This is a genomic window from Spirillospora sp. NPDC048823, from assembly GCF_043198445.1.
Classification (GTDB): Bacteria; Actinomycetota; Actinomycetes; order Streptosporangiales; family Streptosporangiaceae; genus Spirillospora.
Genome location: NZ_JBICUT010000006.1, coordinates 315913 through 373583 on the forward strand (window position 1 = coordinate 315913; position 57671 = coordinate 373583).

49 protein-coding genes and 1 pseudogene (1 of these 50 running past the window's edge) are annotated in these 57671 nt (G+C 69.4%); 15 read left to right on the top strand and 35 right to left on the bottom strand.

What is annotated here, in order from left to right; translation table 11 throughout:
• Window positions 1-1021: 1021 nt before the first annotated feature.
• From ACGFK0_RS17215 to ACGFK0_RS17225, 3 genes are read right to left on the bottom strand one after another with little or no spacing between them, the layout of a single operon-like run.
• Complete coding sequence (locus ACGFK0_RS17215) at window positions 1022-1513, bottom strand: RDD family protein (RefSeq protein ID WP_392905838.1); 492 nt, start codon at window positions 1511-1513, stop codon at window positions 1022-1024.
• Window positions 1514-1519: 6 nt separating this feature from the next.
• A complete protein-coding gene (locus ACGFK0_RS17220; RefSeq protein ID WP_392905840.1) occupies window positions 1520-2350 on the bottom strand; it encodes an RDD family protein in 831 nt (276 codons plus the stop codon).
• Window positions 2351-2354: 4 nt separating this feature from the next.
• Window positions 2355-2876: an amino-acid N-acetyltransferase gene (locus tag ACGFK0_RS17225; protein WP_392905843.1), complete on the bottom strand. Its 522-nt coding sequence runs from the start codon at window positions 2874-2876 to the stop codon at window positions 2355-2357.
• Window positions 2877-3156: 280 nt separating this feature from the next.
• On the opposite strand from ACGFK0_RS17225, the gene ACGFK0_RS17230 reads away from it, so the two are divergent.
• Window positions 3157-4203 carry an NlpC/P60 family protein gene (locus ACGFK0_RS17230; RefSeq protein ID WP_392905845.1) on the top strand — a complete coding sequence of 349 codons (1047 nt, stop codon included), beginning with the start codon at window positions 3157-3159 and terminating at the stop codon, window positions 4201-4203.
• Between the two features lie 178 nt (window positions 4204-4381).
• Here the strand turns inward: ACGFK0_RS17230 and ACGFK0_RS17235 are convergent, their stop codons facing one another.
• A complete protein-coding gene (locus tag ACGFK0_RS17235) occupies window positions 4382-4612 on the bottom strand; it encodes a LuxR C-terminal-related transcriptional regulator (RefSeq protein WP_021591725.1) in 231 nt (76 codons plus the stop codon).
• Window positions 4613-5024: 412 nt separating this feature from the next.
• On the opposite strand from ACGFK0_RS17235, the gene ACGFK0_RS17240 reads away from it, so the two are divergent.
• The gene (locus ACGFK0_RS17240; RefSeq protein WP_392905847.1) at window positions 5025-6125 is read left to right on the top strand and encodes a LacI family DNA-binding transcriptional regulator; all 1101 of its coding nucleotides are present in this window, start codon (window positions 5025-5027) and stop codon (window positions 6123-6125) included.
• Between the two features lie 40 nt (window positions 6126-6165).
• On the opposite strand, the gene lysX is transcribed toward ACGFK0_RS17240, so the two are convergent.
• From lysX to ACGFK0_RS17295, 11 genes and pseudogenes are all read right to left on the bottom strand, one after another.
• A complete protein-coding gene (gene lysX, locus ACGFK0_RS17245; protein ID WP_392905850.1) occupies window positions 6166-7659 on the bottom strand; it encodes a bifunctional lysylphosphatidylglycerol synthetase/lysine--tRNA ligase LysX in 1494 nt (497 codons plus the stop codon).
• A 90-nt stretch (window positions 7660-7749) separates the two neighbouring features.
• Complete coding sequence (locus ACGFK0_RS17250) at window positions 7750-8532, bottom strand: type III pantothenate kinase (protein ID WP_392905853.1); 783 nt, start codon at window positions 8530-8532, stop codon at window positions 7750-7752.
• 14 nt (window positions 8533-8546) lie between these two features.
• Window positions 8547-11050, bottom strand: a pseudogene (locus ACGFK0_RS17255) (L-aspartate oxidase).
• Between the two features lie 169 nt (window positions 11051-11219).
• Window positions 11220-11636 carry an aspartate 1-decarboxylase gene (gene panD / locus ACGFK0_RS17260; protein ID WP_392905855.1) on the bottom strand — a complete coding sequence of 139 codons (417 nt, stop codon included), beginning with the start codon at window positions 11634-11636 and terminating at the stop codon, window positions 11220-11222.
• Entirely contained in the window at window positions 11636-12496 is an 861-nt protein-coding gene (gene panC, locus ACGFK0_RS17265; protein ID WP_392905990.1) for a pantoate--beta-alanine ligase, read from the bottom strand. The genes panD and panC overlap by 1 nt, the downstream gene beginning before the upstream one ends.
• 114 nt (window positions 12497-12610) lie before the next feature.
• Window positions 12611-13552, bottom strand: a complete 942-nt coding sequence (locus ACGFK0_RS17270) for a Rossmann-like and DUF2520 domain-containing protein (RefSeq protein WP_392905857.1) — start codon at window positions 13550-13552, stop codon at window positions 12611-12613.
• 101 nt (window positions 13553-13653) lie between these two features.
• Window positions 13654-16149, bottom strand: a complete 2496-nt coding sequence (locus tag ACGFK0_RS17275) for an ABC transporter permease (RefSeq protein WP_392905858.1) — start codon at window positions 16147-16149, stop codon at window positions 13654-13656.
• A complete protein-coding gene (locus ACGFK0_RS17280) occupies window positions 16149-16913 on the bottom strand; it encodes an ABC transporter ATP-binding protein (RefSeq protein ID WP_392905991.1) in 765 nt (254 codons plus the stop codon). Before ACGFK0_RS17280 ends, ACGFK0_RS17275 begins: the two co-directional genes overlap by 1 nt.
• Before the next feature lie 321 nt (window positions 16914-17234).
• The gene (locus ACGFK0_RS17285) at window positions 17235-17558 is read right to left on the bottom strand and encodes a chaplin family protein (protein ID WP_392905860.1); all 324 of its coding nucleotides are present in this window, start codon (window positions 17556-17558) and stop codon (window positions 17235-17237) included.
• A 160-nt stretch (window positions 17559-17718) separates the two neighbouring features.
• Complete coding sequence (locus ACGFK0_RS17290; RefSeq protein ID WP_392905862.1) at window positions 17719-18426, bottom strand: response regulator; 708 nt, start codon at window positions 18424-18426, stop codon at window positions 17719-17721.
• Window positions 18427-18477: 51 nt separating this feature from the next.
• Window positions 18478-19647, bottom strand: coding sequence for a sensor histidine kinase (locus ACGFK0_RS17295; RefSeq protein ID WP_392905863.1), 1170 nt, complete (start codon window positions 19645-19647; stop codon window positions 18478-18480).
• 175 nt (window positions 19648-19822) lie between these two features.
• On the opposite strand from ACGFK0_RS17295, the gene ACGFK0_RS17300 reads away from it, so the two are divergent.
• Window positions 19823-20836: an SAM-dependent methyltransferase gene (locus ACGFK0_RS17300; RefSeq protein ID WP_392905865.1), complete on the top strand. Its 1014-nt coding sequence runs from the start codon at window positions 19823-19825 to the stop codon at window positions 20834-20836.
• A 10-nt stretch (window positions 20837-20846) separates the two neighbouring features.
• On the opposite strand, the gene ACGFK0_RS17305 is transcribed toward ACGFK0_RS17300, so the two are convergent.
• A complete protein-coding gene (locus ACGFK0_RS17305) occupies window positions 20847-22055 on the bottom strand; it encodes a cytochrome P450 (RefSeq protein ID WP_392905866.1) in 1209 nt (402 codons plus the stop codon).
• 181 nt (window positions 22056-22236) lie between these two features.
• Complete coding sequence (locus tag ACGFK0_RS17310; RefSeq protein ID WP_392905867.1) at window positions 22237-23508, bottom strand: SGNH/GDSL hydrolase family protein; 1272 nt, start codon at window positions 23506-23508, stop codon at window positions 22237-22239.
• Window positions 23509-23992: 484 nt separating this feature from the next.
• On the opposite strand from ACGFK0_RS17310, the gene ACGFK0_RS17315 reads away from it, so the two are divergent.
• Complete coding sequence (locus tag ACGFK0_RS17315; RefSeq protein WP_392905868.1) at window positions 23993-24643, top strand: polysaccharide deacetylase family protein; 651 nt, start codon at window positions 23993-23995, stop codon at window positions 24641-24643.
• A 58-nt stretch (window positions 24644-24701) separates the two neighbouring features.
• On the opposite strand, the gene ACGFK0_RS17320 is transcribed toward ACGFK0_RS17315, so the two are convergent.
• Entirely contained in the window at window positions 24702-25976 is a 1275-nt protein-coding gene (locus ACGFK0_RS17320) for a PH domain-containing protein (protein WP_392905870.1), read from the bottom strand.
• A gap of 299 nt (window positions 25977-26275) precedes the next feature.
• Complete coding sequence (locus ACGFK0_RS17325) at window positions 26276-26704, bottom strand: PH domain-containing protein (RefSeq protein WP_392905872.1); 429 nt, start codon at window positions 26702-26704, stop codon at window positions 26276-26278.
• A gap of 346 nt (window positions 26705-27050) precedes the next feature.
• On the opposite strand from ACGFK0_RS17325, the gene ACGFK0_RS17330 reads away from it, so the two are divergent.
• Entirely contained in the window at window positions 27051-28199 is a 1149-nt protein-coding gene (locus ACGFK0_RS17330) for an NADH-quinone oxidoreductase subunit D (RefSeq protein ID WP_392905874.1), read from the top strand.
• A gap of 98 nt (window positions 28200-28297) precedes the next feature.
• Here the strand turns inward: ACGFK0_RS17330 and ACGFK0_RS17335 are convergent, their stop codons facing one another.
• From ACGFK0_RS17335 to dacB, 11 genes are all read right to left on the bottom strand, one after another.
• Window positions 28298-28807: a DUF3180 domain-containing protein gene (locus ACGFK0_RS17335; protein ID WP_392905875.1), complete on the bottom strand. Its 510-nt coding sequence runs from the start codon at window positions 28805-28807 to the stop codon at window positions 28298-28300.
• Window positions 28804-29391, bottom strand: coding sequence for a 2-amino-4-hydroxy-6-hydroxymethyldihydropteridine diphosphokinase (gene folK / locus ACGFK0_RS17340; RefSeq protein ID WP_392905876.1), 588 nt, complete (start codon window positions 29389-29391; stop codon window positions 28804-28806). Before folK ends, ACGFK0_RS17335 begins: the two co-directional genes overlap by 4 nt.
• Window positions 29388-29753: a dihydroneopterin aldolase gene (gene folB / locus ACGFK0_RS17345; RefSeq protein WP_392905878.1), complete on the bottom strand. Its 366-nt coding sequence runs from the start codon at window positions 29751-29753 to the stop codon at window positions 29388-29390. The genes folK and folB overlap by 4 nt, the downstream gene beginning before the upstream one ends.
• Window positions 29750-30187 carry a nuclear transport factor 2 family protein gene (locus ACGFK0_RS17350; protein WP_358449346.1) on the bottom strand — a complete coding sequence of 146 codons (438 nt, stop codon included), beginning with the start codon at window positions 30185-30187 and terminating at the stop codon, window positions 29750-29752. The genes folB and ACGFK0_RS17350 overlap by 4 nt, the downstream gene beginning before the upstream one ends.
• Window positions 30184-31074: a dihydropteroate synthase gene (gene folP / locus ACGFK0_RS17355; protein ID WP_392905992.1), complete on the bottom strand. Its 891-nt coding sequence runs from the start codon at window positions 31072-31074 to the stop codon at window positions 30184-30186. The genes ACGFK0_RS17350 and folP overlap by 4 nt, the downstream gene beginning before the upstream one ends.
• A 269-nt stretch (window positions 31075-31343) precedes the next feature.
• Window positions 31344-31928 carry a GTP cyclohydrolase I FolE gene (folE, locus tag ACGFK0_RS17360; RefSeq protein WP_392905994.1) on the bottom strand — a complete coding sequence of 195 codons (585 nt, stop codon included), beginning with the start codon at window positions 31926-31928 and terminating at the stop codon, window positions 31344-31346.
• A gap of 158 nt (window positions 31929-32086) precedes the next feature.
• Entirely contained in the window at window positions 32087-34090 is a 2004-nt protein-coding gene (ftsH, locus tag ACGFK0_RS17365; protein WP_392905879.1) for an ATP-dependent zinc metalloprotease FtsH, read from the bottom strand.
• Between the two features lie 307 nt (window positions 34091-34397).
• A complete protein-coding gene (gene hpt, locus ACGFK0_RS17370) occupies window positions 34398-34961 on the bottom strand; it encodes a hypoxanthine phosphoribosyltransferase (RefSeq protein WP_392905880.1) in 564 nt (187 codons plus the stop codon).
• 127 nt (window positions 34962-35088) lie between these two features.
• Window positions 35089-36087: a tRNA lysidine(34) synthetase TilS gene (gene tilS / locus ACGFK0_RS17375; protein ID WP_392905882.1), complete on the bottom strand. Its 999-nt coding sequence runs from the start codon at window positions 36085-36087 to the stop codon at window positions 35089-35091.
• Window positions 36088-36152: 65 nt separating this feature from the next.
• A complete protein-coding gene (locus tag ACGFK0_RS17380; RefSeq protein WP_392905996.1) occupies window positions 36153-37262 on the bottom strand; it encodes a zinc-dependent metalloprotease in 1110 nt (369 codons plus the stop codon).
• Between the two features lie 116 nt (window positions 37263-37378).
• Entirely contained in the window at window positions 37379-38794 is a 1416-nt protein-coding gene (gene dacB, locus ACGFK0_RS17385; RefSeq protein ID WP_392905884.1) for a D-alanyl-D-alanine carboxypeptidase/D-alanyl-D-alanine-endopeptidase, read from the bottom strand.
• Window positions 38795-38928: 134 nt separating this feature from the next.
• Here dacB and ACGFK0_RS17390 point away from each other — a divergent pair, with 134 nt between their 5' ends.
• Entirely contained in the window at window positions 38929-39420 is a 492-nt protein-coding gene (locus tag ACGFK0_RS17390) for an inorganic diphosphatase (protein WP_392905885.1), read from the top strand.
• Window positions 39421-39564: 144 nt separating this feature from the next.
• Here the strand turns inward: ACGFK0_RS17390 and ACGFK0_RS17395 are convergent, their stop codons facing one another.
• From ACGFK0_RS17395 to ACGFK0_RS17405, 3 genes are all read right to left on the bottom strand, one after another.
• Window positions 39565-40785: an NlpC/P60 family protein gene (locus ACGFK0_RS17395; RefSeq protein ID WP_392905886.1), complete on the bottom strand. Its 1221-nt coding sequence runs from the start codon at window positions 40783-40785 to the stop codon at window positions 39565-39567.
• A 151-nt stretch (window positions 40786-40936) separates the two neighbouring features.
• Entirely contained in the window at window positions 40937-42703 is a 1767-nt protein-coding gene (locus ACGFK0_RS17400) for an RNA polymerase sigma factor (RefSeq protein ID WP_392905888.1), read from the bottom strand.
• A gap of 233 nt (window positions 42704-42936) precedes the next feature.
• Window positions 42937-43692 (bottom strand): nuclease-related domain-containing protein, encoded by a 756-nt coding sequence (locus ACGFK0_RS17405; RefSeq protein WP_392905890.1) that lies wholly within the window; start codon window positions 43690-43692, stop codon window positions 42937-42939.
• A gap of 144 nt (window positions 43693-43836) precedes the next feature.
• Between ACGFK0_RS17405 and ACGFK0_RS17410 the strand changes: the two genes are divergently transcribed.
• Together ACGFK0_RS17410 and ACGFK0_RS17415 are read left to right on the top strand one after the other, a co-directional pair.
• Window positions 43837-44664, top strand: a complete 828-nt coding sequence (locus ACGFK0_RS17410) for a MerR family transcriptional regulator (RefSeq protein ID WP_392905891.1) — start codon at window positions 43837-43839, stop codon at window positions 44662-44664.
• Window positions 44661-47057 carry a VIT domain-containing protein gene (locus tag ACGFK0_RS17415; RefSeq protein WP_392905892.1) on the top strand — a complete coding sequence of 799 codons (2397 nt, stop codon included), beginning with the start codon at window positions 44661-44663 and terminating at the stop codon, window positions 47055-47057. The genes ACGFK0_RS17410 and ACGFK0_RS17415 overlap by 4 nt, the downstream gene beginning before the upstream one ends.
• Before the next feature lie 170 nt (window positions 47058-47227).
• Here the strand turns inward: ACGFK0_RS17415 and ACGFK0_RS17420 are convergent, their stop codons facing one another.
• Entirely contained in the window at window positions 47228-48682 is a 1455-nt protein-coding gene (locus ACGFK0_RS17420; RefSeq protein WP_392905894.1) for an MFS transporter, read from the bottom strand.
• Between the two features lie 75 nt (window positions 48683-48757).
• On the opposite strand from ACGFK0_RS17420, the gene ACGFK0_RS17425 reads away from it, so the two are divergent.
• From ACGFK0_RS17425 to ACGFK0_RS17440, 4 genes are all read left to right on the top strand, one after another.
• On the top strand, window positions 48758-49165 hold the full coding sequence (locus tag ACGFK0_RS17425) for a MarR family winged helix-turn-helix transcriptional regulator (protein ID WP_392905895.1): 408 nt from the start codon (window positions 48758-48760) through the stop codon (window positions 49163-49165).
• Window positions 49166-49339: 174 nt separating this feature from the next.
• On the top strand, window positions 49340-49888 hold the full coding sequence (locus ACGFK0_RS17430) for a GNAT family N-acetyltransferase (RefSeq protein WP_392905897.1): 549 nt from the start codon (window positions 49340-49342) through the stop codon (window positions 49886-49888).
• Window positions 49889-50068: 180 nt separating this feature from the next.
• A complete protein-coding gene (locus ACGFK0_RS17435; RefSeq protein ID WP_392905898.1) occupies window positions 50069-51295 on the top strand; it encodes an FxsB family cyclophane-forming radical SAM/SPASM peptide maturase in 1227 nt (408 codons plus the stop codon).
• Complete coding sequence (locus ACGFK0_RS17440) at window positions 51295-52542, top strand: HEXXH motif domain-containing protein (protein WP_392905899.1); 1248 nt, start codon at window positions 51295-51297, stop codon at window positions 52540-52542. Before ACGFK0_RS17435 ends, ACGFK0_RS17440 begins: the two co-directional genes overlap by 1 nt.
• Window positions 52543-52569: 27 nt before the next feature.
• On the opposite strand, the gene fxsT is transcribed toward ACGFK0_RS17440, so the two are convergent.
• Entirely contained in the window at window positions 52570-55104 is a 2535-nt protein-coding gene (gene fxsT / locus ACGFK0_RS17445; protein ID WP_392905998.1) for an FxSxx-COOH system tetratricopeptide repeat protein, read from the bottom strand.
• A 299-nt stretch (window positions 55105-55403) separates the two neighbouring features.
• Between fxsT and ACGFK0_RS17450 the strand changes: the two genes are divergently transcribed.
• The 3 genes from ACGFK0_RS17450 to ACGFK0_RS17460 all read left to right on the top strand — a co-directional run.
• Window positions 55404-55592, top strand: coding sequence for a hypothetical protein (locus ACGFK0_RS17450; protein WP_392905900.1), 189 nt, complete (start codon window positions 55404-55406; stop codon window positions 55590-55592).
• A gap of 609 nt (window positions 55593-56201) precedes the next feature.
• On the top strand, window positions 56202-56753 hold the full coding sequence (locus ACGFK0_RS17455) for a hypothetical protein (protein WP_392905901.1): 552 nt from the start codon (window positions 56202-56204) through the stop codon (window positions 56751-56753).
• Between the two features lie 112 nt (window positions 56754-56865).
• Window positions 56866-57671, top strand: the 5' portion of a protein-coding gene (locus ACGFK0_RS17460; protein ID WP_392905902.1) for an MFS transporter. Its footprint extends 577 nt past the window's final position; the window shows 806 of its 1383 coding nt (coding positions 1-806); the start codon lies at window positions 56866-56868; the stop codon falls past the right edge of the window.

Here is a 57671-nt window from a genome sequence, read left to right on the forward strand (position 1 = left end):
GGGGGCCTGTTACCGCGGCGGGGCCCTTCACCGGTCCGGGGGGCCTAGGTCGCCTCCCGGCGGCCAGGGGGCTTCCGCGCCCCCGCGCCCGCCCCCCCCCCCGGGGGGGGGGGGGGGCCCACGGCGATCCCGGCGTGTGATTTTTCGCCGGGATCGCCGTGGCACGGGTGCGGTTTTTCGGCGTGACCGGTGGCCGCAGTGCACCACGCTGACCTGGGCGGGGGCTCACGTATTGGACCTGGTTTGCGGACGTCCCCGGCATTCCAGCGGACGGACCCTCCGGGAGTGCGCCAGGGAGAAAAAGAGCCTGCGGCCGACCTTAACGGGCCGTCCACAGCGACACCGCGGCCAACGATTAACCCTGACGTAACGGCACTAACCGCACCCGCGGCCGGGGAATGCGCCGGAGTCCCCCGACCCCCGCACGGCAGCTGATCATCGGCTTCACCGGCCGATGTGGATGGATAACGGCCGGTCGACCGGCTACGTAAATCTGTTGCCACCGCCCCGTCCCCGGAAGTCGGCATCCGCGATCCCCCAGGCTGGGACGGCCGGTAGCCGCCCATCCCAAAATCGGGGGATTGCGGCACAATCCCACCGTCGACCCCCACTTCTTCCACCCGGCGTCCGCAACCGGCGGAGGACCATGCCACGCCGCCCATGACCCGACGGGCATGGGGGCTAAAGGTCCGTTCCCGGCGAGACCGCATCTCATCCGGAGTAAGTCCACTGCCCTAAGTGGCCCGCGCCTCGGGCGGAAGGGCAACGGCTCGGGAAGCACATCTCAAACCGGAGGAGGCGTCCGGGACGAGACAGATCCCCGCGCCGATTCGGGGCCGTAACCGGAACGAGCTGGCATTCGCCGCCCGAAGGCGGGGCGTCCGAAACAGAGCGGGCATCTCCGCGAAAGCCCGCCCGGACGGACGAACGCTCTCGGCCCGCCGGGAGCACGGGCCGAGAGCGCCGGGGATCAGCCGCCCCGAGTACCGCCGAAGGCGGCCTGAGAGAGCCTGAGAGGGCCTCAGGGGGCCGATGAATCGGGAAGCTCGCGATTTACCACGAGCGTCCCCGCGAGCCTGTCGTGGAGGGCCTGGCGCCGCGTGCCCTCGTACAGCAGGCCCGCGTTCGCCACCCAGAAGATGCCCGCCACTAGCCCGAGAACGGGAATCGGGCGTACCGCGATCGGCAGCGAATAGACCGCGGCACGCAGAACGGCGCGAGGAAACCCCAAAGGAGCGCTCTCGCCGCCCTTGCCGCCGTGATGTCGTTCGCCTGGGACGGCCAGGACGACCTCTATGCGGGCCAGGCGCTTGCCGAGCGTCCGTCCCCACAGGGCGAGCTGTATCGACTCGTACAGCAACATGAATCCGGCCACGGCGGGTGGAGCGACCACGTCCACCGTGTGCCCGGACACCAGTGCACGAACGACGACGATGACCGGCACGCCGACGATGAGCGTGTCGACGATGCGCGCCAGGAGGCGCTGCCCCGGCTCGGCGAGCGGTGCCGCCATCGCGGCTTACTCCGCGTACTCGTCGTACTCGTGGTACTCGTCGTGTCCGACCCGCTCATCGATGACGAGCGTGCCGGCGAAGCGGTCGTGCAGCGCCTGATGCAGCGGCTGGTCCCAGATCGCCCACAGGTAGGCCATCAGCGCACCCGCCCAGACCAGCACCATCCCGTACGCGGCGTAGTCCCACACCATCACCGCCAGGACGAGGAAGAAGAAGACGCCGACCTGGTACGCCACGTGCGTGATGCCGGCGCGCCATACGGCCTGCGTCATGGTCAGCGGTTGGCCCGCAGGACGCGCCTGGACGATGCCGAGGCCCATGATGCGCTTGCCGAGCGTCCGACCCGACATCGCCAACTGGACGGCCTCGTAGAGGAACGGCAGCACTGACAGGACGCAGAAGAGGGTGAAGATGATGGGCCAGTTCCACACACCCCCCTCGTCCTCGGTGTCGCTGCCTGGCCGGCCCAGGCCGAACGCACCGATGGTCACCGGGAGGACGAGCGCGAACCCGAAGACCGCCACAAGCGCGTTGTCGATGAGCCGGGCGCCCGCCCGCCGCATGATGGGGGCCAGGGCCATCTCTCCGCCCTGAGCCCCGCCGTACTGGTCAGAACCGCCGTACTGGTCGAACGACGCTTCGTACGTCTCGTTGTACGCAGGCTCCTGCGCCCACTGCTGCTGCGGCTGCTGCCACTGCTGCTGCGCGGGCTGCTGCGGTTGCGGCTGCTGCGGTTGCTGCCACTGGGGACCCTGGTACGGGGGTGGCGGGCCGTAAGAACCCTGCCCCTGCGGCGGCTGGTGGCGCCGACGCCCGCGGTTGGGGGAATCGCTCATTGGGTCAGTCCTCCAGGCGAAGCAACATCCGGGTGTTGCCCAACGTATTGGGCTTGACCCGATCGAGGTTCAAGAACTCTGCCACGCCTTCGTCGTAGGAGCGGAGAAGCTCCTCGTACACCTCTGGCGCCACCGGAGTCCCAAGGATCTGCTGGAAGCCGTGGCGCGCGAAGAACTCCACCTCGAAGGTAAGACAGAACACCCTCCGCACGCCGAGTTCTCGTGCGGTCTCCAGGAGGCGGGTGACGATGCGGTGTCCGATTCCGCGTCCGCCGTACCTCTTGTCCACGGCGACGGAGCGGACCTCCGCCAGGTCCTCCCACATCACGTGCAGGGCACCGCAGCCGATGACCGGCCCCGGCGCCCCGCGCTGGACGTCCTCGGCCACCCAGAACTCCTGGACGTCCTCGTACAGCTTCACCGTGGTCTTCTTCAGCAGGCGGCGCCCCGACCCGGCGTACAGGTCGACCAGCCCGCTGATCTCCTGAACGTCGGCGGTACGGGCACGCCGGATCACGACCTCCACAAACAGGCGAGATTATCGAACGCGATCCCCCTACTACAGGGCGGCCCTTGGCGACCTGCGTTTTCACTTGTTCTGGTTGGCATCCAATGCGGGTTCCGTTAGTGTCCTGCGCTGACGTCGGCCATCTGCAGGACTGAGGCCGAACCGCCGAGTCCTCAGGCCGCAGCCAGTGCCCCGAGGAGCCGGGACCCACATTCGGAGCGTCCGGGGGGTATCACCCCTCGTCCCGCAACACGTGGGGTGCAGCTGACTCGGCAGGCGGACGAAGAGAGGAGAATACGTGGAGCCATTGCGCCCCGCTCCCTTTTCACCATCGGCGCGTTCACGCTCCCCGCACTCGCCCCCGAACCGGGCCGCCCGAGTCCGCGGCAAGGGCCGCCTCCGCGCCAGGGCGCTGACCGTCGCCGGCGCGCTCGTCGCCGTTTCGGTCGCCCCGCACGCCGTCCCCGCCGCCCACGCCGATCCGGGGCCGTCCACGAAGGAACTGCGGTCCAAGGCCCTCAAGATCGCCGACGAGCTGGAGAAGCTCACCGAGCAGTACAACGGCCTGAAGGTCAAGCTCGCGCAGTCCCAGCGCGCCGCCAAGGTCGCCGCCGACAACGCCGAGCGGCAGCAGAAGTCGCTGCAGATCGTCCGGGAGAAGGTCAGCACCCTCGCCGCCACCAGCTACATGCAGGGCGGCAGCGACCCCGCGGTCTCGTTCATCGCCTCCAAGGACCCGCAGGCCGTCCTCGACCAGGCCGCCACCCTCCACTACTTCGCCAAGCAGGACAGCACCAGGGTCCTCGGGCTGATGCAGGCCATGCAGGCCGCCCAGCGCGCCCGCAAGTCCGCCGAGTCCCGCGCCGAGCAGGTCAAGGAGCTGCGGACGCAGCTCGAATCGCAGCGCAAGAAGGTCACCGAGACCTACGAGAAGGTCCGCGGCAAGCTCGTCGAGAAGGACCCCACACAGCTCGCCAAGCTCCCCGTCATCGGCACCGGGAAGGCCGCGCAGGCGCTGCGCCTCGCGATGGGCAAGATCGGCCGCCCGTATGTGTGGGGCGCCTCCGGGCCGAGCACCTTCGACTGTTCCGGCCTGACGATGTGGGCCTACAAGCAGGTCGGCATCAACCTGCCGCACTACACCGGCAGCCAGTGGAACGCGGGCACCCACGTGTCGCGGAGCCAGCTCCAGCCGGGCGACCTCGTGTTCTTCTACTCCGACCTCCACCACATGGGGATGTACGTCGGTGACGGCAAGATGCTGCACGCGCCCCGCACCGGCGACGTCGTGAGGATCGCCTCAATGGCCGGACGCCCCTTCGCCGGCGCCGTCCGGGTCGCCTGACCCGGGGAATCCACGGGCGGGCTCCTGAACACCGTCCGCGGCGACGCCCCCTGGCAGGGACCTACCTGTCAGGACGCCGGCGCCGCCGCTGCGGGGTCGGACGGAGTTCGGATGAGTTCGCCACCTGGATTCCTGGTGACGCTCGCCGTCCCCAGGCGAGCGTCGGGGGGTGATTCGGCTAGATGAGCTGCCTTCGGGCCGCCCACACCACGGCCTCGATAGGGGTGTTGACCTCCAGCCGGTCGCAGATCGTCCGCAACCGGCGCCGCAAGGTCCGTGCGCTCAGCTCCAGCTTGCGTGCCGCCACATCGGCGGTGACACCACTGGCGATCTGGGCGAGCAGCCGGATCTCCTCCTCGCTCAGCCCGAAATCGTCGGTGCCACGACGTGCGAGTGTGGCTGTTTCCACTCCGTCCTCCCTCGTCCATGGTGATGACCGCGGGGATGCAGCCGTCCGCTGCACAGGCACGGGTTGGGCCTCGATCTGTACGCGCGTTGGGTTGCCGGGTCCGGAGCCTTCCGGACTTAGATCATCGGGTTCCTTTTCTGTCTCACGAGCCTGGCCGGAGGTGGCCGCCTGGCCGATTGCGGGGTCGTTCGGGGGAACTCCGGGTGACGATTCACTCGTTGGCCAGCCGAGGGGGGCGGGATGAGATCGCCAGCCATCCGCACCCGCCCTTTCTCGTTGGACTCGCCAGATCTCGTCGCGGACGAAGATCGTGAATCGTTTCAAGCTACGCTTCGGCTCGGAACGCTAGGCGGCCGGATCCGGCCCGTCAAGCGCCAGTTCAACACTGTGTGTGGCCGAATGCTCACGATGTGTGACAGATCATTTGCCGGCGCGTACAGTAAAACGCCACTACCTGGGGAAACACCCCCGGAGCGGGACGAGGAGCGAGTTGCCACAGACCAGTATTCGTGAGGTCGCGAGGCGTGCTGGAGTCTCAGTTGGGACCGTTTCGAATGTCCTAAACCGGCCAGACCTCGTGGCCGAAGCCACCCGTAATCGAGTCCGCGCCGCGATCGAGGAGCTCGGATTCGTCCGCAACGAGTCCGCGCGGCGGCTCCGCCGGGGCCCCGAGCGCACCGCGGGCGAGTTCGGCGACGAGCCGCGACGCGCGTTCGGAGTCGTCGTCGAGGACCTCACCAACCCGTACGCGACCGATGTCGCCCGGGGAGCCGAGGCCGCCCTCAACGCGTCCGGCCACGACGCCCTCTGGCTGTCCAGTGACTACTCCGCCGCCAAGGAGCGGCGCTCGCTGGAACTCCTGGAGGATCAGCGCGCCGCCGGCGTCCTGATCATCCCGGTCGGCCTCGGCGGCCGGGACATCTCCCGGCTCCGCGCCGCTGGGCTGAGCGTGGTGCTGATCGACCGGAACGCGCCCGACGTGTGCTCCGCCCAGGTCGACCATGTCGCGGGCGGGGAGATCGCCGCCGCGCATCTGCTCGGCATCGGCCGCGAGCGGATCGCCTTCGTCACCGGCGTCCGGGAGCCGCAGCCCTGCGTCGAACGCCGCGACGGCGCCGCCCGCACGATCGTTGAGGCGGGGTTCGCGAAGCCCGCGGCACTGGTCCAGGACGCGCTGAGCCCCTCCGGGGGCCAGGCCGCCGCGCACCAGATCATGGCGATGTCGCCGCGTCCCGACGGCGTCTTCTGCGCCAACGACCTGCTGGCCATCGGCCTGATCAACGAGTTCGGCCGGCTCGGTGTCGCCGTCCCCGAGGACATCGCCGTGATCGGCTACGACGACATCGAGCTCGCCGCGAGCGCCGTCGTCCCGCTGACCACGATCCGGCAGCCCCGCCGCGAACTCGGCTGGGAGGCCGCCGAACTCGCCCTGGCCGAGGTACGCGAGGGCAAGTCGCACCAGCACCGCCAGGTGGTGCTCCGGCCCGATCTGGTGATCCGGGAAAGCGCTTAGCCGCCCGCGTCCCGCGGGCGCGGGCCGCGCGGGCTCCCGGTCACTGTTCGGGTTTGACCAGCGGGAACAGGATCGTCTCGCGGATTCCCTTGCCGGTGAACGCCATGATCATGCGGTCGATGCCGGCGCCCATCCCGCCCGTGGGCGGCATCGCGTACTCCAGGGCGCGCAGGAAGTCCTCGTCCAGCTGCATGGCCTCAGGGTCGCCGCCCGCGGCGAGCAGCGACTGCTCGGTGAGGCGGCGGCGCTGCTCGATCGGGTCGACCAGCTCGGAGTAGGCGGTGCCCAGCTCCGTCCCGAACCCGATGAGGTCCCACTTCTCGGTGAGGAGGGGCTCCTCCCGGTGCTGGCGCGTCAGCGGCGACGTCTCGACCGGGTAGTCCATGACGAACGTGGGCTGGACGAGGGTGTGCTCGATCAGCTCCTCGAACAGCTCCTGGACCAGCTTGCCCTGCCCCCACTTCGGGTCCCAGGAGACGCCCCGGGCGTCCGCGAGTTTGCGGACGTCCTCGATGGGCGTGTGCGGGGTGGTCTCCTCGCCGAGCGCCTCCGACACCGACCCGTACAACGTGATCCGCGGCCACACGGCCAGGCCGAGGTCGATCTCGACGCCGTCATGGACGACCACGGTGGTGCCGAGAGCGGCGACGACCGCCTTCTGGTACATCCGCTGGGTCAGGTCGGCCATGTCGTTGTAGTCGAGGTACGTCCCGTAGGCCTCCAGCATCGTGAACTCCGGGTTGTGCGTGGAGTCCGCGCCCTCGTTCCGGAAGTTCCGGCTCACCTCGAAGACCTTGTCGATGCCGCCGACGACGAGCCGCTTCAGGTACAGCTCGATCGCGATGCGGAGGTACAGGTCCATGCCGTAGGCGTTGATGTGCGTCTTGAACGGACGCGCCGCCGCACCGCCGTGGATCGGCTGCAGCATCGGCGTCTCGACCTCGAGGTAGCCCTCGTCGTGCCAGAAGTCCCGCACCGCGCGGACGGTGGCGCTGCGGAGCCGGGCCATCTTCCGGGCCTCGTCGTTGACGATGAGGTCGACGTACCGCTGCCGGACCCGCGCCTCCGGGTCGGTCAGCCCGGCGTGCTTCTCCGGCAGCGGCCGCAGGCACTTCGACGTGATCGCGAACCGGTCCGCCATGATCGACAGCTCGCCGCGGCGGGACGTGATGACCTCGCCCTCGACGCCGATGTGGTCGCCGAGGTCGACCTCCCGCTTCCAGAAGTCGAGCTGCTCCTGCCCGACCTTCGCCAGCGACAGCATGATCTGGATGTCGCCGGAACCGTCCCGGACGGTGGCGAAGCACAGCTTCCCGGTGTTGCGGACCAGCATGACGCGTCCGGTGACACCGACCTTGTCGCCCGTCTCGGCGCCCGGCTCCAGGTCCGGGTGTTTCTCGCGGATCTCGTCGATCGTCGCCGTCCGCGGAAAGGTCACCGGGTAGGGGTCGATTCCGCTCTCGCGGAGCCGGTCGAGCTTCTCCCGGCGCACGCGCATCTGCTCCGGGAGCTCGTCGAAGGTCTCGTCAGTCACGTCCAAAGGCTATCGAGCCCGCGCGACGACCCGCGAACGCATTCGCCCTGTGCGCCGCGTGACCGGCGCGAGACCCCCGGCCGGTCCCGGCTACGGCGTGTTGCGCTCGTAGATGAGCCGGAGGCCGATGAGGGTGAGCCACGGTTCGAACACGTCGATGCTGCGGGACTCCTCCAGGACGAGAGGCGCGAGGCCGCCGGTGGCGATGATCGTGACCTGCTCGGGGTCCTCGGCGAGTTCGTCGGACATGCGCTCGACGATGCCGTCCACCTGACCGGCGAAGCCGAAGATTATTCCGGACTGCAGCGCCTCGACGGTGTTCTTGGCGATCACGCTGCGCGGCCTGACCAGCTCGATCTTGTGCAACTGGGCACCGCGCGACGACAGTGCGTCTATGGAGATCTCTATGCCGGGGGCGATGGCGCCGCCCACGTACTCGCCCTTGGCGGAGACGGCGTCGAAGGTGGTGGCGGTGCCGAAGTCGACGACGATCGCCGGACCGCCGTGGGTGTGCACGGCGGCGAGCGCGTTCACGATCCGGTCGGCGCCGACCTCCTTGGGGTTGTCCATCCGCACGGGGACGCCGGTCTTGACGCCCGGCTCCACGATCACCGCGGAAACGTCGCCGTAGTAGCGGCGGCACATCTCCCGCATCTCGTGCAGGACGGACGGGACCGTGGAGCACAGCGCGATGCCGCTGATGTCGGTCTCGGCCAGCAGCGGGCTCTGCTGGACGAGGCCCTGCAGGACCACGGCGATCTCGTCGGCCGTACGCCGCGGATCGGTGTTGATCCTCCAGTGCTCGATCACCTCGTCGCCCTCGAACAGGCCGAGGACGGTCTGGGTGTTACCGACGTCGATCGTGAGCAGCATCAGGTCCCCGCTGGTCAGGTGAAGTCAAGGCCGATGTCGAAGACGCGGGCCGAATGCGTCAGCGCGCCGACGGCAAGGTAGTCCACCCCGGTCACGGCGACGTATCGGGCCCGCTCCAGGGTAAGGCCACCGCTCGCCTCAAGCTCCGCCCGCCCCGCGACTAGCCGCACCGCCTCGGTCATCTCGGCGTCGGTCATGTTGTCGAGCAGGATGCTCGTGGCGCCGACCGCGAGGGCCTCCTCGACCTGCGCGAGGGTGTCGCACTCCACCTGGACGTGCAGGGACGGGTACACGGCGCGGATGGCCTCGTACGCCTTGGTGACGCTTCCGGCCGCCGCGACGTGGTTGTCCTTGATGAGCGCGGCGTCGTACAGGCCCATCCGGTGGTTGACGCCGCCGCCGCAGTGCACGGCGTATTTCTGCAGGGCGCGCAGGCCGGGCAGCGTCTTGCGGGTGTCGCGGACCTTGGCCTTGGTGCCGGCCAGGGCGTCGGTCCACCTCCGCGTCGCCGTCGCGATTCCGGACAGGTGGGTGAGCAGATTCAGGGCTGTCCGTTCGGCGCGCAGCACGGCCCTGGTCTGCCCGCTGACGGAGATGAGGACCTGCCCTGGGACGACATGGTCCCCGTCCTCCGCCCTGGTCTCGTAGGCCACGTCCGCGACCTCGAAGACGGCGCAGGCCACCGGGACGCCCGCGACGACGCCGTCCTCCCTGGCGGTGAGGTTCCCGGCCGCGGTGTCGTCCGGCGCGAAGATCGGCATGCTGGTGACGTCGACCTCGCCGTCCTCCGCGAGCGCCGTCCGGACGAGGTTTTCCACAGCCTGTGGATCGAGCCCCGCGGCACTCAGCTTCTGCGACAGTTCCGGTGTCATGAGCGCTTTCCTTCCAGAGGTTCGTAACCGGTGGCCAGGACGTTCCCCGCCAGCCGCGTCACAAGATGACCGCGCCACGCGCCGTCCACGCGCTCGGGGAAGTCCTCACGCCAGTGCGACCCGCGCGTCTCCTCCCGCCGCCGCGCCGCCGCCACGATCGCGGACGCGACGGTGTGCAGGTTGGTGACCTCCCACGCCTCCACGCCCGGCTCCGCCCCCGTCCCCGCACGGGGCAGCGCGGCCAGCTCGCGGGCGGCGGTCTCCAGCCCCTCCGCCCCGCGCAGCACACCCGCGTAGGACGTCATGATCCGCTGAATCTCCCCGCGCCCCTCCGGCCCGAGCAGCCCGCCGCCGTCGGCCGCGTGGGAATGGTTTGCGGTGGCCGGAGCGTGGGGCGTGGCCGCCGCGTCGGTTCGGAGGGCGGTGGCTATGCGGTCGGCGAAGACCAGGCCCTCCAGAAGGGAGTTGGACGCCAGGCGGTTCGCGCCGTGGACACCCGTGCAGGCGACCTCGCCGCAGGCGTAGAGGCCGGGGACGGACGTGCGGCCGTGCAGGTCCGTGCGGACACCTCCGCTCGCGTAGTGCGCGGCGGGAACGACGGGGATCGGCTCGGTCACCGGGTCGATGCCGTGGTGCCGGCAGGCGGCCAGGATGGTCGGGAAACGGTTCTCCCATGTCGCCGCGCCGAGGTGCCGGCCGTCCAGCAGCATGTGCGACGCGCCGGTCTCGCGCATCCGGTTCATGATTCCCTTGGCGACGACGTCGCGCGGGGCGAGTTCGGCGAGTTCGTGACGTCCGGTCATGAAGCGCTCGCCGTTGTGGTCGACGAGGTGGGCGCCCTCACCGCGGACGGCCTCGGAGATCAGCGGCTGCTGGCCACGCGCGCCGTCGCCGAGCCAGAGCACCGTCGGATGGAACTGGACGAACTCCAGATCGGTGACCGCGGCACCGGCGCGCAGCGCGAGCGCGACGCCGTCGCCGGTCGAGACCTCGGGGTTGGTCGTGGCGGAGAACACCTGGCCGAGCCCACCGGTCGCCAGCACGACGGCGCGGGCCTTGACGGCGCCCACGCCGCCCGGCTGGCCTTCGCCCATGACGTGCAGGGTGATCCCCGCCGCGCGCCCGGCGGCGTCCTTCAGCAGGTCGAGGACCAGCGCATGCTCGATGACCTCGACGCCGGAGTCCTTGAGCGCGGCGAGGAGGGCGCGGCTGATCTCCGCGCCGGTCGCGTCCCCGCCCGCGTGGGCGATGCGGCGGCGGTGATGGCCGCCCTCCCGGGTCAGCGCGATGTCGCCGCCGGTGGAACGGTCGAACACGGTGCCGAGGTCGATGAGGCCGCGGACGGCGTCCGGCCCTTCGGTGACCAGGGCCCGGACGGCGTCCTCGTCGCACAGCCCGACACCGGCGGTGAGCGTGTCGGCGAGGTGCTCTTCGGGGGTGTCCTCGGGGGCGAGCGCGGCGGCGATCCCGCCCTGCGCCCAGCGCGTCGAGCCGGCGTCCAGGAGGGCCTTGGTGACGAGCAGCACCCGCCCGTGGGGGCGGCAGCGCAGGGCGGTGACAAGGCCGGCGATGCCGGAGCCGATGACGACGACGTCGGTCTCGGTGGTCCAGCCGGGGGCGGGGGCATGGAGAACGGAAGGGATCACGGACCCTCCTCGGGATCGGTTCTCGTCATTATGACTCTAATCCGGTCCCGCTCAGCCGCCCGCCCCCGCACAGTGGCCGTTATCACCCCGTCGGAAACCGTCCACGCGCACACAGAACGCGGCGAGCCGTCCGTCAGGGTTTCCGTCCGTCAGGGGGTGGGCCCGTCCGTCAGGGGTGGACCAGGTCGCCGCGGGTCGTCTTGGTGCCCGGGACGGGTTCGGCGGGGTCGGACCCCAGGGAGATGATCTTGTTGGAGCGGTCGACGTGCACGACGCGCGGGACGAACTCGCGGGCCTCGGCATCGCTGAGCTGGGCGTAGCTGATGATGATCACCAGGTCGCCGGGGGACACGAGACGGGCGGCGGCGCCGTTGATGCCGATGACGCCGGAGCCGCGCTCGCCCGCGATCAGGTACGTCTCCAGGCGGGCGCCGTTGTCGATGTCGACGACGGAGACCTGCTCGCCGGGCAGGAGGTCGGCGGCGTCCATCAGATCCTGGTCGATGGTCAGCGAGCCGACATAGTGCAGGTCCGCCTGCGTCACGGTGGCGCGGTGGATCTTGGACTTGAACATCGTCCGGAACATCAGTGCTCCTTGCCGAGCTGGAGGGAAACGTTGTCGATCAGGTGGGTGATGCCGACGCGGCCCGCGACGGCGAGGACGGCGGGACCGGTGCGGGGGCCCGTGATCGTGGTGAAGGTCTCGGGGTCGACGAGGACGAGGTAGTCGAGGATAAGGGGCGGGTCGGCGGTCGCGGCCTCGTCGAGGACGGCGTTCGCCGCGCCGGTCACGGCCTCGGTGCCTTCGCCGGCGGCGTCCGCCCCGGCGCGGAGGGCGCGCGACAGGGCCGCGGCGGTGTGGCGTTCGGACGCGGAGAGGTAGCGGTTGCGGCTGGAGAGGGCCAGGCCGTCGGGTTCCCGGACGGTCGGGCCGCCCGCGACCCGCACGGGGACGTCCAGGTCGGCGACCATGCGGCGGATCATCGCGAGCTGCTGCGCGTCCTTCTCCCCGAAGATCGCCACGTCGGGCCGGACGAGGTTGAGAAGTTTCAGCACGACGGTGAGCATCCCGTCGAAGTGGCCGGGACGGGCGGCACCCTCCACGATCTCGCCCATCGGCCCCGACTTGATCGTGACCTGTGGCTCGCCCGGGTACATGACGTCGCGGGTGGGAGCGAACACGAGGTCCACGCCTTCCGCGGCGCACGCTTCGAGGTCGGCGCCGAACGTGCGGGGGTAGCGGTCGAAGTCCTCACCGGGCGCGAACTGGAGCGGGTTGACGAAGATGCTGACCGCCACGGTGTCCGCGCTGCGGCGCGCCTGCCGCATCAGGGAGCGGTGGCCTTCGTGCAGCGCCCCCATGGTCGGGACGAGCGCCAGCGTCCCCTCGGTCCGGGAGCGGGCCTCGGCCAGTTCTTCGCGTGTCCGCGCGATGACCGGGGTCACCACCTCGGGTGGGTGGGCCGGCGTGGAGTGGTGGGTGAGTGCCGGGTCGGCAGGCCGCACTGTGTCCTCCCTGGTCAATCCGCGTTCTCCCTGATCAATCCGCGTTCTCGGTAGTCAGTCCGCCAGTGCTTCGAGGAGGCGTTCGGCGTCCTCGGGTCTGAGCATTCCGGCGGCGAGCGCCCGGTCGGCGGTGAGGCGGGCCAGGGCGACGTAGGCGCGGCGGCTCTCCGGCGACACCTTCGCCAGTTCGTCGATGTGGCCGGACACGGTTCCGGCGTCGCCGCGGGCGACCGGGCCGGTGAGGCCGTCGATGCCGAGGCGCAGCCCGTTGTCGAGGGCGGCGCCGAGCAGCGGGCCGAGCATCCGGCCGGGCTCCGCGACGCCGGCGGCGTGCAGCAGGTCCATCGCCTCGACGACCAGCGTGACCAGGTGGTTCGCGCCCCCGGCGAGCGCCGCGTGGTACAGCGGGCGGCGTTCCTCGGTGATCCAGACGGGTTCGCCGCCCATCTCCAGGACGAGCGCCTCGGCGACGGGGCGCAGCGGCTCGGGCGAGGTGACGCCGAACGAGATGCCGGTGAGGCGGTTCACGTCGTCCGGGCGTCCGGTGAAGGTCATGACCGGGTGCAGGGCGAGCGGGAGGGCACCGGCGCGGGTGAGGGGGTCGAGGACGGCGGTTCCGTACCGTCCGCTGGTGTGCATGATCAGCTTGCCGGTGACGGCGACGCCCGCGGAGACCAGGCCGGTCGCGAGTTCGGGCAGCTCGTCGTCCGGGACGGTCAGCAGCACCAGGTCGGCGGCCGCGACGACGTCCGGCGGCGGTGCGACGTCCGCGCCGGGGAGGTGTTCCTCGACGCGCGACCGCGACCGCTCGGACACGGCGGTCGCGGCGACCACGCGGTGGCCCGCCCGGGACAGCGCGGCACCGAGCGCCGTGCCCACGCGGCCGGCGCCGACGACGCCGACCGCGAGCCGCGCGGGCCTGTCCTCCGGGGTCTCCCCACCGGGGACCGGCCCGTTTCCGGGCGCGGCGGAGGAAGGCGTGACGTGAGGGTCCATCGGTTCGTTCCAGTCCTCAGAGGTACCGGACGCGAAACAGGGTACCCGCGGGTCCGGCTCACGCGCCCGGGGGGTGACGATCGCCACCCCGTGCCCCCCATTCAGTCATGCGCGAGGGACTCGACGATGGACGTCCTGGCGGCGCGCCGCGCGGGCATCACGGCGGCGACGGTCCCGGCGGCGCCCGCGAGGACGACGAAGCCGGTCACCTGCAGGTAGGGCAGTGCGAACAGCGAGTCGTCGGCCATCGCGTTCGTCGCGGCCCACCCGAACGCGATCCCGAGCACCACCCCCGTGGACGCGCCGATCACGGCCATGACGAGGGCCTCGACGGACAGCATCCGGCGGAGCTGGCGTTTGGTGAGGCCGACGGCGCGCAGCAGCGCCGACTCCCGTGTCCGTTCCACGACCGAGAGGGTGAGGGTGTTCGCGATGCCGAACAGCGCGATGACGATCGCGAGGCCGAGCAGCCCGGCGAAGACCATGAGGATCATGTCGATCGCCTCGGTCATCGTCTCCTTGAACTCCGCGGCGGACGTCACCTTGGCGGCCGGGTACGGCTGCGCCGCGTCCTCGACGGCCCTGCGGGCCGCGGCGGCGGGGACGCCGTCATGGGTCTTGATGTAGAGCGCCGACGGGTCCACGGTGCCGAAGTACCGGGTGAAGTCGGCTTCGGGGACGATGATCCCGGCGAGCTGCGCGCCCAGGCCGTACACGGCGGTGATCTTCACGGGGACGGTGCCGTGCGGGGTCTCGACCCGGATGGTCCGTCCGATGCCGTAGCCCGGCTGCCCGGCGGTCGCCTCGTCCACCATCGCGGTCCCCGGTTCGAGGGCCGCGCCGAGCGCGCCCTCCTTCATCTCGGGTTTCACGGTCGTGCCGAGCGCCGACGGGGTGACCGTGGCGATCCGCCCCTCCTCCCCGCCGATCTTCGTCTCCTGCCGGCGGGTCTCGGCGACCGCGGCGATCCCGGGACGGTCGCGCAGCGCCTCCGCGAGCGCCTGCGGGACGCGTCCGTCCGCGTTCTGCGTCTGGATCTGGAACTCGGCGGGGAACTGCTCCTCCAGTTTGTCCGCCGCGGTCGCCTTGCCGCTCGCCGCGATCACCGCGAACAGGCTCATCAGCCCGACGCCGACCGTCAGCGCGATCGTCGTGGTCGCGGTGCGGCGCGGGGCGCGCTGCGCGTTCGCGACCGCCAGCCGGCCCGGGACGCCGCCGAGCCGCGCCGGGGCGGCGCCCACGAGCCGTCCGAGCGGCCGGACGAGCGCCGGCATCGCCGCGATCACCGCGAGGAAGAACACGCCGCCGGCGATCGCGACCACGTACATCGCGGCCTCGCCCTTGTCCATGGCGAGTGACCCGAGCCCGCCGACGGCCAGGCCCGCGGCGCCGAGCAGGACGGCGATCGCCGTGCGCAGCCGACCGAGGCGGAACCGTCCGCTGGCCGGCTCCGGGTCCGAGCGCAGCGCGGCGACGGGCGCGACGCGGGTCGCGGCGCGGGCGGGCAGCATCGCGGACAGGACGGTCACGACGGTCCCGACCGCCAGGCCGGCCACGATCGTCCGCACGGTGAGGGACGGCGCGGCGACGTCCACGCCGACGTCCAGCCTGCTGATCGCGACGAGCGCGCCCTCGCCGAGGCCGACCCCGGCGGCGAGGCCGAGCAGCGAGCCGGCGAGGCCGACCGCCGCGGACTCGGCGACCACGCCGCCGAACACCTGCCGCCGGGTCGCGCCGACGCAGCGCAGCAGCGCCATCTCCCGCATCCGCTGCGCGATCAGGATCGAGAACGTGTTGTAGATGACCAGGGCGGACACCAGCATCGCCACCAGCCCGAAGATCAGCAGCCCGGTGCGGATGACCTCGGTGTCGGCGCCCGCCGCCTTCGCCAGCAGCGCGCCGAGTTCCGTGCCGGTGTACACCTCGTTGGACGGACCGGCGGCCGCCTCGATCGCCGCCCGGTCTCCACCGGCGATGTCGATTTCGCGGTAGGCCTTCTCGCCGGTCATCGCGATCGCGGTTCGGGTGTCGAAGCCGACGGCGCCCTGGAAGGCGGCATCCTGGTCGATGCCGAAGTCGACCACCCCCACGACGTTGAAGCTGTGCGGGTGGTTGCCGTCGTCCAGGATCGTGACCGTGTCACCGACGGTGAAGCCCTCCCGCTGGGCTGTTCCGCTGTCGAGGACGGTCTCGCCTCCACCGGACGGGGGTCGCCCCTTGTCGACGTCGTAGCGCAGCAGCGGCCCGGACGGTACCGACATCCCGACGGTGGGGAAGTCGCCGACCGCCTTACCGTCCTTTCCGACCAGGGCGGCTTCGCCCTTCACCATGCCGTGCACGTCGGTCACGCCGGGCAGCGCGCGGACCTTCCGGAGCGTGTCGGCGGAGATGCCCTTCTCGGGGTCGTCGCTCTTCGGCACCACCGCGAAGTCCACCTTGTCGGCGGACTTCGCGAACGTCTTCGCGACACCTTTGTCCATCGTGTCCGTCAGCACGAACGTGCCGGAGATGAACCCGACGCCGAGGGTGATGGCCACCGCCGTCAGCAGCAGCCGCAGCTTGTGGGCGCGCAGGCCCGCCAGGGTCGTCCTCAGCATCACGCCTCCAGGCTCTTGAGGCGGTCGAGCACGGTGGCGGGCGTCGGCTGGACGATCTCGGACACGATCTCGCCGTCCCGCAGGAACACCACCCGGTCGGCGTACGATGCGGCGACCGGGTCATGGGTGACCATCACGACCGTCTGGCCCATCTCCCGGACCGAGGAGCGCAGGAACCCGAGGACCTCGGCGCCCGCCCGGGAGTCGAGGTTGCCGGTCGGCTCGTCCGCGAAGATCACCTCGGGGCGGGCGACGATCGCGCGGGCGCACGCCACCCGCTGCTGCTGGCCGCCCGACAGTTCGTTGGGCCGGTGCCCCAGCCGGTCGCGCAGCCCCAGGACGTCCACGACCCGGTCGAACCACGCACGGTCCGGCTTGCGGCCCGCCATCTCGATCGGGAGCAGGATGTTCTGCTCGGCGGTGAGCGTCGGCAGCAGGTTGAACGCCTGGAACACGAACCCCACACGGTCGCGGCGCAGCAGTGTCAGCTGCCGGTCCCCCATCCCGGTGATCTCCGCGTCGCCGAGGACGATCCGGCCGCCTGTGACGGTGTCCAGCCCGGCCAGGCAGTGCATCAGCGTCGACTTCCCGGACCCGGACGGGCCCATGATCGCGGTGAACGCGCCTCTGGTGAAGGCGGCGCTGACGCCGCGCAGCGCGTGCACGGCCGCGTCGCCGGACCCGTACACCTTCGAGACGCCCTCGGCCGTCACGGCCGGCGGTGCCGCGGCGGCCGGGGTCCCTCCGGGCGGGTCGGCGAACATGCTGGTCACGATGACTCCTTCATGGTCCGGATCGGTCGGGGACCACGCTAGGAATCCCCGCCGCCCCTGCCATCGGACCGGCGGCCACGCTTCACGTCAGCCTCACGGCTACCCGGCGCCCTCCCGTACGACCTGAGTCGTACGAACCCGCCCCCCGCGCACCGACCGCCTGGACGCGAACCGCCATGGGCCTGCCGTCCACACGGGTCTGCCGTCCATACGGCCTGCCGTCCGTACGGCCTGCCGTCCAACGCGAAAGCGCCGGAGACCCTGTCGGGTTTCCGGCGCTCAGGCGATGGACGGATGTCCGTCCGTGTCGTGTCAGTCCCCGTATTCGACGGATGCGCCACCCTTGCACTGCGCGCTCGCGAGGCCGATGACGGCGACGGCGTTCCCGCAGACGTTCACCGGGACCGAGATGGGCGCGATGATCTGGTTCCCGCCCAGGATCGATCCGTTACCGCTGGTCTCGTTGTCGGAGAACCAGCTGTCGCCACCACCGTGGCCTCCGTGGCCTCCGTGGCCATGGTGGCCTCCGTGGCCGTCGTGGCCTCCGAAGGTGGCTGCGTGCGCGGGGGCGGCGTTCAGGGCCGAGGCGGCGACGGCGAAGCCGAGTACGCCGGTCGCGGCAAGCTTCTTGATCACGAGAGTCCTCCCGTACGTGGGCTTAGCAGGCCCGTTGTGACAATTGCCGACGTCGCCTGCTAAGACGGCGTCGCGTACGGTAGTTACCCAGCTACTCTCAGGTAGATCAATTCCACACCCCACGATGGAGACAAGAAGTCACCATAGAGCGATCAAGCTGTTACGTTAAGTCGTCCCTTTGGCCGCTTTTGACCAGACCTGTCTCATAGGCGAACACGACGGCCTGCACCCGGTCCCGAAGGCCCAGCTTCATGAGGATCCGCCCCATGTGCGTCTTCACCGTCGCCTCCGAGACGTACAACCGTCCCGCGATCTCCGCGTTCGACAGTCCCCGCGCGACGAGCCGCAGCACCTCGCCCTCCCGCTCGGTCAGGCTGTCCAGCGCCCCGCCCGCCCTCTGCTCCGCGTCCGGCAGATGCACCGCGAACCGGTCCAGCAGCCGCTTCGTCGTGCTCGGCGCCACCACCGCGTCCCCCGAATGCACCGCCTTGATCGCCTCGATCAGCTGCGCCGGACCCGCGTCCTTCAACAGGAACCCGCCCGCCCCCGCCTTGATCGCGGCGAACGCGTACTCGTCCAGGTCGAACGTGGTCAGGATGATGACCTTCGGCCCCGCCCCGGCCACCACCCGCCGCGTCGCCTCGATCCCGTCCATCCGCGGCATCCGCACGTCCATGAGGACGACGTCCGCGCGCGTGCCCCGCAGCAGTTCGAGGGCCTGCGCGCCGTCCCCGGCCTCGCCGACGACCTCGATGTCGGGCTGCGCGTCCAGGACCATCGTGAACCCGGCCCGCACCAGCTCCTGATCGTCGACGAGCACCACGCGGACGGGCGCCGTCGTCTCGTCCTCGAACTCAGCCTCCGTCACACGCACTCCCAACGCGGCACGCACCGGCGCTCACGCCCCCGCTCCGCTCCGTCACGACGCACCCACTTCCTCACGTACCGGGATCCGCGCGACCACCTCGAACCCGCCGCCGGGACGCGGTGCCGCGCGCACCTCGCCCCCGTACACGGCGACCCGCTCCCGCATCCCGGCGAGGCCGTGGCCCCGCCCGTCGTCGGGGGCGGCCGCGCCGCGCCCGTCGTCGTCCACCCGGATCTCCAGGGCGCCCTCGGCGTACCGCAGCCGGATCGCCACCGTCACACGCGGCCCCGCGTGCTTGAGCGTATTGGTCAGCGCCTCCTGGACGATCCGGTAGACCGTGAGCTGGCGCCCCTCCGACATGGCCGGCGTCCCGTCCGTCTCGAACGTCACCGCCACCCCGGACGCGCGGACCTGCTCGATCAGATCGTCCAGCTCCGCCACCCCGGGCTGCGGCGCGAACACCCCCGCGTCGTCGTTCTCCCGCAGGACGCCGAGGAGCCGCCGCATTTCCGCCAGCGCCAGCCGTCCCGTCGAGGAGATCGTCTCGAGTGCCTGCCTGGCCCGTCCCACATCGGTGTCGATCGCGTAGGACGCACCGTCCGCCTGCACCACGATGACGCTGACGTTGTGGGCCACGACATCATGCAGCTCGCGGGCGATGCGTGCGCGTTCGGCGGCCATCGCCACCTTGACCTCGTTGTCGCGTTCGCGCTCCAGGCGCTCGGCTCGCTCCTCGACGGAACGCAGGTAGGCGCGGCGAGTCCGCATGTGCAGGCCGAGAAGCCACGTGCCCGCGACCAACACCGTCAGCATGGCGAACGCGTACTTCATGTCGTCGGCGCCGGACGGGTAGCGGAACGTCGCCATGACCGCGCCGGCCTCGGTGATCAGCACCGCCGCGAGCCCCCAGCGCAACGAGTAACCCGCCGTGACCGTGTAGAGCCCCATCAGGACCGCCATGTTCGCCTGCACGGGGACCACGCCCAGCAGGCACTGGACACACGAGATCAACGCGACCGTGGCGAACACCGCACGCGGGAACGTCCGGCGCAGGATGAGGGGGCCGGTCAACCCGATCGTCAGGAGTACGTACCACCGCTCGTCGATCCCGTAGGAGTTCCCCAGCAGCGAGGGCAGGGCGACGATCAGCAGCGGCAGCGCGAAGAACGCGTCGACCAGCGGCTTCTTCCGCCGCAGCCAATCCCACGCACTCGCCACCATGCCGCCAGGGTACGGACATGCAGGTCAGAACGGATCAGTCGCAGGTCGGACGTGTGTCCACCGCAAGGATGGCACGCCGGCCGGGCGAGAACTCTGGCGCATACCCGCGAGAACCGTCCGGACATACTGCGGGGACGCGGCGGCGGACGCCTCCGGTCACGGTAACGTCGCAGTCGTGGCGGCGTTGGTTTCCGAATGGCTGACATGGCGCACCGCGATGGACCGGGCGCTGTACGGGGATGACGGCTTCTACCGGCGCGGGGAACGTCCCGCCGAGCACTTCCGCACCTCGGTGCACGCCTCACCGCGCTTCGCCGCCGCCATCGCCCGCCTGCTCGTCGAGGTCGACGCCCTGCTCGGCCGCCCCGAACGGCTGGACGTCGTCGACATCGGCGCCGGATCCGGGCACCTGGTGAGCAACATCCTGGCCTGCGCGCCACCCGACCTGGCGGCCCGGCTCGTCCCCACGGCCGTGGAGATCGCACCCCGACCCGCCGAGATCCCGTCCCGCATCCTCTGGCGTCCGGACCTGCCCGGCCGCATCACCGGGCTGGCCGTGGCGAACGAATGGCTCGACAACGTGCCGCTGGACGTCGTCGAACGCACGCCGGACGGCGTCCGGACCGTTCTCGTCGACCCGGCCACCGGAACCGAACGCCCCGGCCCTCCCCCGTCCGACGAGGACCGCGACTGGCTGGAGCGCTGGTGGCCGCTCCACGAACCCGGCGACCGCGCCGAGATCGGCCACCCTCGCTGCGCCGCCTGGGCGTCGGTGGTCGCGCGGCTCTCCCAGGGCCTCGCGCTCGCCGTCGACTATTCGCACTCCCGCGAATCGCGACCCGTGTACGGAACCCTGGCCGGCTACCGCGACGGCGCCACCGTCCCCGCCGTCCCGGACGGGTCCTGCGACGTCACCGCCCACGTCGCGCTCGACGCCTGCACCAGCGCCGGTGAACGCGCCGGCGCGACGTCCAGCCTCCTGACCACCCAGCGCGACGCCCTGCGCGGCCTCGGGCTCTCCGGTGCCCGCCCGCCCCTGGACCTGGCCCACCGCGACCCCCGCGCCTACGTCGCCGCCCTCTGCCACGCCGGTGAGGACGCCGAACTCACCGACCCGTCCGGCCTGGGCGGTTTCGGCTGGCTCGCCCAAACCGTCGGCATCCCGATGCCCGCCCCCCTCACCCCCTGAACCCGGCGGTTCAGCGTTCTACGGGGAGGGACTCCAGGCCGCGCAGGACGTAGCCCGGCTTCCACTTCGGCTCGGCTGCCAGGCGAAGGTCGGGGGCCAGCCGGAGGAGCGCGCCGAAGGATTCGGCGAGTTCGATCCGCGCGAGCGGTGCGCCCAGGCAGTAGTGGATGCCGAGGCCGAACGTGATGTGCGGGTTCGGGTCGCGGGACAGGTCGAGCCGGCCGGGGTCGGCGAACACCTCCGGGTCACGGTTGGCGGACGCGAACTGCAACGCGACCTCGGCGCCACGGGGAATGCCGACACCGGCGACCGTGATGTCCTGCAGGACCCAGCGCTCGAACATGGGCGCCGGAGTGTCGTAGCGCAGCAGTTCCTCGACGGCCGTGGGGACGAGCGACGGGTCGGCGCGGAGACGGTCCAGCTCGGCCGGGTTGCGGAACAGCGACCACCAGCCGTTGCCGGTCGCGTTGACCGTGGCCTCATGGCCGGCGTTGAGCAGCAGGACGCAGGTGCCGATCAGCTCGTCCTCGGTGAGCCGGTCGCCCTCGTCGACGACCTGCGCGAGCGCGGTGATGAGGTCGTCGCGCGGCTCGTCCCGCCGGGCCCGCGCCAGCCCGCGCAGGTAGTCGGAGAATTCGACGGCGGCGCGGACCGCCGTCCGCTGCGCCTCCTCCGGCGGGTTCAGCTCGTACATTCCGCAGATGTCCGCCGACCACGGGCGCAGGAGATGCCGGTCCTGCACGGGGATGCCGAGCATCTCCGCGATGACGTTCACCGGCAGCGGCTCCGCGACCTCGGCGAGCAGGTCGCCGCCGCCCTCGTCCGCCAGGGCCGCGGCCAGTTCACCGGCGAGCCGCCTGATCGTCGGGCGCAGGCCCTCCACCATCCGGGCGGTGAACGCCTTGGCCACCAGGCGGCGGAGCCGCGTGTGCGTGGGCGGCTCCACGTCGAGCATCCCGGCGCGGATGAGGTCCCAGAACGGCTTCAGGAAGTCGGCCTCCGGCTCCTGCCCGAACTCCTCGTGGCCGGCGATGTGGAGGTACGACCGCCCGAGCCGCCGGTCCCGCAGCAGTGCGTCGACGTCCTCATACCGGCTGATCACCCACTGGCCGGTGGGCTCATGGAAGAACACGGGACGCTCGGCCCGGAGCCGCTCGAACGCCGGGTACGGGTCCGCGACGAACTCGGGAGACCAGGGGTCATACGCCAGATCGCTCATGTTCCGACGATATTCGCATCCCGGACGGGGGTGGTGGTCGGGCGCCGGCCGCCGGTGCTTGCGGCTCGATTGCTCCCACAACTCGGCCGACCCGATCCACGGCGGCCGGCGCCCTGCTCGTATCCCCATCACCTTTCGTGGCCTGCCATGCCACGTCCGGCGATCGTTCCGCCGGGAAGCCTCACTCGAAGCCGAAGGCCGGCGGCAGGGGGCGGTGCCGGAAGAGGCGGGACGGGACGGCGTCGGCGAGGGCCTTGTAGCCGGCGGGGTTCAGGTGCAGGTGATCGCCGACATCGAACGCCGGGCGCAGGCGCCGCGGATCGGCCGGATCACGCGCCGCCCGGTCGAAGTCGATGACGGCGTCGAAGCGTCGGCTCGTGCGGATCCACCTGTTGACGGTCTGGCGGGCCTCCTCGCGGTATCCGTTCTCGTCGTCGTACATGGTGTTGCCGCCGAACGGGGTGAGCGTCGCGCCGTACACCCGGATGCCCTGCGCGTGAGTGCGGACGACGATCTGTTCGTATGCCGCGATCAGCCTGTCGGCGATCTGCTTCTGAGCCCCCGGAGCGGCGTCGGCGGTGCCGATGTCGTTGACGCCCTCGAAGACGACCAGCCACTGGACGCCGCTGTGGGCCAGCACATCGCGATCCAGCCGCGCGAGCACGTTGGGGCCGAGCCCGTCATGGAGGACCCGGTTGCCGCCTGCCGCCTGGTTGACGACGGCGATGCCGGACGTGCCCGGACGGGACTGCAGCCGGTCGAGCAGCCGGTCCGGCCAGCGGTCGTTCCCGTTGGTCGTCGAGCCCCGCCCGTCCGTGAGCGAGTCGCCCAGCATGACGGCCGCCGCCGTCGGCGGCCCGGCCCACATCTCGACGCCACTGAGGAAGTACCAGTGATCGGTGCGGGCCGCCCCGGGCAGATCGGTGTCCCCGACGTGGTCGCCTGCCACCAGGTAGGAGGTGGTCCTCGACCCCGGATGGGAGGTGATGTCGGTGGAGGCCTGGCCGTCCGCCAGGTAGAGGGTCACGGTCAGGATGGAGCGGGGCGCCACCGGGAACCGCAGCGGGTCGGAGACCATCTGCGCACCGACCGGGATGTCCACCGACGGCTTGCCGCCGAACATCACCGGACGGGACGTCCCCGGCTGAATCGAGCCGACGCCGGCCTGCCCGCCGTCCGGCAACGCCACCGAGACCTTGGTGATGGGCAGTTCCGCGCCGCCGAACGCGTTGGAGAACCGCAGCCGCATGTTGCGTCCGCCGACCGAGACGCGGATGGTCTGCCGCAACGTGGCGTCGCCGAGGACCACGTCGTCCCGCGTGAACGGCGGGGGCGGCATGTTGTGGGGCTCGGTCAGCTGCGGCATCGACGCCCAGCTGCCGACCCAGTGGCCATGAATCTCCGGCGCGGCCGGGCCGCCGGCCGTCCGGGGGGCGCCCTCCGCACCTCTCACGGTGATCGAGAACGATGCCGCGACAAGGACCGGCGCGAGCATCAATACGGCGGCCACCCTGCCGCGCACCGGCGTCCCGTGCCCCCGCAGGGCGGACGCGCCGGCTTTCAGCGTCCGCCGCCCGGCCCGGATGTGCGGCGGGACAGACGATGATCTGGGAAGGAAGCGTCTCACCACAGGTCTCCGATCAACTCCGCGAACCACGCCCGGGTGTGCAGATGGAGTATCGAAAAGTTTCGAAGCTTTTCGAATTCCCGAAGAACGTACGTCGCCGAGATCGGGTCGTCAAGAACCGATTCTCAGCAAACCCACAGAGACAAGGAGCTCGCACTCGGGTACCTCGAAGCCCAGACATGCACGATACGCAGAACCATTGACCGCACGATCAGGGCCACGTACGTTACCGATCGACCACCGATATGCTTTCGAAAGGTTTCGGTCACGATGACCTTCCCGTCTCTGTTCGAACACTGTGGGCGGTGCGATGGGCGCGAAAACTGAGAGTCGCACGCCGAAGGGATATGTCGCGCTCACCTTCGACGATGGGCCGACGCCCGCGACGCTGCCCGCTCTCCTCGACGGGCTGCGGGCCGCCGACGCCAGGGCGACCTTCTTCAATCAGGGCGACAACGCCGACGCCGATCCCGGGCTCGTCCGCGCCCAGCAGCAGGCCGGGATGTGGATCGGCAACCACACCTACACGCATCCTCATCTCCCCGAAGCCGGCGAGGCCGCATTCGGGGAGATCCTCGGCGCCCAGCAGACCCTGCACCGCATCACCGGTGAGTGGCCTTCACTGTTCCGGCCGCCCTACGGCGAGACCAACGACGCGATCAGGGCCGACGAAGCGCGCCTGGATCTGCTTGAAGTGCTGTGGACGGTCGACTCCCGGGACTGGGCCGGAGCCACCACCGACGAAATCGTGGCGGCCGCGCGCACCCTTCAGCCGGGCGGCATCTTCCTGATGCACGACTGGGCGCAGGCATCCATCGACGCCCTCCCGCAGATCATCAGCGACCTGCGCGATCGCGGACTGCACCCGGGCGAGATCGCCTTCACCCCGCGCGAGGTTCCCTTCGGCGACACCCCCTTCCATGCGATCGCGGTCGCTCCATGCTCGGGGGTCCCGGCTTAACGGACAAGGAGAACGCGATCCTGTGGATAACGCGATTCCGTGTTCTGCGGACAGGTCGTCAGCGGGCCCAGCGGGTGGGGTCTCCGCCACCCGCACGGCGGGCCGCCAGGGCACGGCCGGCGGCGGATTCGACGATCGCGCGGGCCTCGCCCAGTTCACGGTCGGCGGCGCTGACCTGGACGATGCCCGGGGGCGCGTCGACGTGGACGGTGGCCAGTCCGAGAACGCGCTGGAGCGGGTTCACGGTGAGGCGGACCGACTGCGCGCGGGCGTGAGCGATCACGTCGGTGCGGCGGCACGGCCAGCCATGCCGGGCCACGAAGACGACGTCGTCGGTGCCGGCGCCGTCCGCGCGGTCGATCGCCACGGTCTTGGAGGACGCCGGGAGGATGGAGACGGCGTCGATGTGAGTGCCGGGGAACACCTGCGAGACGAGATGCATGGCGACGTGCCGGGGCGCGACGGGCAGCAGCGTCGAGGAGAGGGCCTGGCGCTCACCCGCGTAGCCGGCGACGGTGACCTCGACGCGGGCCCAGCCGAGGCTGCGCCAGATCGCCGGTTCGACGATGCTGACGGCCTGGACACGGCCGGGAGGGAGCGTCTGCATCCTGGTTTCCAGAAGGCCGTAACGGAGACGGATGCCGTCCGGTGACATGGCGACCGTGAAGTTGGCGTACATCACCAAGGGCGCGATGACCGCCCGGATGAGCCCGAGCAGGACGGGGAGGGTGACGGCCAGAATGCCTCCCTCCGCGTACATGACGAGGAACATCAGCGACGCGAGGAAGAGCAGGGCGGTGCCGAGGACGGGCAGCCGGAGAAGCAGGGACGCGAGCAGTGTGCCGAAGCGGATCCGCCACAGATGCCTTTCGGGGGCCTCGGGCGTGTGCCCGGGCAGCCCTGCGGCACGGGCGAGGAGTTCCGCACGAAGCTGGTTGGCGGAGTGCCGCCCCAGGTAGCGGAGGGCGATTTCGCTGTGCTCGCCGCCGGCCAGCTCGACCCGCACTTCGGCAAGGGCGAACACCCGCGTCACCAGCGGACGGACAAGGTCGATGGCCTGAATACGCGAAAGCGGGATCCGGCGCTTGTTCTTACGGAGCAGACCGGTCTCGACGACGAGGTCGTCGCCGTCGACACGGAAACGCAGAGCCAGCCACGTCCAGACGCCCGTCCCCACTGCGATCAGCGCCATGGGGACGCTCACGATGAGAAATCTGGCCAGGACCTCTGGGGTGAGCACCAGGATGACGCCGTCATCCGTCTGGGTCAGCAGAAGAGGGAAGCCGAGCAGCACGAAGTAGATGATGAGGAAGATGAACGCGCGCAGGGGCACCGTTGCCCAGTGAAGCCGGTGCGTTCCCTCCGAGAACCGGATGGGTGGACGGTAGCCCGGCGGGGGCCCGTAGCCCGGCGGGGGGCCGTAGCCGTACGGCGGACGAGGCGGACCGTAGGGCGGGCCTGGCCGGCCAGGAGGAGGGCCGGGCGGTGGGCCGTAGGGAGGGCGCGGCCCGGTAGGCGGTCCCGGACCGCCGTGGGGGCCGCGCGGTCCGTACGGGCCTCGTGGTCCAGGTGCCCCAGGCGGTCCAGGCGGTCCGGGCGGTCCCGGTGGCCCGTATGGCCCGTACGGGCCGCTCATAGCCCCATGCTCCTTTCCTCGCCCTTCTGGGCAAGGCGGTCACGCAGTAGGGCGGCCTCAGAAGTCGGCAGACCCGGGATGGTCGCGTCCGTTGCCGCCGCGGCGGTGTGCATCCGGACGGTGGCGATGCCCATCCACCTCTCCAGGAGCCCCGCCGTGACGTCCACGAACTGCATCCGCCCGTAGGGGACGACGATGAGGCGCTTGACGAACACTCCGTGGGTGACGATGAGGTCGTCCGCACGTTCGACGTAGCCGTACGCCCGGCGGTCGAGTTCGGCCACCAGCCAGGTGAGGACGGCCCCCAGCAGAACGGCGGCGATCCACATGGCGGCGGGTATCAGGCCGCCGTTCCCCCACACGATGAACCCACCCGCACCGCCGACCGGAATCGCCCACAGAACGGCGGTGAGGAGCCGCTGCAAGGCATGGCGCCTGGATATGGGCGACCAGTGCAGGCCGCCGCCGGGCTCGAACGCCTGGTCCGCCTGGTAGACGGGTGGCCCGGACGGCTGCCGGTGCGGTGGGTCGTCTACCGGTAGCTGTCCCTGACCCGGCGCCTGCCCTTGAACAGGCCGGCCTGGCGGTTGACCGCCATGACCCGGGCCCGGCGGCGCGGGCGGGTAAGCCGCCCCCTGCTGTCCAGGGTTCGCGGCGGGCTCGTAAGGCGGTTCGCCATGGCTCGCGTTCATTGCCCCCTAGTCAACCGGATAACGAGTGCCGCTCGCCATGGGACCATGAAGCGGTGACCGGAGCGGCGGAGGCGCGACCATGACCACCGAACGGATCGTCGGGATCGGTGCGGGCGCCAAGGAGCTCGCCACCGAGGACATGACTTTGAACATCGGCCCTCAGCACCCGTCCACGCACGGTGTGCTCCGGCTGAGGCTGACCTTGGACGGCGAGCGGATATCCGCGGCCGAACCCATCGTCGGCTACATGCACCGGGGGGCGGAGAAGCTCTTCGAGGTGCGCGACTTCCGGCAGATCATCGTCCTGGCGAACCGGCATGACTGGCTGTCGGCGTTCTCCAGTGAGCTCGGCGTCGTCCTCGCCGTCGAACGGATGCTCGGCATGGAGGTGCCGGTCCGCGCCGTCTGGACGAGGACGCTGCTGGCCGAGCTCAACCGGATACTGAACCATCTGATGTTCCTCGGCTCGTATCCGCTTGAAATGGGCGCCATCACGCCGGTCTTCTACGCGTTCCGTGAACGTGAGGCGTTGCAGAGGGTGATGGAGGAGGTCTCCGGCGGGCGAATGCACTACATGTTCAACCGGGTCGGCGGGCTCAAGGAGGAGCTCCCCGCCGGCTGGGCGGCGCGCGCGCGGACGGCGGTGTCCGAGGTCCGTTCCCGCATGGGCGACATCGACGACATCATCATGGGCAACGAGATCTTCCGCGCCCGGACGAGGGGCGTCGGCGTCCTCACGCAGGAGCAGATCCTGCAGTACGGCGTGTCGGGGCCCATCGCGCGTGCGTCCGGGCTGGACTTCGACCTGCGCCGGGACGAGCCGTACCTCGCCTACGGCGACCTCGACGTCCGTGTGGTCACCCGGGCGGAGGGCGACTGCCTGGCCCGGTTCGAGTGCCTGCTCGACCAGGTGCACGCGTCCCTCGACCTGGCCGACGCCTGCCTCGACCGCCTGGCGGAACTTCCGCCCGGCCCCATCAACCAGAGGCTCCCGAAGGTGCTGAAGGTCCCCGAGGGCCACACCTATGCCTGGACGGAGAACCCCCTCGGCATCAACGGCTACTACCTCGTGTCGCGCGGCGAGAAGACACCGTGGCGGATGAAACTGCGGTCCGCGTCGTTCAACAACATCCAAGTCCTGAAGGAACTTCTGCCCGGCACCCTGGTCGCCGACATGATCGCGATCCTGGGCTCGATGTTCTTCGTCGTCGGCGACATCGACAAGTGACCGGCACGCCCCACACCCCGCCGCTCCGCACCCGCCGCTCCGCACCCGGCGACGGATCGGTTCGGGGCAGTAGGCACGGGCACGGGCACAGGTGCGTCCTACGCCCGGGACGCACCGCGGTCGCGTTCCTCCTCGTCCGGGTCCTTGGGGACGCGGCACGCGTACTCCAGGAAGAACGCGGCCCCCACGAGGACGACCGCGGCGAGGAATGTGCCGCCGCTGACGAAGAAGTCCTGGCGGGGGGTCGCCTTGTCGAGCGACGACGTGAGGCTGACGGCGAACCCGGCGAAGACGCCGGCGATGACCGCGGCGGAGTGCGCGCTGGCCTTGGCCAGGGCGGCGAGCCGTGCCACCGCCATGGGCTCCAGCGGCTTGGGTGCCGGTCTCCGGTTCGGGTCGGACCGGCGCCCTTCCATGGGTTTGCGGCGCAGGCGGCGCAGCACGTTCAGCCCCGTGAACCCCTCGCCGAGGGCGAGGAGCAGCAGCGTCGGCACCGCGGTCCACGGCAGCGGAGGCAGCGACATGTAGGCCGAACGCAGCACCGCCCAGGTGACCACCGCGACGACGGCCACGAGCGCGATGAGGAACAGCGGCCGGGACGGTTTCATGCAGGCTGCTGAAGTGCCAGGTCCTCCCGGCGGCGGACGGCCGACGGACCACCCTCCGCCTGTTTGGCCTGGGCGAGGTCACCGACACGGCCGTGCCCGGGCAGCAGCACGTCCGGCTCGATGTCGGCCCAGGGGACGAGGACGAACGCCCGCTCGTGCGCGCGGGGGTGCGGGAGCGTCAGGTCGGGGTCGTCGGACGTGACGTCCCCGAACACGACGATGTCGATGTCGAGTGTGCGGGGACCCCATCGGACCACCCGTTCCCTGCGCATCGACGTCTCGATGTTCAAGACGCGTTCGAGCAGGTTCTCCGGTGGCAGCCGGGTATCGGCAACGACCACCACGTTCAGGAAATCCCCCTGTTCGGGGATGGTCTCACCGGGCGGCGCATACGGCGGCGTCTCGTAGACCGGGGAGAACGCCACGAAGTTCAGGCCGGGCGCGTCGAACAGCGCGTCCACCGCCTCCTGGATGTTGTCCAGCCGGTCTCCGAGGTTGCTGCCGATCGAGAAAACGACACGGTGCTGGACCAGCATGTGGCCGCCGGTGGCGGTGCGGTCGGGCATGCGGTCGGACGCGGTCATGGGCGACTCCTCTTGATCTTCACGGCGATGTCCGTGAAGGGGTGCGGCACCGGGGCGCTCGGCTTGTGGACGGTGATCTCGACCTCGCACACCGTCGTATCTTCCAGACATATTGTCGCCAACCGGTCGGCCAGCGTTTCAAGGAGATTGACGGGCTCCCCCTCGACGACGGCGACCAGGCGGCCGGCGAGCGTTCCGTAGTCGACGGTACGCGAGAGGTCGTCCCCGGCCGCGGCCGGGCGCGTGTCGAGGCCGAGGACGGCGTCCACCACGAACTCCTGCCCCAGCTCACGCTCCGCGGGCAGGCATCCGTGCCGGCCCCGCGCCCGCAGGCCGCGCAGTTCGATGTGGTCGAGACTCATTCTTCCTCTGCATCCACGACATTGAGGACGGGCGAACCATGGTGCAGCAGAAGCCTCCACTCCCCGTCCGACCGAACGAACACGTTCGTGGCCACGATGCTTCCCCCGGCGAGGAAACCGGCCTCGGTGTCCTCGTCGGCGGTGAGGATGTTCTCCTTGCACGTCACCACGGCGTGATCGCCGTACACGTCGGTCTCGACGTCGGTCAGCACGAACTGGATGTAGGTCGTGTTGGCCATGATGAGCGCCCAGGAGCGGAGCACTTCCTCACGTCCGCGCAGCATCGTCCAGCCGGGGTGGACGCAGGAGACGCCGTCCGCGTACGGGCCGTCCGCCCATACGTCCGACATGCGGTCGAAGTCACCGGCCTCGAACGCCGCGTAGAACTCGGCATGGACCTCGTCCACGTCGGCGCGGTTCACGGCACGGCTCATTGGCGGGAACTCCCGTGGTCGGCGCGACCGTCTGCCGCGGCTTGTGCAGGACTCTCTTCGCCGGCTGGACGTGCTTCACCGGCGGGACGTGCCGCGCGCATGGCGGCCGACACCCGGACGGCATCCGCATTGGGACGGACTCGGTGGACACGCACACACCATGCACCGGCGGCGGCGACCAGCGACGTGACCGCCACGGTGGCGTCGTCGCATTCGCCGAACGGGCGGGGCGTGCCATCGGGGCCGGCGAGCAACCTGGTCAGGAACCCTTTGCGGGACGCGCCGACCAGGACGGGGTACCCGGTGTCGGTGAGAACGTCCAGATGGGCGAGCAGCGACCAGTTGTGCCCCGCCTCGGGGTTCTTGGCGAAGCCCAGGCCGGGGTCGAGCACGATCATCGACGGGTCGACGCCCTCGGCCAGTACCGCGTCGACCCTGTACAGCAGCTCATCGCGCACCTCGCGGACGACGTCCTCGTAGATGGCGCGTGTCTGCATGTCATGGCTATGCCCCCGCCAATGCATCACCACGTACGGGACACCCGCGGCGGCGACCACACGCGGCATGTCCGGATCGGCGAGGCCGCCACTGACGTCGTTCACCAGCAGGGCACCCACGTCAAGGGCGGCCTCTGCGACCTCAGCGCGCATGGTGTCGACACTGACCGGCACGTTCTCCGCGATGAGGGCCTCGATGACGGGCACGACGCGACGCAGTTCCTCGTCCCCGGACACACGCTGCGCACCGGGCCGCGTGGACTCGCCGCCCACGTCCACGATGTCGGCGCCCTCCGCGACGAGGTCGAGCCCATGCCGGATGGCCTTCTCCGGATCGAACCAGGCACCGCCGTCCGAGAACGAATCGGGGGTGACGTTGACCACGCCCATGACGAGGCAGCGCCCTGGCGCGGGCAGCCCCGGAACGACGGCACTGGTCATGGCACCCAACCCTATGCCTTGATCTCAACCCCCCGGAGCGACGCCTCCGCCGCCCGATTCCGCCGGCGCACCGGCCCGGCGCGACGCCACGTACCGTGGCCCGGCACACCGGCCTCGGCAGGCCGGGCCACCCCGTCCGGAATCAGCAGAACGGGCCTCAGCGCAACGCTGAGGCCCGTTCAGGCGTTCGATGGCCCGGAAAGGCGGGCGGACGGCCGTCAGCGGCCGAGGATCAAGCTCATCGCCTCAGACCGCGTCTCGGCATGATCACGGAAGTCGCCGCGCACCGCCGACGTCACCGTCTTCGCGCCCGGCTTGCGCACACCGCGCATCGTCATGCACAGATGCTCGGCCTCGATCACCACGATCGCACCACGCGGCTCCAGCACGCTCATCAGCGCATCGGCGACCTGACTGGTCAGCCGTTCCTGGACCTGCGGGCGGCGCGCATACACGTCCACCAGCCGCGCCAGCTTCGACAGACCCGTGATCTGGCCCTTCATGTTAGGCGTGTACCCCACATGGGCCACTCCGTGGAAGGGAACCAGGTGGTGCTCACAGACCGAGTACACCTCGATGTCCTTCACCAAAACCATCTCTTCATGATCGGCGTCGAACACCGTGGTCAGCGCATCCTCCGGCGTCTGCCGCAGACCGGCGAACTGCTCGGCGTACGCGCGCGCCACCCTGGCCGGTGTCTCACGCAGCCCGTCACGGTCGGGGTCCTCCCCCAGCCCGATCAGGATCTCGCGCACGGCCTTCTCGATCCGCGCATGGTCGAACCCGGGCGGCTCGTCCAGGATCGGTGTCTCGCCCTCGACGAACGCCCGTCCCGCGTCCCGCGCCGCCTGGTCCACCGTCCACTGCCCCTGGGCGCCGGTGGACGACGAGCCTGAGGACGGTGTCACGTCCCCGGGCTCGTCGCGCGCCGACGTTTCGTCTTGCGGATCAGCCAACGCGGTCAGCTCTCACCCTGGGCCGGGTCGGCGGCCTCCGAAGCGACACCGCTCTGCCCATTGCCCTTGGTCAGGTCCGTGACGTCCTGCGGGCCGAGAAGGGCCAGCTCCTTACGCGTGAGGATGGGCGGACGGTCGGACGGGAGACGCTTGCCATAGCCGGTGTAGGAGTTCTGATGCGGCCGCTTCTCGATCGGCGCGAAGATCTCCAGCACCATGTCCTTGGACAGGGTCTCCTTCTCCATGAGGTTCACGACCAGTTCGTCGAGGACGTCCCGGTACTCCACGAGGATCTCCCACGCGGTGTCGTGGGCGGCCTCGATGTAGCGGCGGACCTCGTCGTCGATCGCGGACGCTATGTCCTCGGAGTAGTCACGCTCGTGGCCCATGTCGCGGCCGAGGAAGACCTCGCCCTGACCGGAGCCGAACTTACGCGCTCCAAGACGCTCGCTCATGCCGTACTCGGTCACCATGTTGCGGGCGATGGAGCTGGCCTTCTCGATGTCGTTGGCCGCACCGGTCGTCGGCTCGTGGAAGACCAGTTCCTCCGCGGTGCGCCCACCGAGCAGCATCGCGAGCTGGTCGTTCATCTCCGAGCGCGTGGTGAGGAACTTGTCCTCCATCGGAAGGGTCATGGTGTAGCCCAGGGCCCGTCCGCGAGGAAGGATCGTCACCTTGTGCACGGGGTCGGAGTTCGGCAGCGCGTGCGCCACCAGAGCGTGCCCGCCCTCGTGATAGGCGATGATCTTCTTTTCCTTCTCCGACATCACGCGGGTCTTGCGCTCCGGCCCGGCCATGACGCGGTCGATGGACTCCTCAAGGGTGTCCATGTCGATCAGCTTGCGGTCGAAGCGCGCGGTGAGCAGCGCAGCCTCGTTGATCACGTTGGCCAGGTCGGCGCCCGTGAAACCGGGGGTGCGGCGCGCGATGATGTCCAGCTCGACGTCCGGGGCGAACGGCTTGCCGCGGCCGTGCACCTTCAGGATGCCCTTGCGGCCCTCCAGGTCCGGGCGGTCCACGGTGACCTGCCGGTCGAACCGGCCGGGACGCAGCAGCGCCGGGTCGAGGATGTCGGGACGGTTCGTCGCCGCGATCAGGATCACGCCGCCCTTGACGTCGAAGCCGTCCATCTCGACCAGCAGCTGGTTGAGGGTCTGCTCACGCTCGTCGTGGCCACCGCCGAGGCCCGCGCCGCGGTGCCGGCCGACGGCGTCGATCTCGTCGATGAAGATGATCGAGGGGGCGTTCGTCTTGGCCTGCTCGAACAGGTCGCGGACGCGGGAGGCGCCCACACCGACGAACATCTCGACGAAGTCGGAGCCGGAGATCGAGTAGAACGGCACCCCCGCCTCGCCGGCCACCGCGCGGGCCAGCAGCGTCTTACCGGTGCCGGGCGGGCCGTACAGCAGCACACCCTTGGGGATCTTGGCGCCGATGGACTGGAACTTCGCCGGGTTCTGCAGGAAGTCCTTGATCTCTTCCAGCTCTTCCAGGGCCTCGTCGGCCCCGGCCACGTCCGCGAAGGTCGTCTTCGGAGTGTCCTTGGTGATGAGCTTGGCCTTGGACTTGCCGAAGTTCATCACGCGCGAGCCGCCGCCCTGCATCTGGTTCATGATGAACAGGAAGATCAGCACGATGATGACGATCGGCAGCAGGCTGAACAGCAGGTTCAGGAAGAAGCTCTGCTTCGGAACCTCCACGTCGTAGCCGCCGGGCAGCTGTTTCGCGTCGACCTGCTTCTGCAACGCCTGCTGGAGCTGGTGTCCCTGGCCGTCGACCCACGACGTCTGCTGATGCTCACCGTTCTTGAGCGTCAGCTCGATCCGCTGGTCCTTGTCAATGATCTTGGCGGACTTCACCTGTCCCGCGTTGATCTCCTGGACGACCTTGGAGGTGTCGACCTTCTCGTACGAGGGGCCGGGGTTGATGCCCCACATGACAAGGGCGACCAAGAGGCCGAACAGCAGGATCCACAGCAGCGGCCCGCGAAAATAGCGCTTCACGTCCATTTATTCGGTTACCCCTCCGGGGCCCGTCCCTCCTGACCAACGTCTGTGTGCGATCCTCGCCCGTCCCCGGGGGACGGACGCCGGGGCGACCAACAATCCGACTCACGAAAGCTCCGTCGCCCTGGGCTCCGGACCCACCGCAGCGGTTTCCCTCCTGTGGCTCCCCAACCCGAGGATCCGGGACACCGACGGTACACCGCAGGACGCAGGAGACGCAGCCGACGCCGTCCTCCTGCATCCCTTCCATATACCCGTCAACGACCTTTGCAACGATTCGTCACGGTCCCTTGTTCCCTGAGGGGCGAGGCTACGCGCCGTCTCCGCCGTAGACGTGGGGGGCGAGCGTGCCGACGAACGGCAGGTTCCGGTACTTCTCCGCGTAGTCGAGCCCGTAGCCGATGACGAACTCGTTGGGGATGTCGAACCCGATGTACCTCACGTCGAGGTCGGTCTTGACCGCCTCCGGCTTGCGCAGCAGCGCGCAGATCTCCAGCGATGCGGGCCCGCGTGAACGCAGGTTGCTGACCAGCCATGACAGGGTCAGACCCGAGTCGACGATGTCCTCCACGATCAGGACGTGCCGGTCCAGGATGTCGGTGTCGAGGTCCTTGAGGATGCGCACGACCCCCGACGACTTCGTCCCGGACCCGTACGACGACACGGCCATCCAGTCCATCGAGGCGGGCGTGTGCAGCGCCCGCGCCAGATCCGCCATGATCATGACGGCGCCCTTGAGTACTCCGACGAGAAGCAGGTCCTTGCCCGCGTAGTCGGCGTCGATCTGCCCGGCGAGCTCCCGCACCTTGTCCTGCAGGTCCGCCTCGGGGACCAGCACCTTCGCCAGGTCTGTGCCCAGGTCTTTCTCGTCCACAACCCCACCCTCATCGCCGAGACCTCGCCCGTCCTGTGGGACGGGCACAGCCGCGCGACGTTCTCCCCGTTCACGCAGCGGACACGTCGTGTGCCGGCTCATGTGGCGAGCCGCACACGGCGCGATGTCAAACCGGGCCGAACAGCAGCTTCCCATACCGCCGGACGGCCCTCAGCCCCCCGGGCAGGTCTACGTGCCGCTGGCCATGCCAGGCCGTGACCAGCCGATCGACCGCATCGACATGGACGGCCGCGAGCGTACCGGGTGGACTGCCGGCCCTGACGACGGCCATCCGCAGAACCCGGGTGCGGACGGCTCTGGCCAGGTCACCGAGCCCTTCGATGCGGAGGGCCACGGCATAGCCGTCTTCGGAGGTTTCCAGGTCGGTGAAAGCCTGTGCGGCGAGCTCGTCCAGGAAGTCCGCGTCGTCGCGCAGCATCCTCGCCGTCCGCGCCAGAGCCTCGGCCACGCCGGGTCCTAGAGATTTCTCCAGGACCGGGAGCGCCTCATGCCGTACGCGTACGCGTGCGTAGGCGGGATCAACGTTGTGGGGGTCGTCCCAGGGGTTCAGCCCCATCGCCTTGCAAGCCCTGCGCGTGGTCGCGCGGTCGATCTCAAGCAGGGGCCTTACGTAGCGGACGCCGGACTCGCGGCGGAAGGCGGCAGGCATGCCGGACAGCGATCGGGCCCCAGAGCCGCGCGCCAATCCCAGCAGGACGGTTTCGGCCTGGTCGTCCTGTGTGTGCCCCAAGAGGACGGCCACGGCCCCGAGCCGGTCGGCCGCATCGTCGAGAGCCGTATAGCGGGCGTCGCGGGCGGCGTTCTCCGGCCCGCCTCCCCCGTCCACCAGGACCGCGACCGATCCGGATGGGTCCAGGCCAAGGCCCGCCATGATCCGGACCACGGCGTCGGCGCGTTCGCCTGAACCGTCCTGCAGACCGTGGTCGATCGTCACCCCGCCTGCCGGATGTCCCGAGCGGGGCGCCTCGAACGCCAGCGCACCAGCGAGCGCCAAGGAATCGGCCCCGCCGCTGCATGCGGCCAGCACCATGGCCCCTGGCTGGAGGTCCGCCAGGACGCGCCGTACCGCGAGACGTACCGCCGCCACCGCCGGATCAGGGCCCATGCAGAATCTTTACCACTACGCGGCATCGCGCACGCGCGACGGTCACCGGACCCAACGGGCCTGGCTCAGGCCTCGTTGGCCTCGGGGGGCGCGTCCAGGGCGCGGGGGCCGACGACCCTGTCCATCCACAGGGCCGGCTCTTTGATCTCGTCGTGCGTGGGCAGTGTCTCCGGCGACTGCCACACCTGGTTGAACCCGCTCATGCCCACTTCGGTGACGACCCGCCGGACGAACCGCGACCCCTCCGCGTACTGCTTCATCTTCAGGTCGATGCCGAGAAGGCGCCGAATCGTCTTGTCGAGCTTGGAGCCGCCGTCCCGCCGCCCCTGGAAGCGTGAACGGATCTGCTGTACGGACGGGACCACTTCCGGGCCGACCGCGTCCATCACGTAGTCGCCGTGTCCCTCGACCAGCGTCATCACCGCGGTGAGGCGGTCGAGGATCGCGCGCTGCTCCGGGCTCTGGATCGCGTCGATGAGGTTGGCGTCGCCGCCGCGCACGGCGTCGGCGACGGCCTCGGCCGCGTCCCGGATACGGTCCAGCATCACGCCGGGGTCGAGGTCGGACGCGAGCAGGAACTTGGTCATCTGCTCCTGCACGTACTCGCGAAGCCACGGGACACCCGTGAACTGGGCCCGGTGCGTCTCCTCGTGGAGACACACCCAGAGGCGGAAGTCGCGTGCCTCCACACCGAGCTCATGCTCCACGTGAACGATGTTGGGAGCGACCAGCGTCAGCCGCCCCGTCGGCGCCTCGCCGGACGGGTCCGGCGGCAGGAACAGCTCGTACTGCCCCAGGACGCGGCTGGCCATGTACGCCAGAATCGCGCCGACCTGCATGCCGGTGACGCGCGAACCCACGGCCTGGACGACGACGTTGCCCGCACCTCCGAGGGGCCCCGGACCACGCCGCTCGTTCATCTGCTCCATGAGCGGTTCCAGCACCACCCGGAATCCGTCCACGTTCGCCCGGATCCAGCCGGGCCTGTCCACGATCGTCGCCGGATCCGGATCGAGCTCGGAGGCCATGCCGGTGAAGTCCCGCACATGCCCGTGGGCGATCTTCGACAGCTCGCGCAGCTCCGCCACGACCTCACGAGCCTCGGCATGGCTGACCTGCGGTCCCGGCCTCACGAGCCGGGTTCCCGCCTGGACGGCCACGTTCCAGTCGATCATTGAGGCGCTCATGTACTCCACCGTACGTTTCGGACGCGGCGCCGAGGCGCCCCTGCACAGTCGTTCAACGAACAACCGTCCTGGTTATCTCCCGTATGGCCGCGCCCACACCCCGCTCAGCCCCCGGCCGAGGGCGCGCCACCGCAGCCGCAGGCGGCGACGGCGGCCGCCAGCTGGTCGAGCTTGCCGGGATCGACCGGCCCCTTGCCATCCCCCGCCATGAAGGCGAACGCGAGCAACCGGCCATCCGCGTCATAGGCGAGCCCTGCCAGCGTGCTGACGCCCGCCAGCGTGCCGGTCTTGGCGCGGACCATCCCGGCCCCCGCCCGGCTGGCCCCGACGGTGAAGCGCGGGGGGCCCAGCGTCCCGGAGAACCCGGCGATCGGGAGACCGGAGACGGCCGCGCGGAGCTCCGGGTGGTCGTCACCGGCGGCGAGCGAGACGATGCGGGCGAGCGCCATCGGCGTGATGCGGTTCCGCGTGGACAGGCCACTGCCGTCGTTCACCGAAACCCCTTCCGTCACGCCCAGCCTGGCGACGACCTGCTCCACGGCCTGGGCGGCGTCCGCGAACGTCGCCGGACGACCCAGCTTGATGGCGACCTGCCGCGCCACCGCTTCCGCCACATCGTTGTCGCTCTCGGTCATCAAGTGCTCCACCAGCGCGGACATCGGCGGTGACTGGACGGCACCGAGCCGCACCGCCCCCTTCTGCGCGACCGTCCGGCGACCGGGCTTCGCACTCACTCCGTTCTTGGACAGCAGCTGCGCGAACTGCTTCGCTGCCGCGGCGGGCGGATCGGAGACCCGTGTCCTCTTGGACGGATCCCCGGGAGACACGCGGCCTTCGTCGACCGTCAGGGCGGTGACCGGAGCGACCTCGCCATCAGGCATGTAATTGGGTTTCCAGCCGGCGGCCGTACGGGGGCCCGCATACGCGGACACGTCGTAGTCCACGCGCACCCGCTGCACACCGGACGCCTTCAGCGCGGTGGCCGTCTGCCGAGCCAGATCCACCAGCGAAGCGAAGGGAGGACGGCCCTCTGGGAGTGCCGGAAGGGCCGTCAAGGTAGGATCCCCGCCTCCGACCAGTACGATTCCGCCACCGGTGCCGTGCACGACCTGTGTGGTGATCCGGTGGGCGGGACCGGCCGAGGCGAGCGCCGCCACCGACGTCACCAGCTTCGTCGTCGAGGCCGGGGTCGCCGGCCGGTGGGACTGCCGCTCGAACAGGGGACGGCGGGTCGCCGCATCGATCACCACCGCGCTGATCTTCGCGCGGGGGCCGCCGATCAGCGCCGAGAGCCGACCGGCCAGGGTGGACGCGTCCGGCGACGGGCCCGACAGGGGATCGGCGGCGGGGATCGCCGCCGAGGCCGGGACGCGTACCAGGTCACGCGCCGCCACGCTGGGCGGCTGCGGGGAAAGGTGGCGGTCGGGTGTGAGTTTGGCCACTGCCAGCCCGGCGGTGACGATGAAAACGTTCAGGAGGGACAGCGACAGGACCACGAGGGCACGGCCCCGTGCAGGCACGCGACCGCCCCTCTCCCACTCAGCACTCACCAACGTGCGACATCCTTATACAAGGGAACATCCTGTGGGGACGGCCTCGCCCACGGGTTCCCGAAAGACTATTCACTGCGAGCGTGCAGGGAGCGGAGGACATCTTGGATTTCGACGTCACCATTGAGATCCCGAAGGGCCAGCGGAACAAGTACGAGGTGGACCACGAGACCGGACGCATCCGGCTCGACCGCATGCTGTTCACCTCGACGCAGTACCCGGCCGACTACGGGTTCATCGAGGACACCCTAGGCGAGGACGGCGACCCGCTTGACGCGCTCGTCCTGCTGCAGGAGCCGACGTTCCCCGGCTGCCTGATCCGCTGCCGCGCGGTGGGCATGTTCCGGATGACCGACGAGGCCGGTGGCGACGACAAGGTCCTGTGCGTCCCCGCGACCGACCCCCGCCAGGAGCACCTGCGCGATATCCACCACGTCGCCGAGTTCGACCGGCTGGAGATACAGCACTTCTTCGAGGTCTACAAGGACCTGGAGCCCGGCAAGTCCGTCGAGGGCGCCAGCTGGGTCGGCCGCGTCGAGGCGGAGCTGGAGATCGAACGCTCCCTCAAGCGCGAGGCGGACCGGGGCGGCCACTGAGCGTCGCCCGCGCAGATCCGCTCCCGCGCCCACGCGACACGACTCGTGAAGAACCCTTCCGCGCGGCACCACGCGGAAGGGTTCTCTTCTTCCACCGCACCCCCACGCCACTGCACGGCAGCGGCTCCGCGTCCTCGCACGGCCTCAGCCGACGGGACGGGTAGCGCCGATCAGGTCACCCCGGTGAATGCCGGAGATGCGGACCCGTGCACCGGTGTAGGGCGCCTCCACCATCTGCCCGTCGCCGACGTAGATGCCCACATGGTGGATGGTGCCGGGATCGGACGTGTCCCTCGCGAAGAAGACGAGGTCACCCGGACGCAACGCGTCGATGGGGACGTGCGGTCCCGACGTCCACTGCGTGCCCGTCCAGTGGTCGAGCCGTACACCGGCCTTGTCCCACGCGTACATCGCCAGGCCCGAGCAGTCGAAGCCTCGGATTCCCGCGCCCTGTGCCACACCGTAGCTTGGACCGGCCGTGGTGCCTCCACCCCACGAGTACGGGGTTGCCAGCCATTTGAGCGCCGCACGCACCGCGATCGCACCACGTTTGGCCGGCGTGGTCTGTCCCTCGGCAGGGTGTCCTGAACCCGCGATGGAGGCACGGACCTTGCGTGCTTCCGCCTTCTCCAACGCCCGTACCCGCGCGCGCTTGAGCCGGGCAGTTCGGGCTTGAGCGCTTCCAAGCCGCCGCTCCAGGTGCCGCTTTTCCACCTTGATGCGTTGCACCGAAGCCTGTTGCCTGGCCACCGCCTCCTGCGCGAGCCGTCTGGCCTCCTCGGCACGTCTCGTCGCCGCCCCCTGCTCGTCGAGCGCCTTCTGCGCCTGGCGGCGGAATACGTCCGCGACGGTCTTGGACGCCTCCACGCGGCGAACCATCGCGGTCCGCCGCTTGACGAGCATCTCGACCATCGCGGCACGGTCCATGAAGCCCTGCGGGCCACCGTCGCCGACGAGCGCCGACGAGATCTGGTCGTAGCCGGTGTTGTTCCGGTAGAGCTGCGCGGCGAACGACGCCAGTGCGGCTCGCGTTTCCTCCATCCTCCGGTTCGCCTCAGCCAGCCGTGCCTGGGCGTCCCTGTGGGCATGCTGGGAACGTTGCAGTCCGAGCCGTTCGCCGTTGTAGCGTTCCACCGCGGCCGCAGCGGCCACGGCGAGCCGGTCGAGTTCGCCGTCGGCCTGCGCGAGCTTCGCCTTCGTCCGGCCGACCTCGGCAGCGCGTTCCCTGACCTGCCGTTCGCTGCGCTCAACGTCCCCCGCGCCGGGGGTGGGGTCGGCCGCCGGCGGGCGGGCGGACACCGCCGGAGCCGACAGGCTCACGCAGATCGCCACGGTGGAGAACAGGGCGGCCAGCCGCAGTGCCACGCTGCGGGAATGGGACGAGCTCGCACGACGGATCTGTGCTGCGCCGAATGCCATGAGCACGTCTTCCCCCAGGCATGTACTGCTTAGCGCAAACGATCACCTACGAAGGGTAGTTGACTCGGGCAATGGCGGGTACGTTCGCCACTCCCCGTCAGGGGCCGGACGGCGAGCTTGTACTTGGAGAGACGGCCGTGGCCCCTGATGACGCCTCGGTGGACGGTGACGGATCCGGGCCGTCACCGGATGGTGGCGGCCCAGAGGGCGACGGATTTGGAGACGGCGGGGTCTCGCGATGTGAGGGTGACGGGCGGCCCGGACGGTGAGTCCCGGGTGGTGTGGACGGGTATCCGTGGCCCGGCCCCGTCGGCGTCGGCGAAGGCGAAGGCGTCGGATCCGCGCCTGGAGCGTCGGGCCGCCAGGTGACGTGCACCTGGCTCCCACCGGGCTGGAACGTGATCGTGCCGTCCCCGCCGGAGTTCGACTTCCGCGAGACTTGGACGCGCACGGTCACGCTTTGCCCGGCCGCAAGACGTCCGGATGAAGGGTGAACCCCTACGGCTCCCTGGCTCCTCGCCCGCCAGGTCACCGATCCACTTTCTGCCCGCAGTTCTATGGACCCGTCCGAGTCTCCCGCGAGGTCCAGGAAGAGCGGGGAGACCAGCAGCGTGCTCTTGGCCGCAGGGCTCGAATGGTCATTCGCGGGCGCCGGTGCCGGCGACGGTGTCCGCAGTGCGGTCGGCGGCGCGGACGAGGCTGTCGAACCGAGCGGGAATGTGGCCGACACAGGAGCGGCATCGAGGTAACCGGCACCTTCCGGATGGTCCGCGGACCGCCGGCCGGGGACCGGATACTGCGAAAGGCCGGGAACGGCGCTCGGGCGTGGGCCGGCGACAGTGTCGGCGTCCCGTCGTCCGGTGTCGAACAACCCGTACATGGAGGCGATTCCGCCACCGGACAGAAGCGCCACCACTGCTAGCACCACGACGCCCCGGACCGCTTGGCTCCCGCGCTGCTGCTCATTCGACAGGGAACGTGTTCTGCGCAAGCGGCGTAGGCACGAATGGCCTCCCGGACTCGACGCCCAGGGCGGACGTGCAGGCTGCATGGCCTGGACTGGGAACCCGTCAGGCGTGAACCCGGTGATCCGGGTGGTGACGAAGAGCCGATAGCCGACAAGCTCGGGATCGAGGAAACAGCTCATCACCCGGAGCCGGAGTTCCGCTGCCAGATCGGGTTCCGGCAGCAGTCCGTAGACCTTGGTGGCCGACACGGTACGCGGACGGAACGCGCCGCAGACGGAGCAATCCTCCGCGTGCTCCGCCAGCCGGCCGTTCGCGCCGCCGGTGTGCGAGTCCACGCCGTGCCGTTCCCGCAGCAGCGCGGCACGTTCCGCGCAACCGTACGGGCCCTGGTGCGCGAGCATTTCGGCCGTCAACGCCTCTGCCAGCTCGCCGTGCGCACGATCGAGCGCCGACTGCGCGTCTTTCAGCGGTACGTCGAACACCGCGGCCAAGTCGGGAACGGCCAACTGGTGCCGGACCCGTAGTTCCAGGATCTCCCGGGAGACCGGCAGCAGCGCCAGGACCGCCTGCCACGCCATGATGCGCTGGTCGACGTCCTCCTGGTCGTGGCTGGCGATCGGCACGTCCGGCGGATGATCCGTGGGCGGCAGCCGACGCGCGCATTCCAGCCGGGCGATGGCGTAGAGCCACGGCGCGAACCGGTCCGGGTCGCGCAGCTTTCCGATGTGCGCCTCCGCCACGATGAGCGTGTCGCGCAGCGCCACCTGGGCGGCGTCCCGGCTCCGTAGTTGGAACCAGCAGTACGCGTAAAGCCGGTCGGCATGGGCGTCGTACAGGGCGGCCGGGGCGCCCGGATCACGTTCGCACAGCGCCGCGACCAGGAGATGGTCGTTCATGCCACAAAACGTAAAGGGTCCGGGCGCTCTTTACAGGCCATTTCAAGAGATCGAACTCAGATACCGAACACCATTCTTACTCCTTCGTGACACTTTTGGAGAGTGTCGCGAATGAGACTCTTAGGACGTTACGCCCGAAGTACCTCCGATAAAGGATCGATCATCTGCTCACCAGGGCATCGCCCCGGTGAACGATCACGCACTCCACGACGTGAAACACATATGGCCGGCGTTCACTCAGGGAGAAGCATTTCCATCATCGGCGGCAACAGCCCTTCGGCCGCCGCCGCGATGGTCGCGACCTGTGCGCTGGTGTAGATGACCGGCTCTCCCGCAATGGCACGTGGGATCGTCCTGGCCGCATGGAACAGCACCCCGGCATGCTCTGCTCCGTCCCGCGCGACACGTGCACCATGCACAACGACCATCGGCGTGACGTGCACGTCCTCACCCAGCTCCTCGGAGAGCAGTTCCGCCACCGTGTCGGCGGCCCGAGCGGCCACACGGGTCACACCGACGACCGGTCTGCGCCCCACCCACAGACGGCTCTGCCCGAGGCGCAACCGTGCACCCCACCGAAGCCGTCGGCTGACGATCGCGTAGATGCCGGACAGGCCCACAACGAGGTGATCGAGATTGGTCGTGGGCGTGGAACCGTCCGGCAAGGCCCGGTCATGCAGAACGTGAAAGCCCGCCGGATCCAGGCGGGCCAGCCTCCGGCCGGTACGCCGCTCGGCCAAGGCACCCCGCCGCCAACTGGTCACAGGTCCCGGCCTGAATCTCGCATACGCCGCGTGCCCGACGAAGACGACGACGGCTACCACGGCTCCCGCCCACCAAACGCTCAGACCGGCCGCAACGACCCCCGATCCGCCGGCCACCACCGCCCGCACCGCGCGCCGTTCCCAGCGGTGCTCCGCGGCCAGCGCGCGGTGGCGATACAGGGCCGAGGCTCCGGCGTTGGACACGCCGACACCGCTGCTGCGCACCTCAAGGCCCCTTCCCCTCGGCCCCCGAGCCGCACCTGGCTGCATAAGCGTGCGGCAGCCCGGCGGTTCCAGCAAGGAGTTTCGAGGACGAGATCTTGGTCTCGAAGTTGACACTGTCATCGTGACAGTGTCATCATCGGGGGCATGGACGGCACCTGGACGATCAACGAGCTGGCGGAACGCGCCGCCGCGGCCCTTGCCGCGGACGGATCCGGGCAGGTCAGCGGCCGGGTGCGTGACCTGCCCAACGAACGGCTGATCCGCTGGTACACCACGATCGGCCTGGTCGACCCGCCCCTCGGCCGGCGTGGCCGCATCGCCCAGTACGGGCCGCGTCATCTCCTGCAGCTCGTCGCGGTCAAGCGCCGCCAGGCCGCGGGCCGCTCGATCGCCGAGATCCAGCTCGAACTCGCCGCCGCCACCGACGCAGCCCTCGAACGAATCGCCGCCCTCCCGTTCCCCGCCCCGATCCACACGCACGAAGACGGAACAGCCGTTGACGAGGTAAGCCCGGTTGAGGGAGCAGTCCCGGTCGACGAAGTGAGCCCGGTGGAACGAGCGCGGCCGGTCGAGCGGACGGCTACGACCGAAGCGGCGAGCCCACCCGGCACGGGAAGCGAAACCGCCCGCGCCACCTTCTGGAGAACGCGCCCAGACGTTTCCTACGGCGCGGTCACCATCACCGACGACTACGGCAGACCAGACGACCACCGAAGGGTGGACCATGCCGGCTCCGACGGACTCGTCGGCTCGGACGACTGCGGAGAGCCTCGCCCCTCTGTCGTCCAGGGTGTCCGGCTCACATCCGGCCTCACCCTCCTGCTGGACGTCCCAGCCCTGAGCGGCGACGACCTCACCGCCATCGAGACCGCCGCACGGCCGCTGCTCGACGAGCTACGCCGGCGCGGTCTCCTCGCCCCCGCAGCAAGCCCCGCGTTCCAGCCCGCCGATCCTTCCCGGAGGTCCCAGTGACCGTGCGCATCCTGCCGCTACCCGACATCGAGCCCCCGGCGACCGATCACGGAATCGGTGCGCTCACGACCGACAGGGGCAACCTGCCGCTCGACTCCGTCGACGTGCACGCCGCGATCACCGGGCTCGCCGCCGGCATCGAAGTCGTCCAAGGCTTCCGCAACCCGTTCGACATACCGCTGGAGGCCACCTACATCTTCCCGCTGCCCGACCGCGCCGCCGTCACCGCGCTGCGCATGGAGGCCGCCGACCGGGTCGTCGAGGGGACGCTGAAAGAGCGCGGCCAGGCCCGGCGGGACTACGACACCGCCATCGCCGCCGGACAGCGCGCCGCGATCGCCGAGGAGGACCGCCCGGACGTCTTCAGCATGCGGGTGGGCAACATCCTCCCCGGCGAACGCGTAACGATCAGGCTGACGCTCAACCAGCCCCTGCCGCACGAGTCGTCCTCCAGCGCGACGTTCCGCTTCCCGCTCGTCGTCGCGCCCCGCTACATCCCGGGTGCGCCGCTCGACGGCGAGCGCGCCGGGCCCGGAGTCGCCGACGACACCGGCGCGGTGCCGGACGCGTCCCGGATCAGTCCGCCCGTCCTGCTGCCGGGTTTCCCCAACCCGGTGCGGCTGGCCATCACCGTCGACATCGACCCGGCCGGGCTGCCGCTGACCCAGATCCGCTCGGCGCTCCACGTGGTGGCCGAAGAGGGCGAGGGTGAACGCACGACCGTCCGGCTGCGGCCGGGTGAACGCCTCGATCGCGACTTCATCCTGCGTATCGATTACGCCCCGCATGAAAGCGCGGCCCTCTCCCTCGTCCCCGACGAGTCCGGTGAGGAGGGAACGTTCAGCATGACCGTGCTCCCCTCCGGAGAAGCCCGGCCGAGCCCACGCGACGTGGTGCTCGTCCTCGACCGTTCCGGCAGCATGCAGGGCTGGAAGATGGTCGCCGCCCGTCGCGCCGCCGCCCGCATCGTCGACACGTTCCGGTCCGAGGACAGGTTCGCCGTCCTGTCCTTCGACACCGTCGTCGAACGTCCCCGCGACCTCGGCACCGGCCTGGTCGAGGGCACCGACCGCAACCGGTTCCGCGCGGTGGAGCATCTGGCGGCGCTGAACGCACGCGGCGGCACCGAGATGCTCGCGCCCCTCGACGAGGGCTGCCGCCTGCTCGCCGGCTCGGTCCGCGACCGGGTGCTGGTCCTCATCACCGACGGCCAGGTCGGCAACGAAGACCAGATCCTCGCCCGCCTGGAACCCCGGTTGCACGGTGTCCGCGTCCACACGGTCGGCATCGACCAGGCCGTCAACGCGGGTTTCCTGAACCGTCTCGCCGCCATCGGCCAGGGCCGTTGCGAACTGGTCGAAAGCGAAGACCGCCTCGACGAGGCGATGGAGCACATCCACCACCGGATCGCCGCGCCGCTCGCGACCGGGCTCAGCCTCCACGCCGACGGCCTGGAGATCGTTCCCGACTCCGTGGCCCCCGGCAGGCTCGGTGCGCTGTTCCCCGGCGTCCCGCTGGTGATCGCGGGCCGTTTCCGCGGCGCCCCGTCCGGCTCGCTGTCCGTCCGCGGCACCGCCTCCAGCGGAACGGCCTGGGAGCAGCACGCCACCGGCGCCGTCACCAAGGACCCGGCCACCACGTCCATCTGGGCCCGCGCACACCTGCGCGACCTGGAGGACCGCTACACGGCCGGAGGCCCGGACGACCTGGAACAACGCATCGTCAGCACGTCCCTCCGCTTCGGCGTCCTGTGCCGCTTCACCGCGTTCGTCGCCGTGGACAGCAGGGTGGTCACCGATGGCGAAGCCCCGCACCAGGCCGTCCAGCCGGTGGAGATGCCCGGCGGCTGGGAGTCGCCCACCGCCGCCCCGAGAATGACGCACGCCGCCTTCTCGGCCTCGGCGGACGCCTTCATGCCGGCAGCCCTCGCGGCACCGAGCGGTCCGCCGCCGCCTGCCCCGTCCGGCCCGCCGCCTGGATACGGCGCCGATCGCGGCACGCCCCTGCGGGGCACGGGCCGTCCCCCCGGCACATCGGCGCCCGGTGCGGGCTCGGCGGTGCCGGGACGAGCCCGCCGCGCACCCGCCCTCGCCGGGTTCCAGCAGGAACTGGCCAACGTGCTCGACCGCCTCCGCGAGGTCCCCGCCACGCACGACCGGCGCGTCCACCACCTGCTGAGCGATCTCCTGCCCATCCTTGAGTCGATCGTGCAGCGCATGGAGGCGCAGTCCCTGGACGCGACGTCCCTGTCCACACTCCGCAACGACCTGCGCCGCCTGAACCCCGCATCGGACGAGGCCACCATCAACGACCAGTGGGCCCGCGCACTTCACATCCTCAGCGACTTCACCGGAGCCGCGACACCCCGCCGCCCCTTCTGGAAACGCCAGTGATGGCCCCGTGCCGGCGGGGCCTATCACCCCGCCGGCACGCCCCCGCCCGCCATCCACACCCCCGAACCGAGCAGCACACACGGGGTGCCGCAGACGCACACGGAGTGGAGCGGTTCGGGTCAGCGGCGGGGGCGCCCCCTGGTTGGGGCGCCCCCGCCGGGAATATTGCGTCAGGCGTGCTTGGGCTGGTGGTTACGTCGCAGCAGGGGAACCAGGTTCAGTGCCAGGCCGATCAGGGCGACGGCTCCGACCAGGTTGACGCCCGGGGTGAACTCGGCGAACCCCTCGCCGCCGGCGGCCGTCCCCGATGCGACCAGGGCGGTGACCACCGCCAGGACGAGGGCGGCGCCGACCTGGCCCGATGTCTGGACGAGACCGGAGGCCAGCCCCTGTTCGGAGTCGTCGATCCCCTCCGTCGCCTGACCCATGATCGAACTGAACCCGAAGGCGAACCCGCCGCCCAGCAGCAGCATGGTGGGCAGGATGGTGAACGCATAGTGCGGCGCGTGCCCGGCCGTGGCCAGGAACCATGCATAGCCGAGGGTCAGGGACGCCATGGAACTGATGATCAGGCGGGGCGTTCCGTACCGGTCGATCAGCCGGCCCACGAACGGCGAGCCGAAGGCCACGACGAGTCCAGCCGGCAGCAGCGCCATGGCCATCTTCAGCGGCGACCAGCGCAGCACGTCCTGCAGGTAGAGCGTCATCATGAACTGGAAGCTCAGGTACGACCCGAACAGCGCGACGATGCTGAGGTTGGCCCGGATGATCGTCCCGATCCGCAGGATGCCCAACCGGATCAGCGGATGCCGCACCCTGTTCTCGGTGACGAAGAATCCCACGAGCAGCGCCGCCGCCAGCACGATGGAGCCCAGCGTGACCGGGTCGAGCCAGCCCCGGTCAGGCGCGGAAACAACGGTGTAGACGGCGAGCAGCATGCCCCCGGTGAGGGTGACGGCGCCGACGAGGTCGTGGCCGCCGGCGGCGGCCGGCCTGTCCCGCGGGATCAGGACGGCGCCCGCGACCAGGGCGATGAGGGCAAGGGGAACGGGCGTCAGGAACGTCCAGCGCCACCCGAAGCTGGTCAGCAGCCCACCGAGGATCAGTCCGGACGAGTAGCCGCTGGCGCCGAAAACCGAGAAGACGGACAGGGCCCGGTTGCGTGACGGCCCCTCACGGAACGTGGTGGTCAAAATGGACAGAGCGGTCGGCGCGGTGAATGCGGCGGCCAGGCCCTTCACGAAACGGGTGACGATCAGCAGCGTGCCGTCGTTCACCAGGGCGCCCACCAGGGACGCCAGCGCGAACACGGCCAAAGCGGCGAGGAAGACCCGGCGGCGGCCGAGCAGGTCGGCGGTACGTCCGCCGAGCAGCAGCAGACCGCCGTAGCCAAGGACGTAGCCGTTCACGATCCATTGCAGTGATGTGGTCGAAAGGCCCAGCTCGGCGCCGATCGACGGCAACGCGACGCCCACCATCGAGACGTCGAGGGCGTCGAGGAACAGCACGGCGCACAGGACCGCGAGGACTCCCCACAGCCGGGGGGTCCAGGTCTGTTCGGCCGACGCGCTCGCGGCGGCCGGCGCACGGACGGTCGGGGCAGTTGAGGTGTCGGTGATAGCCACGTCGAAGGACAGTACATGCGCATGCATTAAATGTCCACGCACTAAATTCCTTGGAATTTAATGTGGATGCATCCGATGCGCACACATGGTAAGGTCCGCGACATGGAGGCGGAGTCTGCTCTGGTCGGCCGCTGGCGCAAGCTTGCGACCTGCTACAACACGGTCGCTTGCGCCCTCGAGCGTGCCCTGCAAGACGCCCATGGCCTCAGCATGAGCGAGTACGAGACCCTCGACCGCCTCGTCGACCTCGACTGTGAGAAGCACCGCATGCAGGAGATCGCCGCGGCCATGTACCTCAGCCAGAGCGCCCTGTCCCGCACGGTCGCCCGCCTCGAGAAGCACGGCTACGTCCAGCGCGGCCTCTGCAAGGACGACCGCCGCGGCGTCTTCGTCGAGATCACCGACGCCGGCCGCCGGAGCCACTCCGAGGCACGCGAGACCCACCTGAAGGTCCTCACCGAACACCTCGGCTCCACCCTCTGACCGCACGACCGCAGGGCTTTGCGCCCCGCGGACCGGCTCCGCTTCCCAGACGTGACTGTGCGGCGAGTGCGCTCCACGGGGAACGTGATGCAACCTGACCGTAGGCGGCCGGTCGTCCAGCGGCCGGCCCACAAAGGCCGGTCCATGGGCAGCACGGGCCAGGGCGGAGGTGTTGTGGGCTGTCGCGTGATGCTGCGCCGGTTGCGGGCGGCGGACGAGGACGAGTTCGTCCGGCTCGCCGAACAGAGCGCCGACCTGCACAAGGACTGGGTCAGGACGCCGGCCGACCCGGAGGCGTTCCGCGAGTACCTGGGCCGGTTCGCGGACCCGGCGGCCGGCGAGGCACTGCTGATCAAACGGGCGGACACGGGCGCCATCGCGGGTCATGCCACGCTCACCGGCATCGTCCGCGGACCGTACGACCGCGCGATCCTCGGTTTCGCCGCCTTCACACCGAACGCGGGCCGTGGCTTCATGACGGAAGGCGTCGGCCTGACCGTCCTCTACGCTTTCGGCCCGCTGGGCCTTCACCGGGTCGAGGCGGATGTCCAGCCGGGCAACGAACCCTCCCGCCGACTGGTCCGCCGGCTCGGCTTCCGGCGGGAAGGGTTCTCTCCCGAGTTCATCAACATCGGCGGCATCTGGCGCGACCACGAACGCTGGGCCCTCACCGCCGGCATGACCACCAGCCTCCCCCCATGCGACGCGAACCTGATGCCGTAGCCCGTTTCCTGACCGGCCGTTTTCGCAGGTGACGGTGACGAGATCGGGCGGCAGCCCGTGCGCGGCCCGGATCGGCCGTCGTATATCGGTTTAATGATCTCCCTAAACGACCTATAAAGGGACAAAACCGGACAGTGCGCCAAGTCGCACGCATCGATTGCCGACGAGAGGTGGACGGGCGTGGCGCACAGTGGACACACGGGCGAAAGCTCCGAGTGGCCGGGCACCCTGGACGTGGGCGCGCTGCTCGAGTCGGGATGGCGACCGACACCGTTCCGGCAGTTCATTCTCAAGATCCACAGCCGCTGCAACCTGAAATGTACGTACTGCTACATGTACGAGATGGCTGACCAAAATTGGCGGAAACAGCCTCGTCGTATGACGAAACCCACGGTCGTCAAGGTTGCGGAACGGATCGCCGAACACGCTCGCGCCAACAAGCTTCCCGGGATCGATGTCATCCTGCATGGCGGGGAGCCGCTCCTCGCGGGCCTCGAGCACCTCCGGTACGCATTGCACACCATCCGATCCGCCATCGATCCGATGACCACGGTCACCTTCCACGTGCAGACCAATGGCGTACTGCTCGACACCAACTTTCTCAACCTGTTCGACGAACTGGGCGTTCTCCTGGGAGTGAGTCTGGATGGCGATCAGGACGGTCACGATTCGCATCGAAAGCGCGCCGACGGCCGGGGGAGCTATCAAGCGGTGGCCGCCGGGCTCGACCTGCTCAACGCACCGCAGTACAGGCACCTCTTCTCCGGCTTGCTGACCACCATCGATCTAGGCGCCGACCCATTGAAGACCTACGACGCGCTTCTAGCATTCCGCCCATCGTCCATCGATTTCCTGCTCCCCCATGGCAACTGGGACACGCCGCCCCCCGGCCTGCCCGCGCCCGGGCGGACACCCTATGCGGACTGGCTGATCGCGATCTTCGACCGCTGGTATCGGGCACCCGTCCAGGAGACCCGGATCAGGATGTTCGTCGAAATCATGCGCATGCTCGGTGGCCGCCCGTCCCGCAGCGAGGCCCTTGGGCTGTCGCCGGTGGCGGTCACGGTCGTCGAGACCGACGGGTCCATCGAACTGGTCGACACGCTCAAATCCGCCTACGAGGGGGCGGCCTCCACTCGTCTGCACGTCTTCCGCGACAGTTTCGACTCGGCGCTCATGCTCGCTCCGGTCGCGGCACGGCAGATCGGCATCGCGGCTCTATCGCCCAAATGCCGGGCGTGCGACGTCCATCGCGTGTGCGGCGGCGGCCTTTATCCGCACCGGTACCGGGCGGGACGCGGTTTCCGGAACCCGAGCGTGTTCTGCACGGACCTCCTGCGCCTGATCACTCACGTCCGGCAGGTCATGGTGGACGATCTGGCCGAACTGACGGGATCGCGTGGCTGATGCTGTCCGAAAGGACGTTTCTCAGCCTCGCTCGCGGCGGTGGTGGCGAGAAAGCCGTCGAAGAACTGCGTGCCATCCACCGGGGACGAGTGCTGGTTCTGATACGGGGATTGCTGGATAAGGCACAGGAAGCGGGGCATCCCGAAGCCGGTATGGCCGCAAACGGCTTCGAGCTGCTCAACTCACTCCGCCGCGCCCATCCGAACCTGGTCAATGAGATCCTCGCCTATCCAACGGTCACCGCCTGGGTGCGGCGGACGCTCACAGAGCTGCGCGAGGGGCGGCCGTCCCATCCAGGGCGGCTGGCATGCGCAGCCGCCGTAGCGGCTTACCGGGTCGGCAGCGACCGGGCCGTAGTGGTTCCGGCGGAGAACGGCGCCGTCGTCCTGCCCGGGCTTGGACGCGCGACCCTGCTTGACCGCGCCACGGCCGAGTTCGGCTCCGGACGAGTCGGGCACGTGACCCTGAGCGACGGCGAACCCGGTTGGACGCCCCTGCGGACCTTGCACGCCCGGCACGACGGGATCGCCGTCAGATTCGTCATCGAGGATGGCGATCCCGACCGGATGCCCGGTGCAGGCACCGTCACAGGACGCCTCGACGATCTGGCCGTCAGGCAGTGGCAGGACGTCCTCTCGGAGGCATGGCAGAGCATGGCTTCGCTGCATTGGACCACTGCCACCGAGGTTTCCGCCGCCATCACCGCGTTGACGCCTCTGCGTACGTCCGGAAACGGGCATGTGAGCGGCACACCGACCCACGCCTTCGGCAACATCGGCCTGTCGACACCGCCTGGGCCGCTTGAGCTCGCGGAAACGTTGGCCCACGAGGTGCAGCACGTGAAACTCAGTGCCCTGCTGGAGATCGTTCCATTGACGCTCCGTGACGACCGCCCCCTCCACTACGCGCCCTGGCGGCCGGATCCGCGCCCTATCGCGGGTCTGCTCCAGGGGACGTACGCCTATCTGGGCGTTACCGGCTTCTGGCGCAGGCAGCGAGAAGTCGAACGCGGGAACCAAGCGCTGCGTGCGCACAGCGAGTTCGCGCGTTGGCGAGAGGCTGCCGGCCAGGCGGCACGAACGCTGGCCGACAGTGAACGCCTCACCGATATGGGCATGGTCTTCGTGGAAGAGATGGCGCGGACACTCAGGGTATGGCGGCGGGAGTACGTCCCCCCTGTCGCCCACCGGAATGCCAGAGCGAACGCGGACGAACATCGCTCATCATGGCGCAGCCGCCATTCCTGACCACACCCCCTAAACCGAGGCGCGCGCCTAAATCGGAGGTGGGTCGAAGTCGCAGTCGAGGTGACGTTGTTTTTTGGCGACGATTGCATCGGGGTGTTCCTGACCGAGCGTCGCCGCATAGTGGTCCATCGTCGCCGTGTGGAGGTTCAGCGCCTCCTCCTTCATTCCCGCGGTGAGCAGATCCGTGGCGAGGTTGGCCGCGCAAGCGAGCGTCATAGGGTGGCGATCACCGAGAGTCTGCGTCAACCGCCACAGCGTTCCCCGCCCCAGTTGAACGGCCCCTTCGATGTCGTCCAGCGCGGCGAGGTCGCTGGCGAGATTCACCGCGACCGTTAGCGGGTAATGGTGATCGCGCCCCAACCTCGCTTCCAGACCTGCGAGAGCCTGCTCGTTCAATGTACGCGCCTTGGCCGCCTCCCCGGTCACCCGTCGCAGAAGCGCGAGGTTCCCGGTGCAGCCGTAGTTATAGGGGTGTTCCGGGCCGTAGACGCCCGGATACCGGTTCACGGTGTCCGCCGCCAGCGTCATCGCGTTGTCGAGTTCCCCCATCGTCCGCTGGATGTTCGCCAGGCACATCGCGGATGCAAGCGTATCCGGATGGGTCAGTCCGAAAAGCCGCAAGTAGCGTGAGTGGACGTTCAGAGCCATTTCCTGGGCATTCTCGAACTCGCCTACCCGCCGCCAGGAGATGGACAGGTCCTTCGCGGCACGGAGCGTCCAGGGGTGGTCGGCACCGAGTTCGGTGACCCCGTACGCGTGCACCTCCACACCAAGGTCGCACGCCTCGGCATAGTCGCCACAGAGCCGGACCGCCCGCGCCAGCCCGCTCCACGGAGCGAGAAGGTCCACCGCGTCACCGGAACGCCCGAGCGCACGTTGCTGGATATAGGCGCGCTCATGGTACTCCTTGCATTTCTCATACTGGCTGTTGAGTCCGTGATCCAGCCCGAGACTGTTGACCACGCGCGCCGTCTGCGGCTCGCGTTTCTGGAACGCCCGATTGTGCCGTTCGAGCGACTTCATGTCGTGATCCAGCGCTTGCGAGAACTCGCCGCCGGCACGGTAGTCGGCACCGAGGCTGTTGAGGAGCTGGAGCGTCTCCGGATGTTCCGCTCCTGCGACCCTTTCCATCGCCGGCATCGTCCGGAAGTCAAGGTCGTAGGCGCCCTGGAAGTCACCGAGGTCCCGGAGAACATTGCCGAGATGACGCTGTGCGCGGAGAACATCCATCTCCTCCGGTGACCCGTCCAGGGACCACCGCTTGATGAACTGCTCAAGGAAGTTGCGCGCCGACCCGTAGTCGCCGGACGCCCGCAGGTATCGGACCACCTGGAGCAGCATCTCCCGTACTTCCGGGTCATGGCTTTCCGCGATCTCGGCAGGCTGGACATGGCCGAGCAGGTCGAAGTACTCCGACCAGCTTGTCGGGTCCTGCGGCACGTCCGGTGCGGCCTGCGCCAGGAGCAGGTAGACCTCGCTCCGGATACGTGCCCGGTCGGACTTTCCGAGTTCCTCACGGACCAGCGCTTGGATCAGCCGGTGCACCTGAATCGTCCGGCTGGTCGTGTTGTCGATCTTGGCGAGCGCATAGCGGCCGAGTTCTCCGATGGCGCGGCTCAGTCGAATCGGGTCGTCGAGCAGCTCCGCTATCTCCGGGCTCAGCTTCGGGTGACTCTGGTTGAAGACGTCCCGCGGGATGGGCTCCGGGCTGAAGAAGGCGCAGTAGCGGAGCAGCTCGACCGCTTCGGGCAGCGACTTTCGCAGGCTGCTGACCGACAGCCCCCACGCGGCCGTCATCGATTCCGGGTACTCCGACGGCTTGCCCACGGACAACAGCTCGGCCGTCCGCTCGGCCAGCAGCTCCAGATACTCCGACACGGGCATGCCGGTCTCCGCCTGAAGCGCGCCGGCCTGCTCGAGTGCAAGCGGAAGGTCGCCGAGTTCATCCGCCAGGCGGTCGGCGTCGGGATCGTCGACCGTGCGGGGAACTCGCTTGGCCAGGAACTTCAGGCTCTCCCTCCGGGTGAACACGTCGACGGGGACGGTCTCGTAGACGCCGCTCCACCGGTGGTTACGCGAGGTGATCAAGACATGGCCGGGCCCGGCGCTGGGGATGAGTTCGGTCAGGTCCTCGGGTTGATCGGCGTTATCGAAGATCAGCAGCCATTTGTCGAACGGGTCGCCGCGCCTCAACGCGTCCAGCACGGAGTTGCAGGCGTCCTCGATGCCCGTCACGGTCATCGGAGGAAGGTTGAGATGCGGGGAGAGAGCGGCCAACGCGGACCGCAGCAGATTCGGCTGGTCCGCCGACACCCACCAGACCAGGTCATAATGCGCACCGAACCTGTGCGCGTACTCGACCGCCATCTGGGTCTTGCCGACTCCGCCGAGTCCATGGAGGGCGTGCGGCGCGGACACGACAGCCGTCACCTTGCCCGTTATTCCCTCCTGCCCCGTTATTCCCGCCCGCAGCCTGTCGAGAAGTTCTTCACGTCCGATGAAGTTCCTGTTCCGCGGGGGAACCTTCTTCCCCCACACCTGAGGAACCCGCCTGGCGCCCATCCCGCCCTGACCAGCCGATAGCTCCACGTGTACCGCCTCCGGTTCCCGCTCGCGGACGGCGACCCTTTTCGTCACCCGATGGGACGCCGACCACGATACTCGCAACACCCAGAAAGGAACATGCCATTTAGGACGTCCAATAAAATCGAGAGCGACCGGCCATAAGTCCAATATTCTGGCTTTGTGTCACGGGACACAAAACCCGTGAGCAGAGAGTGCTATGCGATCGCCTTCTGGCCATATCAACGCTGTCGTGTCAAACTTAAAGGGTTCGCCGCCCAGCGACCACTGGAGATCACATGCAGGACCCCGGAAACCTCCAGGTCAGCCGACTCGACTTCTCCAAAGTCTCCTTCGATCGGCTGGATGAGATCAGCGAAAGCGCACTGTGGCACGCCGTGAACGAGATACTCGACCCACGGTATGACGGCGACGCCATCGCGGCCTTCAACTCTTTCGCGTCACCACCGGGCGACGACGAGACCTGATTGGCCGGATACGGTCAGCCACTCACCCCGGCCGCCATTCTGGGCGTCGTACTCGACATCCAGAACATCTGCCCTCAGAGCAGGACGGCAACGAGTGAGCTCTCCCGCCCCACTTCCTGGTACAGGATTCGCGCTGTTTGTGGGGCCCAGGTTCTTCACCACAGAAGCGCGCGCTATTCACTGCCGGGACAGCGACACCAAACTCGCCGGAGGGCGGACGTCCGGCAGGCCGGTGGCCATCGGCCAGGCGGAGACGCTCTTCCACCGGTCACCGATCTACGCGGCGTCGGCGGCATCCAGGTGTTCGGGCCGCGTGCCGGCCGATCCCGGACCCCGCCGTGTGCTCCGGCAGGCCTTCGACCCATGGCCGCGTTGGCGGGTCGGCCACCACGCCCGTCCGTCCGGTGAGGTACTCCGAGCCTTGGCGCTCTCCACCCTGTCACGGACGGACGCCACTGGGCGGGCGCTCGACGCCGTCCTCGCCGAGCCCGCCGACGGCGGCCCGGTGCTCCTCCGGGCCGCAGGGGGCGGAGGACCTGCGACAGCGAGACCATCCCCTGCGATATCACATGACGGTCAGTAAGGTTTACAAGTCGAACCGGGGGAAGTATGCAGGACGTGGCCGTTGTTGGACTCGCGATCGGCTCAGCCACGATTCTTGGCACTGTTATGGCAACCGTCGGGGGTTTCGTTGCCGAATGGCGCCGCACACGGCACGCAAGCCGCCAAGAGCGAGATCAGCGGGTTGAAAGGGAACAGGAGGCACATCAACGAGAACTGCAGGCGTCTCTCGCGGAGGTACGGCTTGCGGTGATCAAGGTTAGCGTCGGGACGCAACTCGTCCAGGACATGCGGCGGACAGATGCCGCCCGATTGGACAATCGTGATTTACCCGATCGAATCAGACGCATAAGGGATGATTACCCCAAAGCAGAAGCCGCTCTTCTCGGACTCTGGGGTATCAGCCACAGCGAAGAGACTCGAGAGGTGGTCGCGTCCCTCCTGGAGGAGGTGGCGTGGGCTTTCCAGTACGGTAAGTCCGCGGGTGGAGCGGATGTCGACCCCGTCGAGGTCGATCGCCGGATCAAGCAGCGGGTTCAGCAACTGAGCATCGCGGTGACCGCCGAGGGCACCTGCCCACAGCGGCCGGGCGAACACTGACCACGCTGCTGGATCGCCCTCGAAATACTGCCTGATCCACTACAGTGCTGTGCGGCTCTACCGGTAACCCCTTGCTTTTAAGAGCCCCGCTCTTGACGGGAAGGAGGTAAGCTTGGCAGCTTTGCACGTTCGGCGGAGATGGCGGGCAAAGAAATCACCTTCCCTTGGTCGTGATTTCACCTGGCTTACCTTCGGCTCAGGCGTTTCACAACTGGGCTCAGTGAGCGCGATGGCCGCGTTTCCATTGCTTGCCCTGTCGGTGATGGATTCACCTGTTCTGGCGGGTTGGGTGACTGCGGCGGGAACCCTCCCGCCCTTGCTACTCCAACTCCCCGCGGGCGTTCTCATCGAGCGAAGCGACTACAGGCACGTGATGGTCGCCACCCAGGCCATAAGAGTGGCCTCAGCCCTGATGCTCCTGGCCGCCTTCCGGATGTTCGACGAACCGGTCGCCGCCCTGCTGATCGCGGCCGCGGTGGAAGGCGCCTGCGCGGTCTTGTTCGCGACCGCCGAGCTCACCTCCGTACCCAGAGTCGTCCAGAGCCAACTGCTGCCGATCGCGATCGCGAGAAACGAGGCGCGCAGCCAAGGAGCCCTGTCCATGGGCCGCCCACTCGGCGGCTTTCTGGTAGCGGTCGGTCACTACGGCCCCTTGCTGATCAACCTGGTCGCCGGTCTCACCGCGCTTCTCTCGGTACTGAGAATGGATGGCCGGTTTTTCAGGACGCAGATTCCAGATGATACGGGGATGGTCAACGCCTTAAAAATCGGGCTGGCCGCCTTTTGGAACAGGCGTTTCCTGCGCGCCATCATGTTCGTCTGCATAGTGACGAACGTACTGTTCCAGATCGTCATACTTCTTTTCATTGTGCTGGCGAAGCAGGAGCAAAGGTCCACGCTCTTCATCGGAGTCATCCT

Excerpts from the sequence above, each read along its gene's own strand:
- ACGFK0_RS17215 (WP_392905838.1), bottom strand. The coding sequence starts at position 1,513 with ATGGCGGCACCGCTCGCCGAGCCGGGGCAGCGCCTCCTGGCGCGCATC.
- ACGFK0_RS17220 (WP_392905840.1), bottom strand. The coding sequence starts at position 2,350 with ATGAGCGATTCCCCCAACCGCGGGCGTCGGCGCCACCAGCCGCCGCAG.
- ACGFK0_RS17250 (WP_392905853.1), bottom strand. The coding sequence starts at position 8,532 with ATGCTGCTCACGATCGACGTCGGTAACACCCAGACCGTCCTCGGCCTG.
- panD (WP_392905855.1), bottom strand. The coding sequence starts at position 11,636 with ATGTTCCGGACGATGTTCAAGTCCAAGATCCACCGCGCCACCGTGACG.
- ACGFK0_RS17270 (WP_392905857.1), bottom strand. The coding sequence starts at position 13,552 with ATGGACCCTCACGTCACGCCTTCCTCCGCCGCGCCCGGAAACGGGCCG.
- ACGFK0_RS17275 (WP_392905858.1), bottom strand. The coding sequence starts at position 16,149 with ATGCTGAGGACGACCCTGGCGGGCCTGCGCGCCCACAAGCTGCGGCTG.
- ACGFK0_RS17280 (WP_392905991.1), bottom strand. The coding sequence starts at position 16,913 with ATGTTCGCCGACCCGCCCGGAGGGACCCCGGCCGCCGCGGCACCGCCG.
- ACGFK0_RS17295 (WP_392905863.1), bottom strand. The coding sequence starts at position 19,647 with ATGGTGGCGAGTGCGTGGGATTGGCTGCGGCGGAAGAAGCCGCTGGTC.
- ACGFK0_RS17305 (WP_392905866.1), bottom strand. The coding sequence starts at position 22,055 with ATGAGCGATCTGGCGTATGACCCCTGGTCTCCCGAGTTCGTCGCGGAC.
- ACGFK0_RS17315 (WP_392905868.1), top strand. The coding sequence starts at position 23,993 with ATGGGCGCGAAAACTGAGAGTCGCACGCCGAAGGGATATGTCGCGCTC.
- ACGFK0_RS17330 (WP_392905874.1), top strand. The coding sequence starts at position 27,051 with ATGACCACCGAACGGATCGTCGGGATCGGTGCGGGCGCCAAGGAGCTC.
- ACGFK0_RS17335 (WP_392905875.1), bottom strand. The coding sequence starts at position 28,807 with ATGAAACCGTCCCGGCCGCTGTTCCTCATCGCGCTCGTGGCCGTCGTC.
- folK (WP_392905876.1), bottom strand. The coding sequence starts at position 29,391 with ATGACCGCGTCCGACCGCATGCCCGACCGCACCGCCACCGGCGGCCAC.
- folB (WP_392905878.1), bottom strand. The coding sequence starts at position 29,753 with ATGAGTCTCGACCACATCGAACTGCGCGGCCTGCGGGCGCGGGGCCGG.
- ACGFK0_RS17350 (WP_358449346.1), bottom strand. The coding sequence starts at position 30,187 with ATGAGCCGTGCCGTGAACCGCGCCGACGTGGACGAGGTCCATGCCGAG.
- folP (WP_392905992.1), bottom strand. The coding sequence starts at position 31,074 with ATGGGCGTGGTCAACGTCACCCCCGATTCGTTCTCGGACGGCGGTGCC.
- ftsH (WP_392905879.1), bottom strand. The coding sequence starts at position 34,090 with ATGGACGTGAAGCGCTATTTTCGCGGGCCGCTGCTGTGGATCCTGCTG.
- tilS (WP_392905882.1), bottom strand. The coding sequence starts at position 36,087 with ATGGGCCCTGATCCGGCGGTGGCGGCGGTACGTCTCGCGGTACGGCGC.
- ACGFK0_RS17380 (WP_392905996.1), bottom strand. The coding sequence starts at position 37,262 with ATGATCGACTGGAACGTGGCCGTCCAGGCGGGAACCCGGCTCGTGAGG.
- ACGFK0_RS17400 (WP_392905888.1), bottom strand. The coding sequence starts at position 42,703 with ATGAACGACCATCTCCTGGTCGCGGCGCTGTGCGAACGTGATCCGGGC.
- ACGFK0_RS17410 (WP_392905891.1), top strand. The coding sequence starts at position 43,837 with ATGGACGGCACCTGGACGATCAACGAGCTGGCGGAACGCGCCGCCGCG.
- ACGFK0_RS17425 (WP_392905895.1), top strand. The coding sequence starts at position 48,758 with ATGCGCACACATGGTAAGGTCCGCGACATGGAGGCGGAGTCTGCTCTG.
- ACGFK0_RS17440 (WP_392905899.1), top strand. The coding sequence starts at position 51,295 with ATGCTGTCCGAAAGGACGTTTCTCAGCCTCGCTCGCGGCGGTGGTGGC.
- fxsT (WP_392905998.1), bottom strand. The coding sequence starts at position 55,104 with ATGGGCGCCAGGCGGGTTCCTCAGGTGTGGGGGAAGAAGGTTCCCCCG.
- ACGFK0_RS17450 (WP_392905900.1), top strand. The coding sequence starts at position 55,404 with ATGCAGGACCCCGGAAACCTCCAGGTCAGCCGACTCGACTTCTCCAAA.
- ACGFK0_RS17455 (WP_392905901.1), top strand. The coding sequence starts at position 56,202 with ATGCAGGACGTGGCCGTTGTTGGACTCGCGATCGGCTCAGCCACGATT.